Here is a 40,658-nt window from a genome sequence, read left to right as displayed (position 1 = left end):
GTGCATTGCCCGAGGCCTGCTCGGTACCTGTGGGAGCGGGTTTACCCGCGAAGAGGCCAGTGCAGCAAACAACAAAACCACAGGGAATGTGCATTGCCCGAGGCCTGCTCGGTACCTGTGGGAGCGGGTTTACCCGCGAAGAGGCCAGTGCAGCAAACAACAAAACCACAGGGAATGTGCATTGCCCGAGGTCTGCTCGGTACCTGTGGGAGCGGGTTCACCCGCGAAGAGGCCAGTGCAGCAAACAACAAAAGAAGCTGTGTCCGCAGCCCTTCAGCGCTCCAGGCTGTACATCCGGCACTCTGCCAGCAACGCCAGCAGGTTCGGCTCCCGCTCCCGCGCCTTGAGGAACACCACGCCAATATGCTGCTGCAAGCGATATTGCGGCTTCAGGGCAATCAACCTGACCCGGTTTTCATACACCGCTGCGATCCGCCCAGGCAGCAAGGCAAAGCCCACGCCCGAGCTGACCATGCTCAGCAGGGTGAAGATATCGTTCACCTGCATGGCTACCTTGGGTTCGAAGCCGGCCTGCTGGAACACCCGGGCACCATCGCGGTGGGTGGCAAAGCCCTGGGTCAGGGTGATGAAGGTGGAGTCGGCCAGGTCGGCCAGGTCCACCTCGGCCTGCTCGGCGAAGGGTGAATCGATGGGCACGGCAAGGAAGATGTCGTCGGAGAACAGCGGTAACTGCTCGCAGGCCGGGTCGCTGACGCTTTCGTCGAGCGACACGAGGATGGCCTCCAGTTCGTGGTTCTTCAGGCGCTGCAGCAGGTCGACGTTGGAGCCCAGGGTCAGGTCGATGTTGAGTTCGCTGCGGCGCAGCTTGAGGCCCATGACTAGCTTGGGTACGGTTTTCACCGTCAGCGAGTAGAGCGCGCCCAAGCGGAAGCGTTCGGCGTAGAAGCCGGCGGCCTCGCGGGTCTGGCGGACCATCTGCTCGGCGTCCTGGATCAGCTGGCGGGCTTTCTTTTCCAGCACGTAGGCGCTTTCCAGCGGGATCAGCTGGCGGCCTTCATGCTTGAACAGCGGGCAGCGCAGTGCGCTTTCCAGCGAGTGGATGGCACGGTGCACGCTGACGGCGCTGGTGGCCAGCTCGACGGCGGCGCGGCCGAGGTTGCCGGTGCGCATGAAGGCGAGGAAGGTTTCCAGCTTCTTGAGGGTCAGTTCTTCGTCGATCAGCATGGGTGGACCTGGGTGTGCACAATGGCTGGGGCATGCATATTGCCTTGAAATTCTGGGGCCGCTTCGCAGCCCATCGCCGGCAAGCCAGCTCCCACAGGGATGGCGCATGGCTTGAGGCCGATGCGGTCGAGGTGGGAGCTGGCTTGCCGGCGATGGGGCGCGAAGCGGCCCCGTATGCTCATTGCATGGATCCGATCAAGGACCACAACGCCGGGTCGTTGAAGTCACGGACAACCAGCTTCGCCCCCGCCGCCAGCAACCGCTCCGGCGTCTGCGTAGTGGCCACGCCCACGGTAAAGATCCCAGCGCCACTCGCGGCCGCCACCCCCGGCAGCGAATCCTCGAAGGCCAGTGCCTGCCCGGCCTCGGCACCCAGCCGCTGCAACCCGGTCAGGTAAGGCAGCGGGTCCGGCTTGGGCCGTGCCAGTTCCTCTGCCACCAGCACGTGCGCGAAGCGCTGGCCCAGGCCCATGGCGTTCAACATGTGCTCGGCGTTCAGCCGCGGTGCGTTGGTCACCACGCACATGCCGATGTCACGAGCCTGGGCATGTTCCAGCAGGCGCACTAGGCCCGGCATCGGCTCAAGAGCCGGCGACATGTCGCGGAACAGCGCCTCCTTGCGGTCGGCCAGCACCTGGCACTGCTCGGCACTGGCACCGGCAAACAGCTCGGCGAACAGCTCGCCGTTGGCGCGGCCGCTGACCTGGGCATCGAACTGCGCCTGGCTCAGCTCGCGGCCGTCATGCTCGCGCAGCAGTTGGCGAAAGGCCTGCAGATGCAAGGTGTCAGTGTCGGTGAGGGTTCCGTCGAGGTCGAACAGCAGGGCAGTCAGCATTGGGTATCCAGGTCCAAAATCATGGGCGGGCCAGAAGGGAGATTCTTTGCCTTTGGAGTCACGTCAACTACGCGACTTCCTGAGTGTACTGGAGTACGGCAGCCTTGGCAGAGCTGTGCTCGAACGCGAGGTTGACGCCTGCGCGTCAAGTCAGCAACTGCCAAAGCTGGAAAGCCAACCGAGTAACCGGCCGTTGGCACGCTCCGGATTTCGAAGTTTGGTCATCAGTTCTGGTTGGCGTAGGTGGCTGGGCGCAGGTAGCTGATCTTCTCTATTGGAGCGCTGCATAGCCGCAAATATTGTGTGGATCGCCGCGAGGGCTGATATGTTTGCCGCGCACCGATCAAGGAAGTGCACAGGTGTCATGCTGGAGCCGAGAGAGCATCCAGTCGATAAATACCTGGGTCTCGGCGACCGCATCTTTCGATACCCCATAGTAGTAGCGAGTCAGGGGCAGTCGTAGATGAGGCAGCGGGTTGTGCAGTCGGCCGGTGGCAAGATCCTTGCCCAGCAGCGTGGCCGGGCACAGCGCCAGGCCAAGGCCGTCGACGGCAGCTTGCAGCACCAGGTGCATGTGATCGAACTGCAGCGCTGGCCGTTGTCTTGCCTGGCTGACACCGGCCAGCTTGCACCAGGCCTGCCAATCCCCATTACGTGTCCTGCCCGAGAGCAGGGTATGGCGCAGCACATCCGACGGCGCCTGAACCGGTATCGCTTCCAGAAGAGAAGGCGCGGCAACCAGCAGCAGCTCGTCCTCGAACAGCATGTTCGGTTCCAGATTGGCCGCCCAGCCTGCGCTGCCACGGCGCACCACCAGATCGAAGGCCTCACGCGAGGGGTCAGGGGCCAGGATGCTGGTCACAATCTCGGGCTGAATCTCTGGAAACTGCGTCATGAATTCGGGTAACCGAGGGATCAGCCAGCGCACGGCAAAGGACGGGCGCACATTGATGATCACCTTGCGCGATGCACTGCTTCGGGCCAGGGCCTGAGTGGCGTTGGCGATTTGCGCCAGGCCCAGGCTGATCTGTTCATAGTAAGCCTGGCCGCTCGGGGTGAGTACCGACTGCCGATTTCGGCGTTCGAACAACATTATGCCCAGGTGCTCTTCGAGCAGGCGTATATGGCGGCTGACAGCACTGTGGGTGACGTGCAGCTCCTCGGCGGCACGGCTGAAGCTCTGGTGTCGCGCGGCCGAGGCAAAGGCCCGGAGGGCATTCAAGGGTGGGAGGTCGCTGATCATATGTCTAATTTTGTCACATCAGGGGCGCAAATAAAGCGTTTGTCAGCGATGGTGTTTCACGCCACTCTGACGCCGCTCTGTTCTGGTCTTCGTCCATGTGCGCAACAAGTATCCGCTTCTTTGCTGATCGGACTTCGCTGTGTGCGGCATTGATCCTCGGGTGCCGTTGGCGGCCCTAACGCTCTTCAGTTCAATGCCAGGAGGCATTTTGCATGGCTAGCTATGGATTGTTCCTTGTCCTCGCGACTTTCACCGTGTTAAGCCCCGGTCCCGGGGTAGTGCTGACCCTCTCCAACGCCCTGCGCCACGGCTGGGGCGGAGCGCTGCCGGGGATCTTTGGCATCGCTTTGGGCGCTTTCATCGTCGCCGGGCTCTCGGCCAGCAGCGTGGGGTTGGTCCTGGCGACCTCGGCAACGGCGTTCACCGTGCTCAAGTACGTCGGCGCGTTGTACCTGTTGTACTTGGGGGGAAAAATGTGGCGCACCCAGCGTTTCATTCCGGAGTTTACCGTGACCGCCACGCAACCCTGGCGGCGCCTGGTCGAAGCGTTGTCGATCCAACTGCTGAATCCCAAGGCTGGTTTCTTCTTCCTGGCGGTGTTTCCACAATTCATCAGTCCCCAGGACAACTACTACCGCCAGTTCTTCCTGCTGGTTTCATCCTACGCGTTGCTGGTCGTGCTGGTACACACCGGTTATGCGCTGATGGCCAATAGCGCCAGGGGCTGGCTGTCGAGCGACCGCGGTGCGCGAATTGTCGGCAAAATCTCCGGCATCACCTTTTTCTGTTTTGGTGTTCTGATGGCCTCGGCCAGCAAATGAACTGCTGCCCGTCACAATTGCATCGCAGCCGCCAAGCCGTCGACGAAGGGGGCTGTTCAGCGTGCTCTAAAAAGAGTACAAATGTGCTCCATGGACAATCTTACCCCAAAACGCCGCGCCATCTTCGAGTTCATCCGTGAGCGCATCGCCGACCACGGCCAGCCGCCGAGCCTGGCCGATATCGCCACGCGCTTCGGTTTTGCCTCGCGCAGCGTGGCGCGCAAGCACATCACCGCCCTGTGCCAGGCCGGCTACATCGACGTCACGCCGAACCAGGCGCGGGGCATACGCCTGGCCGAACGGCTGCGCCGCCCGGAAATCCTCGAAGTGCCGGTGCTGGGCCAGGTGGCGGCAGGCGCCCCCATCGGCCCGGACCTCGACATTCACGAGCAACTGCTGCTCGACCCCAGCCTGTTCCGCCGTACCCCCGACTACCTGCTGAAGGTGCGTGGCGACTCGATGATCGACGACGGCATTTTCGATGGCGATCTGGTCGGCATCCTCCAGCAGGCCGACGCCCGCGATGGCCAGATCGTGGTCGCGCGCCTGGACGGCGAGGTGACCATCAAGCGCCTGCAGCGCCAGGGTGGCAATTACCGGCTGTTGCCACGCAACCCGGCCTATGCGCCCATCGATGTGCGGCCTGAACAGGAATTCTTCATCGAAGGCGTGTTCTGCGGCTTGCTGAGGCGTGACTGATGGGCGCGGTGGTCGACCTCGACAGGTTGCTCGACCAGCGCCGGGTATGGCGCGGTCGGCAGGCCCAGGCGCGGCCGCTCGGCCTGCAGCCCACGGGCCATGCCGCCCTTGACCAATGCCTGCCGGAAGGTGGCTGGCCGGCGGCTGCGCTCAGCGAACTGTTGCTGGCCAGCCCCGGCTGTGGCGAATTGCAGCTGATGTGGCCGACCCTGGCCCGCTTGAGCGCTGAAGCCAGCCGAATCGTGCTGGTGGCACCGCCATTCATTCCTTACGCCCCGGCCTGGCAGGCCGCGGGGGTGGACCTGCGCTGGCTGGTACAGGTGGACGCCGAACCTGCCGATGCCCTGTGGGCCGCCGAGCAGTGCCTGCGCTCCGGCAGTTGCGCGGCGGTGCTGTGCTGGCCGGAACGTGCCGATGACCGCGCCCTGCGGCGCCTGCAGGTGGCTGCCGAAACCGGCCAGGCGCTGGCCTTCGCCTGCCGGCCGCAACAGGCGGCGCACAACCCTTCGCCCGCAGCGCTGCGCATTGCCGTCGACACCCGCCCGGCACAATGGCGCGTGCTGAAAAGCCGTGGCGGCATGCCACCGGCGCTGCCCATCGCCTGCCCGGGGCGGGGCTGATGCAACATGCTCTGGGCCTGCATCCTGCTTCCGCAGCTGGCGCTGGACACGGTCCTGCGTGAGCGTGACGACCCCGATACCCCCCTGGTGCTGCTTGGCGGGCCGACCCAGCGACGTGTGCTGCAGGCGGTCAACCCGGCGGCGGCGGCGCTCGGCCTGCGGGCCGGGCAAACCCTGACGGCGGCGCGTGCGCTGGCCGATGGCTTCAGCTGCGTCGAAGCCGACCCCAGGCGCATCGACCAGGTGCAGCAGTTGCTGGCAGCCTGGGCCTACCGCTTCAGTGCCCAGGTCAGCCTGCACTACCCACGGGCGCTGTTGCTGGAGGTGGGTTCCAGCCTGCAGCTGTTCGGCCCCTGGCCGCTGTTCGAGGCCCGCCTGCGCCAGGAGCTGGCGGAGCTGGGCTTGCGCCAACGCATCGTCCTGGCCAGCAACCCGGTGGCGGCGCGCATGCTCGCCAATGCTCACGATGGCCTGGCCGTGATGGATGCCGATGCCACCCGTGCGGCGCTGCTGGGCATGCCCATCGAGCGTATCGGCCTGCCTGCGCAGGCTGCCGAGGCCTTTGCCCGCATGGGCCTGCGCCAGTTGAGCCAGGTGTTGGCCTTGCCCCGCGACAGCCTGGCCAGGCGCTTTCCGGCCCAGGTGCAGCTGCACCTTGACCAGTTGCTCGGCCTGCGCAACCTGGGGCTGGGCTTTTACCAGCCCCCGGACCGTTTCGAGACCCGGCTGGAGCTGAACTTCGACGTCGAATCACACCAGGCCCTGCTGTTTCCGCTGCGGCGCATGCTCAACGACCTTGCCGCGTTCCTCGCCGGGCGTGACTGTGGCGTGCAGCGTTTCTGCCTGCACCTGGAGCATGCCGAGGGGCCGGATACCTTGCTGAAGGTAGGCCTGCTGGCCGCCGAACGCGATGCTGCGATGCTGTTCGAACTGGCGCGCGGGCGCCTGGAGCCGCTACGCATTCCCGCACCTGTGCGCAACCTGCGGCTGGTTGCCGAGGACCTGCCACCCTTCGTGCCGCAACACCAGGCATTGTTCGACCCGCGTGCGCAGCAGGCGCAACCTTGGGAACAATTGCGCGAACGGCTACGCGCCCGCCTGGGGGATGAGGCGGTCAAGGGCCTGAGCGCGGCAGCCGATCATCGCCCCGAATGCGCCTGGCAAGCGGTAGAGCAGGGTGCCCAGGGCAACATGCCGGTCGTTCCTGGCAGCCGCCCTGGCTGGCTGCTGTCGGCCCCCATGGCGCTGGACGAAGGCGGCTATCGCCTGCAAGGCCATGCCGAGCGCATCGAGTCGGGCTGGTGGGATGGCGGCGATGTGCGCCGCGACTATTACCGCATCGAAACCCGCGACGGCCTGCGCGGCTGGGCCTACCGCGACCTGGGCAAGGCCGGCCCGTTGTGGCTGCAGGGCTGGTTCGCATGAACACCCCGGGTTATGCCGAGCTGCACTGCCTGTCCAACTTCAGCTTCCAGCGCGGCGCGTCGAGCGCCGACGAGCTGTTCCGGCGCGCGCGTGAACAGGGCTACCAGGCGCTGGCGATCACCGACGAATGCACCCTGGCCGGTATCGTCCGTGCCTGGCAGGCGGCCAAGGAACACCAGCTGCGGCTGATCGTGGGCAGTGAAGTGCAGTTGCAGGACGGCCCCAGGCTGGTGCTGCTGGTGCAGGACCTGGCCGGCTACCAGAACCTGTGCGCGCTGATCACCCGGGCCCGGCGGCGGGCGCAGAAGGGCGAGTACCAACTGTTTCGCGATGACCTGCAGCAGCACCATCAGGGCCTGCTGGCATTGTGGGTAGCCGATGACAGCGGCGATGCCACCCCCGGGCAGTGGCTGCACGGCGTGTTCGGTGAGCGTCTGTGGCTGGCGGTGCACCTGCACCGCGGCAGTGACGATACCTTGCGTCTTGAACGCTTGCGCGGCCTGGCGGCCAGGGTCGGCATCCGCGCCGTGGCCTGTGGCGACGTGCACATGCACGTGCGCGGTCGCCGCGCCCTGCAAGATTGCATGACCGCCATTCGCCAGCATTGCCTGGTGGCCGAGGCCGGGCGCTTCCTGTTTGCCAATGGCGAGCGGCACCTGCGCAGCCAGGCACAACTGGGCGAGCTCTATCCCGCCGACCTGCTGGCCGAGACCCTGGCCATCGCTGCGCGCTGCCAGTTCGAGCTGAGCGAATTGAAATACCAGTACCCCTGCGAACTGGTGCCCCAGGGGCATACCCCGGCGAGCTGGTTGCGCGAATTGTGCCAGCAGGGTTTGCCGTTGCGCTGGCCAGCCGGGCCGAGCAGCAAGGTGCGGGATGTGCTGGCCAAGGAGCTGGCGCTGATCGAGGAGCTGGGCTACGAAAGCTACTTCCTGACTGTGCACGACATTGTCGCCTTCGCCCGCAGCCAGCGCATTCTGTGCCAGGGGCGGGGCTCGGCAGCCAACTCGGTGGTGTGCTTCGTGCTGGGCATCACCGAGCTCGACCCCATGCAACACCACCTGTTGTTCGAGCGCTTCCTGTCGCGCGAGCGCAACGAGCCGCCGGACATCGACGTGGACTTCGAGCACGACCGGCGCGAGGAGGTGATCCAGTATGTGTTCCGTCGCTATGGCCGGCACCGGGCGGCGCTCACTGCGGTGGTCAACACCTACCATGCCGCCGGTGCGGTGCGGGATGTGGCGCGGGTGCTGGGGCTGCCCGCCGACCAGGTGGACGCCCTGGCCAAGTGCTGTGGCCGCTGGAGCGATCGCATACCCGACGACCAGCGCCTGGCCGAGGCCGGCTTCGAGGCGGGCAGCCCTTCGCTGCGCCGGGTACTGGTGCTGGCCGGCGAACTGATCGGCTTCCCTCGGCACCTGTCACAGCACCCGGGCGGCTTCGTCATCTCGCAGCAACCCTTGGACGAGCTGGTGCCGGTGGAGAATGCCGCGATGCCGGAGCGCACGGTGATCCAGTGGGACAAGGACGACCTGGACATGGTAGGCCTGCTCAAGGTCGACGTGCTGGCGCTGGGCATGCTCAGCGCCTTGCGCCGTTGCTTCGACCTGCTGCAACGCCACCGTGGCCGGCACCTGACCCTGGCGACCATCCCCGCCGAAGACCCGGCTACCTACGCGATGATCAGCCGTGCCGAGACCATGGGCGTGTTCCAGATCGAATCGCGCGCGCAAATGGCCATGTTGCCGCGGCTTCGGCCGGAAAAGTTCTACGACCTGGTCATCGAGGTGGCCATCGTCCGCCCCGGGCCGATCCAGGGCGACATGGTCCACCCTTACCTGCGCCGGCGCCTGAAGCAGGAACCGGTGACCTATCCCTCGCCGCAACTGAAGGCAGTGTTCGAGCGCACCCTGGGTGTGCCGCTGTTCCAGGAGCAGGTAATGGAGCTGGCGATGGTCGCGGCCGACTACACCCCGGGCGAGGCCGACCAGTTGCGCCGCAGCATGGCCGCCTGGAAGCGTCACGGCGGCCTGGAGCCGCACCGCGAGCGGCTGGTGCAGGGCATGTTGCGCAATGGTTATGACCTGGCGTTTGCCGAGCGCATCTTCGAGCAGATCAAGGGCTTTGGCAGTTATGGCTTTCCGGAATCGCACGCGGCCAGTTTTGCCTTGTTGTGCTACGCCAGCAGCTGGCTCAAGTGCCATGAACCGGCGATTTTCACCTGCGCGCTGGTCAACAGCTGGCCCATGGGTTTCTACAGCCCCGACCAGTTGCTGCAAGAGGCCCGGCGCCAGGGTATCGAGGTCAGGCCGGTCGATGTGTGCCACAGTGACTGGGACTGCACGCTCGAGCCTGAGCCTGGAGAGGTGCTGGCCATTCGCATGGGCTTGCGCCTGGTACGCGGCTTTGCCGAGGCCGACGCCAGGCGCCTGGAGCAGGCGAGGGCGCAGCGGCCATGGCGCGATGTCGAAGACCTGTGCCTGCGTGCCGGGCTCGATTCGCGAGCCCGGGCCCAGTTGGCCGATGCCGGCGCGCTGCGCGCCTTGGCCAGGGACCGGCACCAGGCGCGCTGGCAGGTGGCGGCGGTGCAGCCGCAGCTGCCTTTGTTCGCCGATATCGAAGCCTTGCCGGAACGTACCGTCGAACTGCCCGTCCCCAGTGTGGCAGAGGACCTGATGGCCGATTACCAGACCCTGGGTACCACGCTTGGGCCGCATCCCCTGACCTTGTTGCGCTCACGCCTGCGGGCCCTGGGCTGTCGCAGTTCGCGCGAGCTGCAAGATGTCGGGCATGGTGACAACATTGCCGTGGCCGGGCTGGTGGTGGGCCGCCAGCGGCCACAGACCGCCAGCGGCGTGACCTTCGTCACCCTGGAGGACGAGCACGGCATGGTCAATGTGGTGGTGTGGCGGGATCTTGCCGAACGGCAGCGGCGGGCACTGGTGGGGGCGCAGTTGCTCAAGGTAAGCGGGCGGCTGGAGCAGGAGAATGGCGTGCGCCACCTGATAGCACGGCGGTTGGAGGATGTGAGCCCGTTGTTGCAGGGGCTGGATGTACGCAGCCGGGATTTCCATTGATCCCGGCACCTCAGGCAAAACCCTGATTTTTGCGCGGTCCCTGTGGGAGCGGCTTTAGCCGCGAACACCGGCGCAGCCGGTGCCATGCACCGCGCTGGATTCTTCGCGGCTAAAGCCGCTCCCACAGGGTACGAGGACTGCTTGCGAATTCAGTTATCTTCGCGACAGTCGCTACACCATCGCCAAACGCTGCTTGCGCGTCGGTGCCGGGAACGCCCGGTCGATCGCCCGCAGGTCTTCGCCGGTCAGGGTCAGCGCACCCGCAGCGGCATTCAACCGCACATGCTCGGGTGTCACGGCCTTGGGGATGGCTATCACCCCGTCATTGCGTGTCACCCACGCCAGGCTGACCTGGGCCACCGTGGCCCCATGGCGCTCGGCGATTTCCGCCAGCACCGGGTGCTGCAGCAGGCGCCCGGCCTGGGCCAGCGGGCAGTAGGCCATGGTCGGCAGCGCACGCTTTTCGCACCACGGCAACAGGTCGAACTCGATGCCACGCTGGGCCGGGTTGTACAGCACCTGGTTGGTGGCGCAATCGGGGTTGTGCAATTCGCGCAGGTCGTCGACATCGAAATTGGAAACACCCCAGCGCTTGATCTTGCCTTGCTCGCGCAAGCGCTCGAACGCTTCGACGGTTTCTTCCAGTGGGTGCTGGCCGCGCCAGTGCAGCAGGTACAGGTCGATGCAGTCGGTGCCCAGGCGGGTGAGGCTGCGCTCGCAGGCGGCGGCCATGGCGCGCAGGCTGGCATTGTGCGGATACACCTTGCTGACCAGGAACACCTGGTCGCGGCGCCCGGCAATGGCCTGGCCAACCACTTCTTCCGCGCCACCTTCGGCATACATCTCGGCGGTATCGATCAGGCTCAGCCCAAGTTCGATACCCTGTTGCAGGGCCGCCACCTCGGCCGCCTTGCGAGCCGGATCTTCACCCATGTACCAGGTGCCCTGGCCGATGGCCGGAACGCTCGAACCTGCCAGTTTCACGTAACGCATGTCACCTCCGGGATGCGGGTATTGGAAAGCAGTACCTCAAGCAGCGCTTGCGCTGCCGTGGAAAGCTTGTGTTCGCTAAGAGCAATCACACCGATGCGGCGCTCGACCGTGGGCTCGACCAAGGGCACGCAGCGGGCGCCAAGCTCCTGCATCTGATTGATGCAAAGTGCCGGCACGGCACTGACCCCCAGCCCACTGGCGACCATGCGCCCGACGGTAGACAACTGATGGCTCTCGAAAGCCACCGCGAGTTTGCCGTGGCGGGCGGCCACGTTCTGCTCCATCAGCAGGCGCACCGCCGAAGGGCGTTGCAGGGCCACGAAGTCTTCGGCAAGCAACTGTGCCCAGCTGACCTGAGGCAGCTGCGCCAAGGGCGAATCGGCGGGCACCACGGCGACGAAACGGTCCATGTACAACGGATGGAAATCCAGGCCATCGTTGTTGTCGGGTTCGAAGCCGATGCCCAGTTCGACGCGGCGATGGCGCACCAGTTCCTGCACCTGTTCGTTGATCACATCGTGCACCGTGACGTTGACCTTCGGGTAACGCTGGCGAAATACCTTCAGCGAGTGGGGCAGCAGGTTGCCGGCAAAGGCCGGCATGGCCGCCACCGAAACCCGGCCCAGTTGCAGGGTGAAACGCTGGCGCAGCATTTCTTCGGTGTCGTCCCAGTCGGCCAGCAGGCGCCGTGCCAGCGGCAGCAGCACCTCGCCCTCGGCAGTCAGGCTGACGCTGCGCGTGGTGCGGCTGAGCAGGGCGCCGCCAAGGTTTTCTTCCAGGGCCTTGATGGTCAGGCTCAGTGCCGGTTGCGAGACATGCAGGTGTTCACCGGCCTGAGCGAAGCTCTGGTACTTGGCCACAGCGACAAAGGCGCGCAGTTGCTTGACGTTCATGACAGGCCTGTTGGTTGTTTTGCAAAAGTTATGAATCGATGATGAAAACAAAATTAACAAATCAGTCGCTTGCGGTGAAGATGTCCCCACACGCTCACCGACAGCCTCGTCGGTTCAACAACTACAAAAGGCGGATCAGCATGGCCGGACTGGACAAGCGCGTTGCAACCTATGAACAGGCACTCGAAGGCCTGACCGACAACATGACGGTACTGGCTGGTGGTTTCGGCCTGTGCGGTATCCCTGAAAACCTTATCAGCGAAATCAAGCGCCGTGGCGTCAAGGGCCTGACCGTGGTCTCCAACAACTGCGGTGTCGATGGCTTTGGCCTGGGCGTGCTGCTGGAAGACCGGCAGATCCGCAAGATGGTCGCTTCCTACGTGGGCGAGAACGCCGAGTTCGAACGCCAGCTGCTGAGCGGCGAGCTGGAAGTGGAACTGACCCCGCAAGGCACCCTCGCCGAGAAAATGCGCGCCGGTGGCGCCGGCATCCCGGCCTTCTACACCGCCACCGGCTACGGCACCCCGGTTGCAGACGGCAAGGAAGTGCGCGAGTTCAACGGCCGCAAGTACATCCTCGAAGAATCCATCACCGGCGACTTCGCCATCGTCAAGGGCTGGAAGGCCGACCACTACGGCAACGTGGTGTACCGCAACACCGCGCAAAACTTCAACCCGCTGGCGGCCACCGCCGGCAAGATCACCGTGGTCGAAGTGGAAGAGATCGTCGAACCTGGCGTGCTGCTGCCCAGCGAGATCCACACACCGGGCATCTACGTGGACCGCGTCATCGTCGGCACCTTCGAAAAGCGTATCGAAAAGCGCACCGTCAAGGCCTGAGCGCCATCCACCAGAACAACAAAGAGATCCTGACCATGGCACTGACCCGCGAACAGATGGCGCAACGCGTCGCCCGTGAACTGAAGGACGGCTACTACGTAAACCTGGGCATCGGCATTCCGACCCTGGTGGCCAACTACGTACCCGCCGACATGGATGTGATGCTGCAATCGGAAAACGGCCTGCTCGGCATGGGCGAATTCCCCACCGAAGGCACCATCGATGCCGACATGATCAACGCCGGCAAGCAGACCGTCACCGCCCGCCGCGGTGCCTCGATCTTCGATTCGGCGCAGTCGTTCGCCATGATCCGTGGCGGCCACGTCGACCTGACCGTGCTTGGCGCCTTCGAAGTGGATGTGCAAGGCAACATCGCTTCGTGGATGATCCCGGGCAAGCTGGTGAAGGGCATGGGCGGCGCCATGGACCTGGTGGCCGGTGCCGAGAACATCATCGTCACCATGACCCACGCGTCCAAGGACGGCGAGTCCAAGCTGCTGCCGCAGTGCAGCCTGCCATTGACCGGTGCTGGCTGCATCCGCAAGGTGCTGACCGACCTGGCCTACCTGGAAATCGAAGACGGCGCCTTCATCCTGCGCGAGACCGCGCCTGGGGTGAGCATCGAGGAAATCATCGAGAAAACCGCCGGCAAGCTGATAGTGCCGGATGATGTGAAGGAAATGACCTTCTAACGCATCATGTGATCCTACCCTGTGGGAGCGGGCGTGCCCGCGAATGCTGCGGTGAATTTACCGACGCATTCGCGGGCACGCCCGCTCCCACAGGGTTTTTGCGTTGTCTGGCAATACTGCTTTACCTCATAAAACCAATAAAAGGAATTGAACTGTGGCCGCTGAAATCCAAGACAGCCGTTCCGCGCGCTTTGCCTTGCGCTGCTCCAACTGGGCCGAACGCTGGTTCCCCGATTCCTGGGTGTTTGCCGCCCTGGCAGTACTGCTGGTTTGCATCGGCGCCCTGGCCATGGGCGCCAAGCCGACCGACACCGCCAAGGCCTTTGGCGATGGCTTCTGGAGCCTGATCCCCTTCACCATGCAGATGGCCTTCGTAGTCATCGGCGGCTATGTGGTGGCCAGCTCGCCGCCCGCCGCGCGCCTGATCGACCGCTCGGCGCGCATCCCCGGCAATGGCCGTTCGGCCGTGTGCTGGGTGGCGCTGATCTCGATGTTGGCATCGCTGCTCAACTGGGGCCTGTCGCTGGTGTTCGGCGGCCTGCTGGTGCGCGCCCTGGCCCGACGCACCGAACTGAAGATGGACTACCGCGCCGCCGGCGCCGCCGCCTACCTGGGACTGGGCGCCGTGTGGGCGCTGGGCCTGTCTTCGTCGGCGGCGCAACTGCAGGCCAACCCGGCCAGCCTGCCACCGTCGATCCTGTCGATTACCGGGGTGATCCCGTTCACCGAAACCATCTTCCTCTGGCAGTCCGGCGTGATGCTGGCGGCATTGGTAGTGGTCTCGCTGGTGATCGCCTACGCCACGGCGCCGGGCCCGAACAGCGCGCGCAGCGCCCAGGACTGTGGGGTCGACCCCAGCTTCACCGCGTCACCGGCACCCCAGCGCACCCGCCCGGGCGAGTGGCTGGAACACAGCCCCATCCTGATCCTGTTGCTGGTGGCCCTGGCCGCCGGCTGGCTGTACCAGGAGTTCGCCACCAAACCGGCGATTACCGCCATTTCCGGGCTGAACACCTACAACCTGTTGTTCATCATGCTCGGTGCCTTGCTGCACTGGCGCCCGCGCAGCTTCCTCGATGCGGTGGCGCGTGCGGTTCCGACCACCACCGGGGTGCTGATCCAGTTCCCGCTGTATGGTTCGATCGCTGCCATTCTCACCCAGGTGAAGGGCGTCGACGAGCAGACTTTGGCCCACCACATTTCACTGTTCTTCACCCAGATCGCCACGCATGACACCTATGCCGTGCTGATGGGCGTCTACTCGGCGGTGCTGGGCTTCTTCATCCCATCGGGTGGTGGCAAGTGGATCATCGAGGCCCCGTACGTGATGCTGGTGGCCAATGACCTGCAGTACCACCTGGGCTGGGCAGTGCAGATCTACAACGCCGCCGAAGCCTTGCCGAACCTGATCAACCCGTTCTACATGCTGCCGCTGCTGGGGGTACTGGGGCTCAAGGCACGCGACCTGATCGGCTTCTCGTTCGTGCAGTTGCTGGTGCATGTGCCGCTGGTGCTGGTGTTGCTGTGGGCATTGGGTACGACGTTGCAGTACCTGCCGCCGGTGATGCCGTAAAGTCGGGGGCTGCACAGCAGCCCCAGCATTTCCCTGGCAGTCCACGTATGATGGCCGGGCTGCCTTCGCCTGGGAAATCCGCGTCACATGTCTATCCGATTGAAACTGCTGCGAAAGAAACTGGGGATGACCCTGGAGATGCTGGCCGACAAGACCGGCATGACCAAGAGCTACCTGTCCAAGGTCGAACGTGGCCTGAACACCCCCTCGATCGCCGCCGCGCTGAAGCTGGCGCGGGCACTGAATGTCAATGTCGAAGAACTGTTCGCCGAAGAGCAGACCGGCCAGAACCGCTACAGCCTGGTACGCCATGGCGAGCGCCAGGCATTGGTGGGTGACGGGGCAGGGCCGGGGTACTCGGCCCTCACCAGCCAGGTCGGGCAGCGCAGCCTGTTGCCGTTCCTGATCCAGCCGCCGACCGAGTTCAGCGACCCTACGTTCAAGGAGCACCTGGGCGAAGAATTCCTGTTCGTCCACGCCGGCCAGGTGGAAGTGGACTTCATGAGCGAGCGGGTACTGCTGGAGCAAGGCGATGCCTTGCATTTCAATGCCCAGACACCACACCGGCTAAGGTCGGTGGGGCCGCTGCCGGCGCAGTTGCTGGTCGTGGTGCATCACACAGACGAATAACATGCCGGGGCGCCAAAGCGCCCCACGGCCTTGCCTTTCTCAGCGATGAAACTATGGCGCCACCAATGCAGCGCCCTATGCTCGATTTGCGCGTCGATATTTTGACTATATTGTCCGGCGCCCATTGAATTTTATTATAGTGTCGAATCGTTGACGCAATGTCATTGTGTTCATAAGCTCATCTCAACGGTGAAACAACTCCCGAACACCTCGCCAACAAACAGTTGATTTTCCTCTTCAGGAGGGGCGTATGCGCACGGCTCTGATTATCAAATCGATGTCTTTGCTGGCGCTGTTAAGTGGCGCAGCGCGTGCGGCGGATATGTATATCAATCAGAACAGTATCGTCCCTGTTTCAACGGCAGGGTGGTTCTTTGCATTTGCTGTCGTTGGCTTTGTAGCTGTCGCCAACAGGAGAAAGATCTGAATCCGCCAGCCTGGGTTCTACCCTTGACGCCAGCGGCCCGGGGCCTCGCTTGTCAATTCCCCAGCCGTTGCTATATTGCCAGTAGCCCGTGCAGGTCCACGGTTGCAGGCAGCAAAGCCCAGGCTGCACAGCGTCAAGGCAAGGCCTCGTAAAGATCGAGGTCATCGCGGTTGGCGTATACCGCGAAGCGGAGCGAGAGTTGGTGTGCTGTTCTCATTCAGTGCTCTTTGTCGGGCCTTTTCGGCCGGAGGGACCCTCATGGTGCGTTCAATGTTTGCCGCGTTCTGCATGCTGATGGTGTGGTCTGGTGCCGGTAAGGCCGACCCGAGCAGTGCTACCTACCTGCTCAGCCCTGGCGATGTGGTGATGGTTTCGGTGTGGCAGGAAGATAGCCTGCGCCAGGAAGCCACCGTACTTCCCGATGGCAGTATCACGTTCCCCCTGGCAGGTCGCATCGATGTTGCCGGGCTGGATGTGACGACCGTTGAAAAACAAGTGGCTGCCAAACTCGAGAAATTCCTCCCCGACCCGAACGTCAGCGTTGTCGTCAAGAGCATCGCCGGCAACCTGGTCTATGTACAAGGCAAAGTGATAAAGCCCGGGCCGGTACAGATGGCTGGCCCTACCGCAGTGTTGCAGGCCCTGAGCATGTCCGGCGGCCTGGACAAGTTTGCAGATGAAAGCGAAATCAAAGTGGTGCGCGGCACTGGCGCTTCCCAAAAAATCCTGCCCGTGCGATATAGAGACCTGGTGTCTGGCCGGGATATGTCCACCAACATCCAACTTCAGGCTGGCGATACGCTGGTCGTCCCTTGATCATGCCTTTAATAAGAACACTTAATGCCTCTTCTCAGAACAACTAGTATTGCAACGGCAATCTTGGTGTTGCCGTTTACGAACACGGTCTTGGCAGCAAATTGGCAGTCTACGGTAGTGGTACCGACATCCGTCGAACATGACAGCAACCCCTTGCTGCTGTCGTCGGGTGAAAAGGGCATAACGCGCACGATCATCGCGCCGGATTACACCCTGATCGGTACCTTCGACCGTGACGAACTGAGGTTGGGGCTGGGCATGAATGTATTGCGCTCGTCCGACACGGCGGTGGTCGACAACCGTGAGGACCCTGACGTGAGCCTGGGCTGGCAGCGTCAGACCGAGCGCGGGCGGTTTGGCCTGCTGGCGCGTTACAACGAAAGTTCGACGCTGTCGGGAACGGTGCTGGATACCGGTGTGGTCACCACCGATGGCACGCAAAAGCTGTATACGCTGACCGGCAACTGGAGCCAGGCGGTTACCGAGCGTAGCACCTTGAGCAACGAAACCACGTACAACCGTGCCCGTTATGACATCAGTACGCTGACGGGGTACGAAGAACTGGGCAACGTGTTCACCTGGACCTACGCCTGGAGCGAGCGAGCCGATCTGTACAGCCGCTTTGGTGCCCGGCGCTATGAGCCCGAGGAGGACCAGACGGCGACGGCGTCCAACAGCTACAGCCCCGCGGTCGGGGTCAAGTACCAGTTTTCCGAAAGCCTCAGCGCCGATGCGCATGTGGGTGTCACCGAGGTTTCCGGTGACGAAGGTGGCCGACGCGGGGAGGGTGGGGTTGCGCTGCTGTACACCGGTGCGCGCGCCGTCGCCAGCTTCACCGCCGAACGCAGCACGGTAGCCAGCGCCGAAGGCGGCTTCGCCGAGCTGGACCAGGTGCGCGGTGTGTGGAGTTACGCCGTCAGCGAATTGACCCGGGTGGGCGCGGACGCTGCCTGGCAAGACAGCAAAGGGCAGACCCCCAACACCCTGCAGACTTACAGCGTGTGGGCCAGCCGCGAGTTTTCGCCGTACTGGGACCTGCGCCTGTCGCTGATGTACAAGGAACGGCAGCAGGATAACGAAGCCGATGCGAACGCTACGATCGTGGGTTTGACGTTGACGTACAGGTACCCCGACATCTGAACTTCAGGCAGGTGGCCCCATGAAGTCTGACTACGAGCTCTCCCTCAGAGATTACATTGCCATAATCAAGGACAGGGCCCTGTTATTGGGGGTGAGCATCGTAGTCATCCTGGCCGCGACCGTCGCAGTCGCGGTGATGGTGCCGCCGATCTACCAATCGACCGGCACCATCCTGGTGGAGTCGCAGCAGATTTCCCCTGAGCTGGTGTCGACCAACAACACCAGCTTTGCCGATGAACGCATCGAAGTGATTCGCCAGCGGGTGATGACCCGCGAGAACCTGCTGCGCATCATCGACAAGTACAACCTGTTTCCCGACAAGCGCTTCAGCGATAGCGACAAGATCGACCACATGCGCAGCGCCATCGTCGTCGAAACCCTTACCACATACGTGCGCGGGCGGGGTGAAGCGACCGTGGCGTTCAATGTGTCCTTCGAGCACAAGCAGCCCGAGGTGGCCAAGGACGTCGCCGACGAGTTGGTGACGCTGTTCCTCAACGAGAACCTCAAGCAGCGTACCGAGCGGGCCAACGAAACCACCGAGTTCCTCACTCAGGAGGCTAACAAGCTGGGTGCCGAGCTGGCCAACCTGGAAAACCAGCTGGCGGATTTCAAGCAGGCCCACGCCAACGCCTTGCCCGAGCACCAGACCTTGCGCATGAACATGCTGTCACGATCGGAGCTGGAGTTCCGCGAGGTCGACCGTGATTACAAGGCCGCCCAGGAAGAACTGCGTTACCTTGAGCTGGAACTGTCCGCGGCCAATGCCGGGCTGGCAACCAAGGCCGGCGAAGGCCCCAGGGTGGCCGGTGCCGAGCAGCCCCAGGACCTGCCCAGCCTGAAGGCCGAATATGCCCGGCTGCTGAGCCGCTACAAGGAAGCCCACCCCGATGTGGTGGCGGTCAAGCGCAGGATCCAGGCGCTCGAAGCCAGTGGCAATCGCACGGCGGCGGCCTCCACGGTCGGCCTCGATGTCGCCCGCGTGCGCGCCAAGATGAGCGCGGCACAGGAGCGCATTGCTTCGCTGGCCGAGCAGAAGCGCGAGTTGACCCGCAAGATGGAAGGCTACGAGGCTGAGATCCTCGAGGCGCCGCAGGTCGAGCGTGGCCTGGTGACCTTGATGCGTGACCACGACAACGCGCGCAAGAAGTACGAGGAAATCCGCGCCAAGGAAATGGGCGCGAAGATTACCGAAAGCCTGGAGCAGGAGAACAAGGCCGAGCGCTTTGTACTGCTTGAGCCACCACTGATGCCCGAGAAACCGATCAAGCCCAACCGCAAGAAGATCGCTGCGCTGGGCCTGGTGCTGGCACCGGCAGGTGGCGGTGCGCTGGTGATGCTGCTGGAGATGTTCAACCAGCGCATTCGCGGCGTCGGTGCACTGGAGAACCTGCTGGGCAGGCGGGTGCTGGTGGCGCTGCCATACATCGATACCAAGGCCGATGTGGCCAGGCGCAAGCGTTGGCGCAACTGGCTGATCGTGGCGGCACTGGCGCTGGCGGCTATCATGGTAGTGCTGGTGCACGTGTTCTACATGCCACTGGATGTGCTGTTGTTCAAAGTCATGTCTCGGTTTGCATAGGGAAGCAGTGATGGACAGGACCAAGCAGGCTGTCGGCAATAATCTTCACCAGGTTACCCCGGGTACCCCGCAGGCCTTGTCACCCGCCCCTGGTACGGCACTGGCGGAAGTGCCTGGCCAGTTCGATTACGTGAACACCAAGGTGGTGCCGCTGCGCGCGGAGCACCTGGAGCGTCACCGTATCGTCGCCTACAACAAGAACTCCAACATGAACGGGCCGATCGACCTGCTGCGCACGCAGGTGCTCAGGACCATGGACGAGAATGGCTGGCGAACCCTGGCCATCACCTCGCCAACCCCTGAAGCGGGCAAGACGGTGCTGGCGATCAACCTGGCCATGAGCATCGCCCACCACACCACCAAGACCGCTTTACTGGTGGACTTCGACCTGCGTCGACCCAAGGTCGGCAGCAGCCTGGGCCTGCCCATGGACCAGGCGTTGAACGAGTTTCTGACGGACAAGGCCGAGTTGCAGGACTGCCTGGTCAACCCGACCTTGCCTCGGTTCGTGGTGCTGCCCACGCGGGTGCCGGTGCCGTTGTCCACCGAAATGCTGTCGTCGCCCAAAGTGAGCAACCTGATCAGCGAACTACGCAACCGCTACGAGTCGCGCATCTGCATTTTCGATTTGCCGCCATTGCTCAGTTCTGACGATGCGATCACCGTGATACCCAAGTTCGACTGTGTGCTGCTGGTGGTGGCCAACGGTATGAACAACAGGAAGGAGATCGAGGATTGCCTGCATCACCTGGCAAGGGTGAACCTGGTGGGAACGGTATTGAACAAAGCTGACGAGCAGCCTCGAACCTATTATTGAGTCTCGTATTCTGGGGCTGCTTCGCAGCCCATCGCGACACAAGGCCGCTCCCACAGGTACAGCACATTCCTTCAGCTGGTGGGGTCTTTGTGGGAGCGGGTTTACCCGCGAAGCAGGCGACGCGGTGGATGGCGCCGGCTGCGCCGGTGTTCGCGGACGCGCCCGCTGCCACAGGTATGGCGCACTCTTTCAGCGGGTGGGGTAGCGAGCCCAGGGGTACTGCAACTCCCACTGCCACGCATGCCGCACAATCGACTCCAGCGTGGCAAACTCCGGCCGCCAGCCCAGCATGTGCATAGCCTTGCCAGCATCCGCCACCAACCGGGGCGGGTCGCCGGGGCGGCGGGGGGCGTCGAGGGTGCGGATCTGCCGGCCAGTCACCGCCCGGGCCGTATCGATCACCTGCTGCACGGAAAAGCCCAGCCCGTTGCCCAGGTTGAACGCGGTTCGCTCGCCACCCGCCAGCAGGTAATCCACCGCCAGTGCATGAGCCGCCGCCAGGTCGGCCACATGCACATAGTCGCGTATGCAGGTGCCATCCGGCGTGTCGTAGTCGCGGCCAAAAACCGTTACTGCATCACGGCGGCCCGAAGCGGCCTGCAGGATCAGCGGGATCAGGTGGGTTTCCGGGTCATGACGCTCTCCCAGCTGGCCCTCCGGGTCTGCGCCCGCTGCGTTGAAGTAACGCAGGCATACCGACTTCAAGCCATAGGCCCGGTCGAAGTCCTCGAGAATCTGCTCGACCATCCATTTGCTCAACCCATACGGGTTGATCGGCCCCTTGGCATGCGCTTCGTCGATCGGCACGTACTGCGGGTTGCCGTAGACGGCTGCGCTGGAAGAAAACACCAGGTGCCTGATACCGGCATTCACCATGGCCTGCAGGAGGGAAAGGGTGGCCGCGACATTGTTCTGGTAGTACTTGCCGGGCACGCTGACCGACTCGCCCACCTGGATGAACGAGGCAAAGTGGAACACGGCATCGAAGCGGCAAACACCGAACAGCACATCCAGGGCGGGCTCGTCGGCGATGTCCAGTTTCGCCCACTGGACGCCGGGGCCGGGCGAGACGAGGTCCGCCACCACCACCTCATGGCCCGTACCGAGCAGGTGCTTGACCATGTGCGAGCCAATGTAGCCTGCGCCACCGACAACCAGAAACTTCATCCATGCCTCCTGGACTCTGCTGTTGTACAGCTGCGCTTTTCAGCTACAGGACTGTTGTGAGGGTAGATGGCCATATGCCCTATTTCAAGAACAGCCAGTTGGACATGTACTTGCCGTCGAACGTGATGCTATAGCGTCCATCCTGGTAAGCCATCGGCAAGGGTTTCAACTGGGCCTGTGCATCCCGGGCGAACAGCTTCAGGCCAGCAGGCGCCTTGATGTTCAAGGTGCCGGCAAACGGCTCTACGTTGAACGGTGTCTTGTCATCGGCCTTGGGCACGGCCCGGGTACCCAGCGACAGCAGCAGTTCACGCGACTGGCCCAGGGGGTTGCCGTCCAGGCTTTGCACCACGACGCTGGCGTACGGCGTTCGTGCTTGCACCTGGATGTCGCCCAGGCTGATCAAGCGACCTCCCAGCCATCCGGTGGCGGCCTGGGTCAGCGGTGTATCGATGGTATAGATGCCCTGTTGCCAGTTGCGCTTGAGTTCGCCCGTATCGCTGACCGCTTCCGTGGCGTCGGCCGGCAGCAAGGACTGCTCCGGGTCCTGCAGTACCTGCGCACCGACAGGGATGGCGGCGGGTTTCAGCCAGGGCAACTCCGGCGTCTGTGGCAGGGCGATCTGCAGTTGGCCCTTTTCCATGGCCGTGCGCAGCAGTGGCGAGTTGCGCGGGGTGATCTCCTGGTTGTACAGGGTGGCGGGCGTCGGCGCGAAAACGTATCGGGTAGTGGCCGGCTTCACATCCGCACGGCGATAGAGCAGGGCGGCAGCGGGCAGGGTGGCGATCATCGCCGGGTCGTTGTACGCGTGCCAGTTATCCGCCGTGCGCCAGCCAGGGTTGAAGGCCTGCTGGCTGTAAGCGTACTGCATCATGGCGTCCCAGCCCTGGTGGGCGGCGGTGCCGGCCACGTACAGCGGCAGCGAGTGGCGGTCGGGCAGCGGGAAGGGTTCGGCGTTCCACTCGGTGACGGTCAGCGGCTTGCCGACTACCTGGGCGGCAGCGAGCCAGTCGATCACGCCGTCGCTGGTCAACGGGTTCTTCTCCAATTGGCCATTGGCACCGTAGCCATGGGCATCGATGACATCGCCTGTGGTCAGTGCCGGCAGCGCGCTCAGGCCATTGCCGCCCCAGGTACTGGTGGTGGCGATCGGCACTTTCACGCCGAGGCCGCGCAGGTGAGTGATCATGTCGGTGTTGAAGCGCTGTTCCAGGTCGTTGAGAAAAAGCTTCGAAGGGCCATGCTCCCAGGCGCGCCAGGTGAGGTCGGTGGGCAGGTCATATTGTTTGGCGAAGGCTTTGGCCGCTTCCATGTAGCGCTCGCTATGGCGCGGCACATCCTTGTTCGGCATCAGGGCGTTACCGTAATGCTGGGTGAGGTCGTTCTCATTGGTGAGCAGTACGGCAGCGATGGCGGGGTCGTCCTTGTAAGCCAGGCCGGTGTATTCATTCACATGAGTCAGGTACTGCTCGGCAAAGCGTTTCATCGCCTGTTGGATGCTTCGGTTCACATAGGCGTAACCCTTCAGGTCGACATGGCTCTCACCCTTGGCCAGTTCCTTGAAGTCATCGATATTGTCATTGGCAGTAAGCGCCCGCTGCACGTGCAGGTCCAGCCAGATATAGATGCCCTCGTCCTTGAGCGCCTTGATCCACAAGTCGAGCTTGCGCAGCGATTCGGCACTGAGCTGCTGGGTATCGCGCACCAGGGTGCCGTCGCCGAACACGTTCGGGCTGACCCAGGGCGAGTCGTGGTGATGCAAACGCACCAGGTTGAACCCCAGTGCCGACAGGCGCTTGGCCTGTTGGCGGATTTCTTCGTCGGGGCTCTTGAACAGCGAATAGGCGGACAGGTTGGTGCCCCAGAAGCGCACTGGGGTGTTGTTTTCGAACACCAGCTGCTCGCCGACAGCCTTGACGAAGCCATGCTTGCCGGCAGGCTTTTCCGGGGCGTTGAGGAATGACAGGTCCACGGGCGAGGTGCGCCAGTCCAGCTGGTCGTCGGGCCAACCGGCGGGGTCGGCCAGGCCGAAGCGTTCGCTGGGCGTGGGACCCAGGTCGATGTCGCCGGTGATGTTCAGCACCGCCTTGATCTGCTGCCGACCAGCGTTGATCGGGTCGCTGTAAATGAACGCACGCAGTTCGGACGGGTTGCCGCGCTCGAAATATACCTTGGCCAGCGGCGGGTCGAAGCGCATTTCGATGCGTCGGCCCTGGTCAGCCTTGCCCCATGACCAGCCACGGTTGCCGGGCAGCAGCTGCGGTGCACCCATGCCCCCGGCAATTTGCCCAGGGTCGAACTCGAACACCATGCCACCGCCCATTACTCCGGCCTGCCGACTGTGGGCCTCGAGGTCAAAGGCCCAGCCCAGGGTTTGCGCCTGCTCCTTGCGGATATCCGCCGCCAGATCGAAGTCCAGTTCCTTGTTCTTGCCCTGCAGCGTGTAGTGGTCGGGGCCAACTACCTTGAACGTGGTGGAAAAACCGGTCCAGCTCCAGTTGGCCGCCCAGAAGTCGAACTTGGCTTTCATCACTGGCCCACCACCGCGGGTCACCAAGGGCAGGCCGTTCTGTTCATCGACACTGACTTGCCACGCTGAGGCCCAGCCGGTGAGCGGCAGTGAGGCCAGGCCGGCGATGGCCGAAACCCGCAGCAGGGTTTGAAAACCCCAGCGGCGCAGGGGGAGCAGGTTCATAGGCGTCACCTGGGTTGAAGGGCGGGGTCGGCCAGCGCGATGGCCTGGCTGTCGTGCAGCTGGCGAACCATCTGGACATAGGCCACGCCCAGTCCGGCGACCGTCCAGTACACCACCGGGATGAAGGTGATGCTGCTGACGGTGAAGATGATCACCAGGATGCCGATCAGTGTCGCCAGCAATGCCCGGCCGAGCTGGCGTCGCTCGTCGTCCTTGTCGGGGAAACTGCGCATGGCCTTGCGGATACCGTGCAGTACGGCAGCGAAGAACGCCACGAACAGGCCCAGCCCGACCAGCCCGACCCGCAGTGCCAGGTTTATGTAGGTGTTGACGATGTCGATGATGCCGTCACCCTGGATCATCGATTGCATTTCCGGGGTGTTGCGGAAGTCGAACGAGCCGAACAGTGGGTTGCGCTGGATGACGATCCACGAGTTGTCCATCAGCCGTTCGCGGTAAGTGATGTTCTCTTTCTCGAGGTTGCCAATGAACGGCAGCATGTCCAGTACCTTGTCGCCACCGGGCACGATGGTCAGCAAGGGCAGGGCCAGCATGCCGGCCGCAGCGAGCAGCGCCAGGCGCCTGACCGCACCTTTGCCCAGGGCGATGAACACCACCACGATGACCACGGCACCGATCCACGGGCCGCGGGACAGTGGCGCGAACAGCCCTGCGGCCAGCAGCAGGGCGCCCAGGGCCCGCTGCAGGGGGCGGCGCACGTAACCCTGGACGAACAGGAACAGGCCGATGGCCACGCTCATCACATAGCCCAGGGCAATCGCCTGCCCGGTGGTGACGCTGGCGCGCAGCGAACCGCCACGGCTCAGGTAGCCGGACATGCTCCACGGCACGCCCATGGCGTCGACCAGGGCACTGTACAGCAGCCAGTGGCGCACGTACTCGGCCACGCCGATCAAGGCCAGAACGAATGAGGCAAGCACGAAGGCCAGCAGGGTGTCCTTGAAGTCGCTGATCTGGCGCAGGCCACGGCTGGCCACGTAATACGGCAGTAACACGTCGACAAAAAGGTACAGCGTCTGGCGCAGGGTGTCGGTCAGGGTGGTCTCGCGCAGGTACAGCACGCTCATCAGCAGCAGGCCGGCCGCCAACAACCTGTCGGGCCAGGTGCGGCCGAAGCGCAGGGTGTCGCCTTGCCGGCGCAGGGCCAGCGCCGCCGGCAACAGCACGCACAGGGCCAGCAGGCGGATATGGTTGAGGTCGACCAGGTAATTGACCACGCCAAACCCGGGCACCTGCACTGAAGCCGGCGGGATCAGGAACAGCAGCATGTAGAACAGCGCCATGGGGTTGTGTTCGCGGCGCCCGGCGATATACAGGATGACGGCGCCAGCACCCAGGTACAGCCAGAAGCTATGCGAGAAGAAGGCCAGCAGGGTAAGCAGGAACCACAGGTTGCGTCGGCGCTTGAAGTCGCTCAGCGGAATCAGGTCGGTGGCAGGCCGCCGCGCCAGCAGGAAGACCACGCTCGCCAGAAAAAGGATGACGATCAACGCACGAAAATGTTCAGGCATTGGCTATGTGCACCTTTGCATCGGTGGGCAACGGCTAGCGTCGTGGCTGATTGAAACTATAGTGACCTTTTAGCCTGTCAGTCAGAGATTGTACTCATGCCGTCGATTGATGTGTCTGCCACCGCGAGCCTGCGCAAGCGGGCCCTGAGGGCCGGGTCATGGAACCTGGTTGCACAAGTGGCGTCACAGTTGATGCGCCTTGGCGGCAACCTGATCATGGCCCGCTTGCTGCTGCCGGAAATGTTCGGGGTGATGGTCATCGCCACCACCGTTTCGGTACTCCTGCATCTACTGTCCGATGTCGGCCTGCGGCAGAACATCATCCAGAGCCATCGCGGTGACGACCCGGATTTTCTCAATACTGCATGGACCGTGCAGATCATCCGCGGCTTCGTGCTGTTCGCCCTGACCTTGCTGCTGGCCTTGGGGGCCTGGTTCGCCCAGCTCGCCGAGCTGTGGCCGGCGGACTCCACCTATGCCGCACCGGTGTTGCCGATGGTGCTGGCGGCAACCGGGCTGTCGGCGGTGATCTGGGGCTTCCAGTCCACCAAGATAGATGTCGCGGTACGGACTTTCCAACAGAAGCGCGTGGTGCTGGTGGACCTGGCCTCGCAGGCGGTCGGCCTGGTGGTGATGCTGGTGCTGGGCTACCTGACCCATTCAGTGTGGGCACTGGTGATCGCCGGCCTGGTGTCTGCCGTGGCCTGGACCCTGCTCGGTCACACCGCCCTGGAGGGGCATGACAACCGCCTGCAGTGGGACCGTAGCGCGCTGACCGAACTGATCGTGTTCGGCCGCTGGATCCTGTTGTCGTCGATGGTCGGCGTGCTGGCCATGTACGGTGACCGCATGTGGTTTGGCGCCAGCATGACGGCGGCACAACTGGGTGTGTATTCGATTGCCGTGTTGATCCTGGGGGCCGTGCAGACCGCGCTGATGAAGGTTTTCGGCGCGGTGGCGCTGCCCGCCTTCAGCGAAGCGGCACGGGCCGATGACAAGGAGCGCCTCAAGGCGCTGTATTACCGCTTCCGCCTGCTGGTCGACCTGCTGGTGCTGTTCATCTGTGGCGGTTTCCTGACCGCCAGCCCTTTGCTGATCGGTTGGCTGTACGACGATCGTTACCGTGAAGCTGGCCCGATGATGGCCATTCTTTCGCTGTCGTTCCTCACATTGCGCTATACCTTGGCTCATCAGGTGTGGATTGCCCTGGGCCTGACCAGGTACCAGGCCATGGATAACATCATCCGCCTGGTCTCGTTGTGGGGGGGGCTGCCACTGTTGCTGGCGATCGGTGGAGTTGACTGGGCGATCTGGGGGGTTGCCCTGCATACCGTGCCAACCCTTGTGTTGATCGTGTACGTGAATCGCAAGCTGGATATGTTCAGCCTGAGGCGTGAGCTAGTGGTGCTGCCGATGCTACTGGTCGGGGCACTTTGCGGGGCGCTGCTGACAGCCTTTTTCAACTGGCTGTAATTCTGCTTGTCGGGTGAAACTTTCAAAGGTGCAGGTCATTGGATCATGGGGAAGTTTACGTTTTGTACTGCGCAATTGGGTCGTAGGGGGTTTCTCCAGAGTTGTGTCTTGCTGGGTGTAGGTGGTGTGGTGTTCGCTGCTACGCCAGCCATCACCAGCCAACCTGCTGGCAGGCCTGGGTTCGTGGTGATCAACGGCTGGGTACTGCCGTCCCGTTACTTCCGGAACGAGCACGCATGATCAGGGACTATCAGCAGCAGAAGGCGCTGCGCGACAGTTACGATGTCTGCATCATCGGCGCCGGCCCGGCCGGTATCACCCTGGGCCTGCGCCTGGCCGCCGCCGGCTGGAGCGTCCTGCTTGCCGAAGGTGGCGGGCGCGAGTACTCGGCGAACTCGCAAGCCTTGTACGCCTGTGCATCAACTGGCCTGGAGCTCTATGCCGGGGAAGCTCGCCTGCGTTATCTGGGCGGCACATCCAACCATTGGGCCGGCCGTTGCCGGCCGTTCAGCCCCTCGGACTTCGCAGTTCCCCCCATTGGCGGCTTGCCTGGCTGGCCCATTCCTTATTCGGAGATCGCAGGCTACCTGCCTGCTGCCATGGATATCGTCGACCTGCCGCCAGGGGCAAACTTTCGCGCGTTGAATGATGGCCTCGACGGCGGTGACTTCGAACCGGACCGCTTTTTGCTCAGCCCGCCAACGCGCTTTGCGCAGAAGTACGCCACGGCCCTGGAGCAGACCCAGGGCCTGGACGTATTCATCAACTGCAATTGCGTGAACTTGGAGTTCGACCAGGCCTCCGGTCACCTGGCTGCAGTCGTGCTTTCCGATTACGAGTGCAATCGCCAGCGCCTGGTTGCAAGAAACTTCGTACTCGCTACAGGTGCCATCGAGAATGCCCGGCAACTGCTCAACAGCGAGTCGTTGGCGGCGGCGGGGATAGTGAGCAAGGACGGGCTGGTCGGCGGGTGTTTCATGGAGCATCTGAACATTGACCTGGGCACCTTCATCCTCAACTCGGGGCTGGCCCCTGACCCGCGCGAGTACTACACCACCGATGCCTTCGTTGAGGAGTACAAGGCAGGCAAGGGCAACGTCAGGGCCGCCTTGCTGGCTGATGTGCAAACCTATGGTCGTACTGCCGAGGTGAAGCATTTTCTGGAGAACCTGGTCTGCGACATGGGAGTCGCCAGCAAGATTGCCTTCGTGGCCAAGTTCAACTGCCCCGGTGATGGCGTCATCAGCACCATGATCGAGCAGTTTCCCAACCTGCACAGCCGTATTTCGCTGCTGGAGGAGAAGGACGCACTGGGCGTGGCCAAGGTCAATGTCAACTGGGCCCTGACCGCTGATGACCGGCACACCATCAAGTGCATCGGAAGCGAGTTGGCCAAGCAGTGGGTTGCCATGGACCTGGGCTACATCAAGCTCAATGACTTCGTTTACGACACCTCGATACCGCTGAAGCTGTCGCCACATGCCCATCACATGGGTACCACGCGCATGGCGTCTTCGGCGCAGTTTGGTGTTGTCGATACCAACTGCAAGGTGTTCGGTACCGAAAATCTTTATGTCGCCGGCAGCAGCATCTTTGCCACGGGCGGCGCTTGCAATCCGACCATGCCGCTGCTGCAGTTTGCGGTACGCCTGGCCGACCACCTCGATGCCAGGCTGAGCGCGGCCAGCGACGCCGTGGGGTGATGCATGTTGTAAACGGGTTGAGTGCGCGACGGTCAGCACCCACAAGAACGAGACCGGATGCGCCTCAGGGACAGTCCAGATGGCTTTGATTGCGAGGCTGGCAGAATGAAGGGATGGATACGCAAGGCAGTGGCGCACTATGTCCATGCAACGGGGCGAGGAAGCTCCTTCTACAGGAGGTTCTGCAAGCCGTCAGGGCTTGAGTGGGGGGCATACCTTGCCCGTTGGGGCAACTTCCACTCGGTAGGCAGCAACTTCTATGTCAATACAGGCTGCAAGTTCCTCGACCCTTCGCTGGTTCGCATCGGCAACAGTGTGGGGCTGTCCGACTGCACCCTGATCGGTCATGACGGGGTGGTATTGCTGATCGAACATCGCTTCGGCAAGCACCTGGATTCGGTCGGTTTCATCGACATCAAGGACAACTGCTTCATCGGCCACGGTGCAATCGTCATGCCTCGCGTCACCATCGGGCCTGAGTCGATCGTGGCCGCCGGTGCCGTGGTGACCAAGGATGTGCCGCCGGGCACGGTGTTCGGTGGCAACCCTGCTGAGTTCATATGCACCACCGAGGCGTTGATCAAGCGGGTTGAGGCACGTTGCGAAGCCTACCCATGGATCGACCTGGTCAAGCAGCGCAATGGTGCCTACGACCCGCAACTGGAGCCGCAGCTGATGGCGCAAAGGCGCCAGTATTTCTTCGGGGACGGCAACAATGGCTAGCAAACCTGTGGACGTCATGGTGGTCAACTTCAACACGGCCGGGCTGCTGCAGCCGATGTTCGATGCACTGCGTCGGGCCGACAGCGAACGGCTGGCCAGCTACCTGGTGGTGGACAATGCCTCGGCCGATGACTCGCTGCAGCGCATGGCCGAGGTATGCCCGCAGGCGCTGCTGCTGAGCAACAAGCAGAACGTGGGGTTCGGCCGGGCCAACAACCAGTTGCTGGCGCACCTGAAGGGCAAGTACGCCTTGCTGCTGAACACCGACGCCTTTGTCGCCGCCGATTCACTGCAGAAAACCCTCGACTACATGGAAGCCCACCCGGAGTGCGGTGTGCTGGGGGTACGCCTGGAGGGACGCGACGGCGCCCTGCAGCCCAGTTGCCGCTACTTCCCCACACCGTTCAACGTGTTCGTCGGGCGAACCGGGTTGGGGCGTTTCTTCCCGGGCTTGAAAATGGTCGACGAAATGGATTGGGACCACGCTTCGGTCCGCGAGTGCGACTGGCTGCCTGGCTGCTTCTACCTGGTGCGCCGCGAAGTGCTCGACCAGGTGGGCCTGTTCGACCCGCGCTACTTTCTTTATTACGAGGAGGTCGACCACTGCAAGCGGGTGAAGGCGGCGGGCTGGAAGGTGGTGTTCTACCCGCATACCACGGTGGTGCACATCGGAGGGGAAAGCTCCAGATCGGTGGCCGAACTGGAGGCGGCCAGCCGGCAGATCTCGTCATACCAGATCGAAAGCGAGCTGCTGTACTTCCGCAAGCATCATGGGCTGGCGGGCCTTGCCCTGCACATGCTGCTGGTCACCTTGGGCGACCTGGTACTGGCACTCAAGGCGCTGTTGAAACGACGCGGTCGGGGCGCAATACAGGCCTGCTGGCGTCACTGCCGGGCGACCTGGTCTCTGTTGTTCAAGACCCGGTACGCCAGCCAACCGACAAGGTAGGTGGAGCCATGTTCGAGAATATACGTGCCGACCTGCGTGCCCATGGTGGCGACTGGGGCGCCCAGGGTTTCTGGGTATTGCTGGTGTACCGCTTCGGCCGCTGGCGCTATGGGGTGCGCCCGGCACTGCTGCGAAAACTGTTTTCGCTCATCTACAAGGTCCTGTTCAAGTTCGTGCAGATCATCACGGGTGTGGAGCTGCCGTGCGAGGTGGTGATCGGCCGCAACTTCGTCATCGACCATTTTGGCGGCATCGTAGTCAGCGGCTATGCCCGGTTTGGCGATGACTGCCGCATCCGCAACGGGGTAGTGGTGGGCCTGAAGAACGTCGATGAGCCGATTGCACCAGTGTTCGGCAACAACGTCGATATTGGCACCGGGGCCAAGGTGCTGGGAAGCATCCGTATCGGCAACGACGTGATCATCGGTGCCAACGCCGTGGTGCTGGTGGATGTGCCGGACAATTCGCTGGCGGTGGGGGTGCCGGCCATCATCAAGGCCAGGCAACCGGCCGCCACGGCGCCCGTCGAGTGAGGCCCATGGCGAGCGGCATCGGAGTGGTGGTGATTGGCCGCAACGAAGGCCTGCGCCTGGAGCGTTGCCTGCGTTCGCTGCTACAGGGTACGGACAAGATCATGTACGTCGACTCCGGCTCTACCGATGGTTCACCGCACCTGGCTCGCAGCCTGGGGGTAGAGGTATTGGCGCTGGACATGGACACCCCGTTCACTGCCGCACGCGCGCGCAACGAAGGCTTTCTCGCCTTGCAACGGCGGTTGCCGTCGCTGCAACGGGTGCAGTTCGTCGATGGCGATTGCGAGGTGGATGGCGGCTGGCTGGCCGCGGCGCAGGCGTTTCTCGACGACCACCCCGACGTGGCCGTGGTGTGTGGCCGCCGACGCGAGCGCTTCCCCCAGCGGTCGGTGTACAACCTGTTGTGTGACCTGGAGTGGGACACCCCCATTGGCGAGGCCAAGGCGTGTGGTGGCGATGCCCTGATGCGAGCAGATGCCTTTGCCGCCGTCGGCGGCTTTCGCCCCGAGCTGATTGCCGGAGAGGAGCCCGAGCTATGCGTGCGCCTGCGGGCAAAGGGCTGGAAAGTCTGGCGCCTGGACGCCGAGATGACCCTGCACGACGCCGGCATGACCCGTTTCAGCCAGTGGTGGCGGCGTAGCCTGCGCGCTGGCCACGCCTATGCCGAAGGGGCTTACCTGCATGGTCAGCCACCCGAGCGGCACTGGTTGCGCGAATCGCGCCGGGCTTGGCTGTGGGGTCTGGGCATCCCCGTGGTAATCGTGCTGGCCTGCCTGCTGCTGGGCGGCTGGGGCCTGCTGCTGCTGGCGGTCTACCCGCTGCAGGCCGTACGCCTGGCCCGCCGTGGTGGCAAGTCGGTGAGGGAGAACTGGCTACAGGCGGTGTTTCTGGTATTGGGCAAGTTCCCGGAAATGCTCGGGCAACTGAAGTTCCTGCGCCACCGCATCGCGGCCGGCAAATCGACGTTGATCGAGTACAAGTGAGAGAGGCCCATGATGCTCGGCACGATCGTCAAAAGCGTGTTTACCTTGCAACCGGGCTACTCGTTGCGGGCGCTGAACAACAAGTACAGGTTGGCGCTGCAGATTGCCAGGCAATGGCCTGAACTGAATGCCTTCCTGCAGCGCATGACGGCGGCGCTGGGCCAGCAAGGGCTGCAGCGGCTAGGGGTGGATTGCATCGGTGTCGTGCAGTGGCCTTACCTCAGCAAATGCTGGGAAGCCCCGCAGCGCCTGGAGGTGGTGGCTTCGCACTTCGAAGTGCTGGCCGGGCAGTTTCCGGCGCTGTTGCTGCTGGGGCGGGACGAAAGCCTGACGTTGTGCGAGCTGTCCAGCCATTCGCCGGGTTGTCGTCTGGTTTTGGACCGGCCGATCTGGTTCAAGCGCGAAGGCGAGTTGGTATTGAACCTGTTCCAGAGCGACCTGCGCGTGGCATCCCTGGCGTTCAGCCTGTGCCGCAGCCAGGGCGAGCTTTGCCTGTTCATCGGTGCCGTGCAGGGCATCCACAAGGGGATAGACAGCGAAACCTCACTGGCCATCTACCGCGACCTGACCAAGGACTTCGAAGGGCTGCGCCCGCGCAGCCTGCTGATCGAGGCATTGAAGTGCCTGGCCAGGACCCTGGGCGTGGCGCACCTGTATGCCGTCAGTGACGCCTGCCGCCACCATCGGCACGCGTATTTTGGCAACGACAAAGGCCACGACCTGGCGGCCAATTACGATGTGATCTGGCTGGAACACGGTGCTACTGCATCGAGCCATGCTGACTTCTTCGCCCTTCCGCTGGCTGCGGTACAGCGGGCGGAACAGGATATTCCGGCGAAGAAACGGGCAATGTACCGCCGCCGCCAGGTGCTGCTCGACGATGTTTTCTCCCGCTTGCAGGCCGTGTTGCCAGGCAGCGGTCACAACCTTGGACTACAAGGGGAACAGGGGGATGTATCTGACGAGATGGCATCGGCGGGGCCCCGGCCGCCGGTAGTCGACAGCCTGAAGTAATCGCCAGCCCTGCCGCGGCAGGTCTGAATGTTCACTACGCGGGTCTTGATCTGGATTTCTATGCGCATTGCTTACTTCATAAACCAGTACCCGAAGGTCAGCCACAGTTTCATCCGCCGCGAGATCCTGGCGCTGGAGCGCCAGGGGGTAGAGGTGCAGCGTATTGCCCTGCGCGGGTGGGACGCCGAGTTGCAGGATGCCGACGACGCGAGCGAACGGGCCAAGACCCGCTATGTGCTGCAGCGTGGCATCAAGGGGTTGCTGGCACCGGCCTGGCAAGTGCTGCGGGCACAGCCGCGCCGGTTCTTCCGGGCACTGCAGTTGGCCATGCGCGTTGGCTTGCGGGCCGACCGCGCCTGGCCCTACCACTTGGTCTACCTGGCCGAGGCCTGCCAGGTACTGCAATGGTTGCAGGCTGGCGAGGCAAGACATGTGCATGCACATTTCGGCACCAATTCCACCGAGGTGGTGATGCTGGCCAATGTGCTGGGCGGGCCGGCCTACAGCTTTACCGTGCACGGACCGGAGGAGTTCGACAAGCCGCAGTTTCTGCACATGGGCGAGAAGGTGCGGCGTGCCGCATTTGTCGCGGCGGTCAGCTCGTACGGGCGCAGCCAGTTGTTTCGCTGGGTGGCACACGACCACTGGGCCAAGGTGAAGGTGGTGCATTGCGGCCTCGAGCGCAGTTTCCATGAGGTGGCGCCAGTTGGCGTGCCCACGGCGCCGCGCCTGGTGTGCGTCGGCCGCCTGTGCGAACAGAAAGGCCAGCTGCTGCTGCTCGAGGCCGCGCGAGTACTGGCCGCCCGGTCGATCGCTTTCGAACTGGTGCTGGCCGGCGACGGTGAAATGCGTGGCCAGGTCGAGGCGTTGATCGCCCGGCATGGCTTGCAGCAGCAGGTGCGCATCACCGGCTGGATCAGCAGCGCACAGGTGCGCGAGGAAATCCTGGCGGCGCGTGCGCTGGTGCTGCCCAGCTTTGCCGAAGGTTTGCCGGTGGTGATCATGGAGGCGATGGCCTTGCGCAGGCCAGTGCTGACCACCTATGTGGCAGGCATTCCCGAGCTGGTGCGGCCGGGCGAAAACGGCTGGTTGTTCCCTGCCGGCGCCGTGGACGAGCTGGCAGCGGCCATGGCCGATTGCCTGGCACAACCTGCCGAAGTGCTGCAGCGCATGGGCGAGGCGGCACGCCAGCGTGTGCTGCAACGGCATGACATCGATACCGAGGCGGCCAGGCTGGCCAGCTATTTCAAGGCATCCGCATGATGAGTGTATTGGCTTGGATACTGGGCATGCTGGCGGCCATCGTCCTGTTGCCGGTGCTGCTGCTGTTGGTGCAGGTGCTGATGGCCTGCTTGCCTGCACGCGCGCAGCCGATGGGCAACACCGCCCGTCCGCAGGTGGCAGTGCTGGTGCCAGCTCACGACGAGGCTTCGATAATTGGTGCCACGCTGGCGAGCATTGCCCCGCAGTTGCGGCCTGGCGACCGCTTGCTGGTGGTGGCGGACAACTGCACTGACGACACCGCGCAACTGGCGCGCGAGGCGGGTGCCGAAGTGGTGGAGCGCCACGATGCACGGTTGCGCGGCAAGGGCTACGCCTTGGACTTTGGCGTGCGCCACCTGGCCGACCAGCCGCCCGAGGTGGTGATCGTGGTGGATGCCGACTGCCAGGTGGGCGAGGGGGCGATCGAGCGCCTGGCGCGGCGCTACCGCGAAGTCGCTCGCCCGGTGCAGGCGCTGTACCTGATGTACGCACCGGCAGGGGCTGGGTTGACAGTGCAGGTTGCCGAGTTCGCCTGGCGGGTCAAGAACCTGGTGCGCCCGCGTGGATGGGCGCGGCTGGACCTGCCATGCCAGTTGATGGGCGCCGGCATGGCATTCGGCTGGCGTGACCTGGCCTTGATCGACCTGGCCAACGGGCACCTGGTGGAGGATGTGAAGCTGGGCCTGGACCTGTGCCAGCAGGGCAAGCCGCCAGTGTTCTGCCCCGAGGCCGTAGTCAGCAGCCGGTTCCCTGCCAGCCAGCAAGGCCTGGGCAGCCAGCGCACCCGCTGGGAACATGGGCACCTGAGCCTGATGCTGGCCGATGCGCCCAAGCGTGCGCTGGCGGCAATCACCCAGCGTAACGGCAGCTTGCTGGCCATGACCCTGGACCTGCTGGTGCCGCCGCTGGCGTTGCTGGTGCTGGCCTTGCTCGGCCTAAACCTGGTGGCCTGGCTGGCGTACCTGCTGTTCGGCCTGGCGGCACCTGCGTGGATCGCCCTTTGCGCGCTGGCATTGCTCGGCCTTGCCGTCGCAGTGGCCTGGGCGCGTTTCTGTCGTGAACTGATCCCGTTCTCCGTGCTGCTGTACGCGCCGTTCTACGCCGCAAGGAAGCTCCCCTTGTATCTGCGGTTCCTGATCAAGCGACAGGTTGAATGGGTACGTTCGAAACGGGATGAAGACTGATGGCTCATTGGCAAGAACGCTGGAACACCCTTGTCGGCAAGCTCGAAGTGGTGCCGGATGCCACTGCCGCGCAGAGCCTGCTGGACAGGCTCAGCGTCCCGAAAGCCGCGACCGTGCTGGGCTTCGTCAATGCCCATGCAATGAACCTGGTGGTTCGTGATGGCGCCTGCCACCAAGCATTGTCGGCGGCCGACGTACTGCTGCGCGATGGTTCCGGCCTGGCGATCCTGTATCGCCGGCTGGGGCTTGAGCCAGGGCTCAACATGAATGGCACCGACTTCATTCCTCGGCTTCTGGCTGCCTACCGCGGGCGGCGAGTTGCGTTCTGGGGCACCCGACAGCCGTACCTGGACCAGGCCGTGCAACGAAGCACAGCCACGTTCGGGGTGGTACCGGTGTCGGTCCACGATGGCTTTGCCAGCGTCGATACCTACCTGCAACTGGCCAGGGAGTTGCAACCTGAGCTGATCGTGCTGGGCATGGGAATGCCCAGGCAGGAGGTTGTGGCCGCAAGGCTGGCGGCAGCTGGGGGGCCGTGCCTGATCGTGTGTGGCGGCGCGATCCTGGATTTTCTCGGCGGCAAGGTCAGCCGGGCGCCCGAGTGGTTGCGGCGGTTGGGTGGGGAGTGGCTATACCGGCTGTTGCGCGAGCCGAAGCGTTTGTTCATTCGTTATGTTGTGGGCAACCCGTTGTTCCTGGTGCGTACCCTGCTGTTCCGCTGCGACGGGGGACGGCCAGGCACACCGTATGAGCGTCAGAATCCGCCCGAGCGGTGATTCCGGGTACGCTGATGGCGGATGGCTGCTACAGTTTGATCAATGGCTTGCGGCTGCAGGATTTTGCTCCACGGGCTTTGCATGAGCCGTTGTCAAGGCTTGCTTGTTGGTGGAAGGCATTTGCTGCACGCAAATTGATGAGGTCTGAAATGGTCTTAGAGCCCAGAAGCAGTCGTTCCTTATTGCAGAGAAGAAGCAGCGTAAGTAACGCTATTCAGGCCGGCCTCGATGGAATTGCAGTCATCGGCATTGCCTGGTACCTGATCTACGACCAGTTTGGCTACATCACTTCCGATTACGTGATCATGCTGCTGTTGCTGGTTGGCGCACTGGCAGTCATCTACGATCACTATGCGATCTACCGTACCAACGTCGGGCTTTCCATCAAGGCTTTCCGGCTGTTCAAGGCCTGGTCGGCAACTTTTTGCTTCCTGGTGGTCATGGCCTTCCTGGCCAAACAGAGCGAAACCTATTCGCGACTGCTGGTCGTGCAGTTGTTCATCATTGGCTACATCGCCCAGTTGTTCCTGCACTTTGCCGTGCGCGAATTGCAAAAGCGCTTCACCGCCCATGCACGCCTGGACAACGCCCTGATCATTGGTGCCGGTGATCTGGCCAACTTCCTGTATCAGAAAATCAGCAACAACCCCTGGTTCGGCGAACGCGTGCTGGGTTGCGTGCTGATCGACAATGCCGATGAGCCGGGGCGCGAAAGTGCCGAAGGAAAGCAGCGCATGCCGGTGCTCGGGCATGTTGCCGAGCTCGACGATATCGTGGCCCGCCATGGCATTCGCACAGTGTACCTGGTGACCCCGCTGGGCGGTTCCGAGGTCATCAACGATGTGTATTTCAAGTTGCTCGACAAGTGCATCGCGGTGAACTGGGTACCGGATATCTTCTCGTTGCGCCTGATCAATCACAGTGTGCGGGAAATTGCCGGCATACCTGTGCTGACCTTGTCGGAAACACCGCTGACGGGCATGAGCCTGTTCTTGAAGAACCTCGAGGACAGGGTGTTGGCGGCGCTGATCCTGCTGCTGGCATCGCCGGTGTTGCTGGCCGTTGCGCTGGCCATCAAGCTCGATAGCCGCGGCCCGGTTTTCTTCCGTCAGGAGCGCACCGGCTGGACGGGGGAAGCGTTCCGTATCTGGAAGTTCAGGAGCATGCATGTCCACCAGCCGGAAGATGGCGTGGTGAAGCAGGCGCAGAGGGATGACCCACGGCTGACCCGGGTCGGCGCCTTTATCCGCCGCACCAGCCTCGATGAACTGCCGCAGTTGTTCAATGTGCTGACCGGGGAGATGTCGCTGGTAGGGCCGCGGCCGCATGCGTTGCAGCATGACACGTTGTATTCGCAGGACATCGTCGACTACTTCGCTCGCCACAATATCAAGCCTGGCATGACCGGCCTGGCGCAGGTACGTGGGTTCAGGGGCGAAACCAGGGATATCGAGCAGATGATCCAGCGGGTGGACTCGGACATCGAGTACATCAACAACTGGTCGCTGTGGCTGGATTTCGTCATCCTGGTGCGCACGTTGAATGCGTTTACCGGCAAGCAGGCCTACTGACGCACAAATCTCGCAAGCGCTCTGCGCACCCTGTGGGAGCGGGTTTACCCGCGAAGAATCCAACGCGGTGCATGGCACCGGCTGCGCCGGTGTTCGCGGCTAAAGCCGCTCCCACAGGGTCCCTGCCAATTCAATGAGTCATTTGCAGCGTGCAAGCGCAATTGGCTGGCCTAGTCTTTGTTCAGCGGGTGCAACTCCCTGAACCCCCGCGCTTCCTCCACCAGCCAGTCATGCACCGCCCGCGCCCCCGGCTGGTTCAGCCCGCCCGGTGGGTAATGCACTACATAGCGCTTGTGATTGGCGATAGGCACCCCGAACGGCACGATCAGTGCGCCGCGCTCCAGTTCGTCGTTGAGCAGCGTGCGTCGGGCGATCGCCACGCCAATGCCGGCAATCGCCGCCTCGATGGTCAGGTGGTTGCGGTTGAAGGTATGCCCGCGCCGCACATCCAGGCCGGCGGCGCCGATGCCCTCCAGGTAGAACTCCCATTCGGCATATTCCGAACTGCCGCGCCAGGCCGTAATGTCGTGCAGCAGCGGGTAGTGCACAAGATCTGCCGGCCCGTGCAGCGGCGGGCGCCCGCGCAGCAAGGTGGGGGAGCACACGGGGAAGATCTGCTCGTCCAGCAGTGGTGTCGAGAGCATGCCGGGGTAGCTGCCATCGTTCAGGTCGATGGCCAGGTCGAAATCGCCCGGTGTCAACGCCTGGGCACTGTCTTCGGCCACCAGACGCAACTCGATGTCCGGGTAGCGTTGTTGAAAACGCGGAAGGCGAGGCGTGAGCCATTTGGCCAGGAACGACGGGATCGAGCGCAGGCGCAAGGTGCCGCGGATCTCACCTGCATCCAGGCGCAGCAGTTCGGCTTCGATGCTGCCGTAGGCTTCGGTCACCGTCTGTGCCAGGCGTTGCCCTTCGGCGCTCAGTTCCACACCACGTGCCCGACGCAGGAACAGCTGGTAGCCCAGGCGTTCCTCCAACTGGCGCATCTGTTGGCTGACGGCGCCCGGGGTAATGTGCAGCTCTTCGGCACAGCGGGTGAAGGACAAGTGCCGGGCCGCACAGGCGAACACGTGTAGCCAGACGAACGTCTGGCCATTGAGTTGTCGTCGCATCGTTTAGTACCACTAAAGCCTTGCTTAGGAAGTTTCGTTGGTCATCCGTGAGCCAGCGCGGCAGTATCGCGCAAAATCGCAATATCGCTCAATTTCTCCAGATAACCGCGCTGCGGCTTCATACCCGGGCACGGTCAGGCATTAGCATGGCTATCAGTGTTTTCGACCTTTTCAAAATCGGCATCGGGCCGTCCAGTTCCCACACCGTCGGCCCGATGCGGGCGGCGGCTACCTTTGCCCAGGCCCTGCGCGAACAGGGGCTGCTGGCCCAGGCAAGCCGTGTCGAGGTGCGGTTGTACGGGTCGCTGTCGGCAACCGGGGTTGGCCATGCGACCGATCGCGCCTGCCTGCTCGGCCTGATGGGCCAGTGGCCGGACCGCATCGACCCGGCCACCATCGAGTCGCGCATTGGCCAGGTGATGCAGGAGCACTGCCTGATGCTCGATGGCAGCCACCCGCTGGCGTTCGAGTACAGCCGCGACATGCTGCTGCTCGACGAGAACCTGCCGTATCACCCCAATGCCATGAGCCTGGAAGCCATGGACGGGCAGGGCAGCCTGTTGCGCCAGACCTACTATTCGGTGGGCGGTGGTTTTATCGTCGAGCAAGCCGAGATCGACGCGCCAGCGCTCGAAGCGAACGCGGTGGTGCTGCCGTACGAGTTCGACAGCGCTGCGCAATTGCTGGCCTTGTGCAAGAGCCATGGCTTGAGTGTGGCGCAGCTGATGATGGCCAACGAATGCGCCTGGCGCCCTGAGGCCGAGGTACGCGAGGGCCTGCTGCGGATCTGGGGTGCCATGCGTGAATGCGTCGACAATGGCCTGCGTAATGAAGGCATCCTGCCGGGCGGGTTGCACGTCAAGCGCCGTGCGGCGCGGCTGCATCGCAGCCTGCAGGAGCTGGGCAAGCCCAACGTGATCGGCTCCACCCTCAGTGCCATGGAATGGGTCAACTTGTTCGCCCTTGCGGTGAATGAAGAGAATGCCGCCGGCGGGCGCATGGTCACAGCACCTACCAATGGTGCTGCCGGCATCATCCCGGCGGTGCTGCATTACTACATGAAGTTCAACCCGGGGGCGTGCGACGCGGACGTGGTGGACTTCCTGCTGGCGGCAGCGGCGGTCGGTATCCTGTGCAAGAAGAATGCGTCGATTTCCGGGGCCGAGGTTGGTTGCCAGGGCGAGGTAGGTTCGGCCTGTTCGATGGCCGCTGCCGGCCTTGCCCAGGTGCTGGGCGCTACGCCGCCGCAGCTGGAAAATGCCGCCGAGATTGCCCTGGAGCATAACCTTGGGCTGACCTGCGACCCTGTCGGCGGCTTGGTGCAGGTGCCGTGTATCGAGCGCAACGCGATTGCTGCGGTGAAAGCGATCAACGCCGTGCAGATGGCGTTGAGAGGGGATGGCGAGCACTTCATCTCGCTCGACCGGGTGATCCGCACCATGCGTGATACCGGGGCGGACATGCATGCCAACTACAAGGAGACTTCGCGCGGCGGCCTGGCCGTTGCCTTCGTCGAGTGCTGAGTCACCGCAACGGTCAGCGCGGTCTTGGGGGAGCGGCCTTGTGTCGCGAAAGGGCTGCGAAGCAGCCCCATTCATACGCCTGAGCTGAGATCCCGGGGCCGCTCTGCGGCCCTTTCGCGACACAAGGCCGCTCCCACAGGTTCCGTGTCC

General features: G+C 63.4%; 35 protein-coding genes. 26 read left to right on the top strand and 9 right to left on the bottom strand.

Annotation, left to right across the window (positions count from 1 at the left end):
* Nucleotides 1-273 precede the first annotated feature (273 nt).
* The 3 genes from MJ643_RS12160 to MJ643_RS12150 form a co-directional block, all read right to left on the bottom strand.
* On the bottom strand, nt 274-1,185 hold the full coding sequence (locus MJ643_RS12160) for a LysR substrate-binding domain-containing protein (RefSeq protein ID WP_013972731.1): 912 nt from the start codon (nt 1,183-1,185) through the stop codon (nt 274-276).
* 178 nt (nt 1,186-1,363) lie between these two features.
* Nucleotides 1,364-2,020, bottom strand: a complete 657-nt coding sequence (locus MJ643_RS12155; RefSeq protein ID WP_013972730.1) for an HAD family phosphatase — start codon at nt 2,018-2,020, stop codon at nt 1,364-1,366.
* Nucleotides 2,021-2,363: 343 nt separating this feature from the next.
* Nucleotides 2,364-3,263, bottom strand: coding sequence for a LysR substrate-binding domain-containing protein (locus MJ643_RS12150; RefSeq protein WP_013972729.1), 900 nt, complete (start codon nt 3,261-3,263; stop codon nt 2,364-2,366).
* A 212-nt stretch (nt 3,264-3,475) separates the two neighbouring features.
* On the opposite strand from MJ643_RS12150, the gene MJ643_RS12145 reads away from it, so the two are divergent.
* The 5 genes from MJ643_RS12145 to MJ643_RS12125 all read left to right on the top strand — a co-directional run bounded on the left by MJ643_RS12145 (nt 3,476) and on the right by MJ643_RS12125 (nt 9,905).
* The gene (locus MJ643_RS12145) at nt 3,476-4,084 is read left to right on the top strand and encodes a LysE family translocator (RefSeq protein WP_024087167.1); all 609 of its coding nucleotides are present in this window, start codon (nt 3,476-3,478) and stop codon (nt 4,082-4,084) included.
* An 81-nt stretch (nt 4,085-4,165) separates the two neighbouring features.
* On the top strand, nt 4,166-4,783 hold the full coding sequence (gene lexA / locus MJ643_RS12140) for a transcriptional repressor LexA (RefSeq protein WP_025339260.1): 618 nt from the start codon (nt 4,166-4,168) through the stop codon (nt 4,781-4,783).
* Nucleotides 4,783-5,403 (top strand): translesion DNA synthesis-associated protein ImuA, encoded by a 621-nt coding sequence (gene imuA, locus MJ643_RS12135; protein WP_013972726.1) that lies wholly within the window; start codon nt 4,783-4,785, stop codon nt 5,401-5,403. The genes lexA and imuA overlap by 1 nt, the downstream gene beginning before the upstream one ends.
* Before the next feature lie 6 nt (nt 5,404-5,409).
* Entirely contained in the window at nt 5,410-6,828 is a 1,419-nt protein-coding gene (locus MJ643_RS12130) for a DNA polymerase Y family protein (RefSeq protein WP_038409680.1), read from the top strand.
* On the top strand, nt 6,825-9,905 hold the full coding sequence (locus MJ643_RS12125) for an error-prone DNA polymerase (RefSeq protein ID WP_024087166.1): 3,081 nt from the start codon (nt 6,825-6,827) through the stop codon (nt 9,903-9,905). Before MJ643_RS12130 ends, MJ643_RS12125 begins: the two co-directional genes overlap by 4 nt.
* A 171-nt stretch (nt 9,906-10,076) precedes the next feature.
* On the opposite strand, the gene MJ643_RS12120 is transcribed toward MJ643_RS12125, so the two are convergent.
* Nucleotides 10,077-10,898 (bottom strand): aldo/keto reductase, encoded by an 822-nt coding sequence (locus MJ643_RS12120; RefSeq protein WP_013972723.1) that lies wholly within the window; start codon nt 10,896-10,898, stop codon nt 10,077-10,079.
* Complete coding sequence (locus MJ643_RS12115) at nt 10,886-11,791, bottom strand: LysR family transcriptional regulator (protein ID WP_013972722.1); 906 nt, start codon at nt 11,789-11,791, stop codon at nt 10,886-10,888. Before MJ643_RS12115 ends, MJ643_RS12120 begins: the two co-directional genes overlap by 13 nt.
* Nucleotides 11,792-11,931: 140 nt before the next feature.
* Here MJ643_RS12115 and MJ643_RS12110 point away from each other — a divergent pair, with 140 nt between their 5' ends.
* From MJ643_RS12110 to MJ643_RS12070, 9 genes are all read left to right on the top strand, one after another.
* Entirely contained in the window at nt 11,932-12,630 is a 699-nt protein-coding gene (locus MJ643_RS12110; protein WP_015270421.1) for a CoA transferase subunit A, read from the top strand.
* Between the two features lie 35 nt (nt 12,631-12,665).
* Nucleotides 12,666-13,322, top strand: coding sequence for a CoA transferase subunit B (locus MJ643_RS12105; protein WP_003260585.1), 657 nt, complete (start codon nt 12,666-12,668; stop codon nt 13,320-13,322).
* 154 nt (nt 13,323-13,476) lie between these two features.
* Nucleotides 13,477-14,895, top strand: a complete 1,419-nt coding sequence (locus tag MJ643_RS12100) for a TIGR00366 family protein (RefSeq protein WP_208209661.1) — start codon at nt 13,477-13,479, stop codon at nt 14,893-14,895.
* A gap of 87 nt (nt 14,896-14,982) precedes the next feature.
* Nucleotides 14,983-15,525 (top strand): XRE family transcriptional regulator, encoded by a 543-nt coding sequence (locus MJ643_RS12095; protein ID WP_024087165.1) that lies wholly within the window; start codon nt 14,983-14,985, stop codon nt 15,523-15,525.
* A gap of 250 nt (nt 15,526-15,775) precedes the next feature.
* Entirely contained in the window at nt 15,776-15,952 is a 177-nt protein-coding gene (locus tag MJ643_RS12090) for a hypothetical protein (RefSeq protein ID WP_013972718.1), read from the top strand.
* A gap of 258 nt (nt 15,953-16,210) precedes the next feature.
* Nucleotides 16,211-16,768, top strand: a complete 558-nt coding sequence (locus tag MJ643_RS12085) for a polysaccharide biosynthesis/export family protein (protein WP_015270418.1) — start codon at nt 16,211-16,213, stop codon at nt 16,766-16,768.
* A gap of 24 nt (nt 16,769-16,792) precedes the next feature.
* A complete protein-coding gene (locus tag MJ643_RS12080) occupies nt 16,793-17,908 on the top strand; it encodes a hypothetical protein (RefSeq protein WP_024087164.1) in 1,116 nt (371 codons plus the stop codon).
* Between the two features lie 19 nt (nt 17,909-17,927).
* Entirely contained in the window at nt 17,928-19,490 is a 1,563-nt protein-coding gene (locus MJ643_RS12075) for a Wzz/FepE/Etk N-terminal domain-containing protein (protein WP_023661896.1), read from the top strand.
* A 10-nt stretch (nt 19,491-19,500) separates the two neighbouring features.
* A complete protein-coding gene (locus MJ643_RS12070) occupies nt 19,501-20,307 on the top strand; it encodes a CpsD/CapB family tyrosine-protein kinase (protein WP_013972714.1) in 807 nt (268 codons plus the stop codon).
* A 189-nt stretch (nt 20,308-20,496) separates the two neighbouring features.
* On the opposite strand, the gene galE is transcribed toward MJ643_RS12070, so the two are convergent.
* From galE to MJ643_RS12055, 3 genes are all read right to left on the bottom strand, one after another.
* Nucleotides 20,497-21,474, bottom strand: coding sequence for a UDP-glucose 4-epimerase GalE (galE, locus tag MJ643_RS12065; RefSeq protein ID WP_013972713.1), 978 nt, complete (start codon nt 21,472-21,474; stop codon nt 20,497-20,499).
* Nucleotides 21,475-21,553: 79 nt separating this feature from the next.
* Entirely contained in the window at nt 21,554-24,169 is a 2,616-nt protein-coding gene (locus MJ643_RS12060; protein WP_041505917.1) for a cellulase family glycosylhydrolase, read from the bottom strand.
* Between the two features lie 5 nt (nt 24,170-24,174).
* Nucleotides 24,175-25,701 carry an O-antigen ligase family protein gene (locus tag MJ643_RS12055; RefSeq protein WP_041505918.1) on the bottom strand — a complete coding sequence of 509 codons (1,527 nt, stop codon included), beginning with the start codon at nt 25,699-25,701 and terminating at the stop codon, nt 24,175-24,177.
* A gap of 96 nt (nt 25,702-25,797) precedes the next feature.
* On the opposite strand from MJ643_RS12055, the gene MJ643_RS12050 reads away from it, so the two are divergent.
* From MJ643_RS12050 to MJ643_RS12000, 11 genes are all read left to right on the top strand, one after another.
* Nucleotides 25,798-27,174, top strand: a complete 1,377-nt coding sequence (locus MJ643_RS12050) for an oligosaccharide flippase family protein (RefSeq protein ID WP_023660597.1) — start codon at nt 25,798-25,800, stop codon at nt 27,172-27,174.
* A 236-nt stretch (nt 27,175-27,410) separates the two neighbouring features.
* A complete protein-coding gene (locus MJ643_RS12045; RefSeq protein ID WP_047933672.1) occupies nt 27,411-28,877 on the top strand; it encodes a GMC family oxidoreductase in 1,467 nt (488 codons plus the stop codon).
* A 105-nt stretch (nt 28,878-28,982) separates the two neighbouring features.
* Nucleotides 28,983-29,600: an acyltransferase gene (locus tag MJ643_RS12040; RefSeq protein ID WP_024087161.1), complete on the top strand. Its 618-nt coding sequence runs from the start codon at nt 28,983-28,985 to the stop codon at nt 29,598-29,600.
* Nucleotides 29,593-30,549: a glycosyltransferase family 2 protein gene (locus MJ643_RS12035; protein WP_039613634.1), complete on the top strand. Its 957-nt coding sequence runs from the start codon at nt 29,593-29,595 to the stop codon at nt 30,547-30,549. Before MJ643_RS12040 ends, MJ643_RS12035 begins: the two co-directional genes overlap by 8 nt.
* Nucleotides 30,550-30,557: 8 nt before the next feature.
* Nucleotides 30,558-31,082, top strand: coding sequence for a serine acetyltransferase (locus MJ643_RS12030; RefSeq protein WP_013972705.1), 525 nt, complete (start codon nt 30,558-30,560; stop codon nt 31,080-31,082).
* A gap of 5 nt (nt 31,083-31,087) precedes the next feature.
* Nucleotides 31,088-32,065, top strand: a complete 978-nt coding sequence (locus tag MJ643_RS12025; protein ID WP_024087159.1) for a glycosyltransferase — start codon at nt 31,088-31,090, stop codon at nt 32,063-32,065.
* 9 nt (nt 32,066-32,074) lie between these two features.
* Nucleotides 32,075-33,079 (top strand): VirK/YbjX family protein, encoded by a 1,005-nt coding sequence (locus MJ643_RS12020; RefSeq protein WP_013972703.1) that lies wholly within the window; start codon nt 32,075-32,077, stop codon nt 33,077-33,079.
* Between the two features lie 60 nt (nt 33,080-33,139).
* Nucleotides 33,140-34,342, top strand: a complete 1,203-nt coding sequence (locus MJ643_RS12015; RefSeq protein WP_013972702.1) for a glycosyltransferase — start codon at nt 33,140-33,142, stop codon at nt 34,340-34,342.
* A complete protein-coding gene (locus tag MJ643_RS12010; protein WP_013972701.1) occupies nt 34,339-35,526 on the top strand; it encodes a glycosyltransferase family 2 protein in 1,188 nt (395 codons plus the stop codon). The genes MJ643_RS12015 and MJ643_RS12010 overlap by 4 nt, the downstream gene beginning before the upstream one ends.
* A complete protein-coding gene (locus tag MJ643_RS12005) occupies nt 35,526-36,302 on the top strand; it encodes a WecB/TagA/CpsF family glycosyltransferase (protein ID WP_208209659.1) in 777 nt (258 codons plus the stop codon). Before MJ643_RS12010 ends, MJ643_RS12005 begins: the two co-directional genes overlap by 1 nt.
* 149 nt (nt 36,303-36,451) lie before the next feature.
* A complete protein-coding gene (locus tag MJ643_RS12000; protein WP_024087158.1) occupies nt 36,452-37,873 on the top strand; it encodes an undecaprenyl-phosphate glucose phosphotransferase in 1,422 nt (473 codons plus the stop codon).
* Nucleotides 37,874-38,043: 170 nt separating this feature from the next.
* Here MJ643_RS12000 and MJ643_RS11995 read toward each other — a convergent pair whose 3' ends face one another.
* Nucleotides 38,044-38,985, bottom strand: a complete 942-nt coding sequence (locus MJ643_RS11995; protein ID WP_013972698.1) for a LysR substrate-binding domain-containing protein — start codon at nt 38,983-38,985, stop codon at nt 38,044-38,046.
* 146 nt (nt 38,986-39,131) lie between these two features.
* Between MJ643_RS11995 and MJ643_RS11990 the strand changes: the two genes are divergently transcribed.
* Nucleotides 39,132-40,508, top strand: coding sequence for an L-serine ammonia-lyase (locus MJ643_RS11990; RefSeq protein WP_013972697.1), 1,377 nt, complete (start codon nt 39,132-39,134; stop codon nt 40,506-40,508).
* Nucleotides 40,509-40,658: the final 150 nt, after the last annotated feature.

The sequence above is a fragment of the Pseudomonas sp. PNPG3 genome, assembly GCF_023093815.1.
In the GTDB taxonomy this organism is placed as follows: domain Bacteria; phylum Pseudomonadota; class Gammaproteobacteria; order Pseudomonadales; family Pseudomonadaceae; genus Aquipseudomonas; species Aquipseudomonas asiatica.
Note: the sequence above shows the minus strand (reverse complement) of the source record. Positions and strands in the feature narration are given on the sequence as shown.

Excerpts from the sequence above, each read along its gene's own strand:
- MJ643_RS12055 (WP_041505918.1), bottom strand. The coding sequence starts at position 25,701 with ATGCCTGAACATTTTCGTGCGTTGATCGTCATCCTTTTTCTGGCGAGC.
- MJ643_RS12020 (WP_013972703.1), top strand. The coding sequence starts at position 32,075 with ATGATGCTCGGCACGATCGTCAAAAGCGTGTTTACCTTGCAACCGGGC.
- MJ643_RS12090 (WP_013972718.1), top strand. The coding sequence starts at position 15,776 with ATGCGCACGGCTCTGATTATCAAATCGATGTCTTTGCTGGCGCTGTTA.
- MJ643_RS12080 (WP_024087164.1), top strand. The coding sequence starts at position 16,793 with ATGCCTCTTCTCAGAACAACTAGTATTGCAACGGCAATCTTGGTGTTG.
- MJ643_RS12010 (WP_013972701.1), top strand. The coding sequence starts at position 34,339 with ATGATGAGTGTATTGGCTTGGATACTGGGCATGCTGGCGGCCATCGTC.
- MJ643_RS12025 (WP_024087159.1), top strand. The coding sequence starts at position 31,088 with ATGGCGAGCGGCATCGGAGTGGTGGTGATTGGCCGCAACGAAGGCCTG.
- MJ643_RS12035 (WP_039613634.1), top strand. The coding sequence starts at position 29,593 with ATGGCTAGCAAACCTGTGGACGTCATGGTGGTCAACTTCAACACGGCC.
- MJ643_RS12040 (WP_024087161.1), top strand. The coding sequence starts at position 28,983 with ATGAAGGGATGGATACGCAAGGCAGTGGCGCACTATGTCCATGCAACG.
- MJ643_RS12045 (WP_047933672.1), top strand. The coding sequence starts at position 27,411 with ATGATCAGGGACTATCAGCAGCAGAAGGCGCTGCGCGACAGTTACGAT.
- imuA (WP_013972726.1), top strand. The coding sequence starts at position 4,783 with ATGGGCGCGGTGGTCGACCTCGACAGGTTGCTCGACCAGCGCCGGGTA.
- MJ643_RS12095 (WP_024087165.1), top strand. The coding sequence starts at position 14,983 with ATGTCTATCCGATTGAAACTGCTGCGAAAGAAACTGGGGATGACCCTG.
- MJ643_RS11990 (WP_013972697.1), top strand. The coding sequence starts at position 39,132 with ATGGCTATCAGTGTTTTCGACCTTTTCAAAATCGGCATCGGGCCGTCC.
- MJ643_RS12150 (WP_013972729.1), bottom strand. The coding sequence starts at position 3,263 with ATGATCAGCGACCTCCCACCCTTGAATGCCCTCCGGGCCTTTGCCTCG.
- galE (WP_013972713.1), bottom strand. The coding sequence starts at position 21,474 with ATGAAGTTTCTGGTTGTCGGTGGCGCAGGCTACATTGGCTCGCACATG.
- MJ643_RS12015 (WP_013972702.1), top strand. The coding sequence starts at position 33,140 with ATGCGCATTGCTTACTTCATAAACCAGTACCCGAAGGTCAGCCACAGT.
- MJ643_RS12005 (WP_208209659.1), top strand. The coding sequence starts at position 35,526 with ATGGCTCATTGGCAAGAACGCTGGAACACCCTTGTCGGCAAGCTCGAA.
- MJ643_RS12115 (WP_013972722.1), bottom strand. The coding sequence starts at position 11,791 with ATGAACGTCAAGCAACTGCGCGCCTTTGTCGCTGTGGCCAAGTACCAG.
- lexA (WP_025339260.1), top strand. The coding sequence starts at position 4,166 with ATGTGCTCCATGGACAATCTTACCCCAAAACGCCGCGCCATCTTCGAG.
- MJ643_RS12060 (WP_041505917.1), bottom strand. The coding sequence starts at position 24,169 with ATGAACCTGCTCCCCCTGCGCCGCTGGGGTTTTCAAACCCTGCTGCGG.
- MJ643_RS12155 (WP_013972730.1), bottom strand. The coding sequence starts at position 2,020 with ATGCTGACTGCCCTGCTGTTCGACCTCGACGGAACCCTCACCGACACT.
- MJ643_RS12110 (WP_015270421.1), top strand. The coding sequence starts at position 11,932 with ATGGCCGGACTGGACAAGCGCGTTGCAACCTATGAACAGGCACTCGAA.
- MJ643_RS12130 (WP_038409680.1), top strand. The coding sequence starts at position 5,410 with ATGCTCTGGGCCTGCATCCTGCTTCCGCAGCTGGCGCTGGACACGGTC.
- MJ643_RS12000 (WP_024087158.1), top strand. The coding sequence starts at position 36,452 with ATGGTCTTAGAGCCCAGAAGCAGTCGTTCCTTATTGCAGAGAAGAAGC.
- MJ643_RS12160 (WP_013972731.1), bottom strand. The coding sequence starts at position 1,185 with ATGCTGATCGACGAAGAACTGACCCTCAAGAAGCTGGAAACCTTCCTC.
- MJ643_RS12085 (WP_015270418.1), top strand. The coding sequence starts at position 16,211 with ATGGTGCGTTCAATGTTTGCCGCGTTCTGCATGCTGATGGTGTGGTCT.
- MJ643_RS12075 (WP_023661896.1), top strand. The coding sequence starts at position 17,928 with ATGAAGTCTGACTACGAGCTCTCCCTCAGAGATTACATTGCCATAATC.
- MJ643_RS12120 (WP_013972723.1), bottom strand. The coding sequence starts at position 10,898 with ATGCGTTACGTGAAACTGGCAGGTTCGAGCGTTCCGGCCATCGGCCAG.
- MJ643_RS12125 (WP_024087166.1), top strand. The coding sequence starts at position 6,825 with ATGAACACCCCGGGTTATGCCGAGCTGCACTGCCTGTCCAACTTCAGC.
- MJ643_RS12145 (WP_024087167.1), top strand. The coding sequence starts at position 3,476 with ATGGCTAGCTATGGATTGTTCCTTGTCCTCGCGACTTTCACCGTGTTA.
- MJ643_RS11995 (WP_013972698.1), bottom strand. The coding sequence starts at position 38,985 with ATGCGACGACAACTCAATGGCCAGACGTTCGTCTGGCTACACGTGTTC.
- MJ643_RS12030 (WP_013972705.1), top strand. The coding sequence starts at position 30,558 with ATGTTCGAGAATATACGTGCCGACCTGCGTGCCCATGGTGGCGACTGG.
- MJ643_RS12050 (WP_023660597.1), top strand. The coding sequence starts at position 25,798 with ATGCCGTCGATTGATGTGTCTGCCACCGCGAGCCTGCGCAAGCGGGCC.
- MJ643_RS12105 (WP_003260585.1), top strand. The coding sequence starts at position 12,666 with ATGGCACTGACCCGCGAACAGATGGCGCAACGCGTCGCCCGTGAACTG.
- MJ643_RS12070 (WP_013972714.1), top strand. The coding sequence starts at position 19,501 with ATGGACAGGACCAAGCAGGCTGTCGGCAATAATCTTCACCAGGTTACC.